The sequence below is a fragment of the Rhodoferax sp. MLSD5-FHT05B10 genome (assembly GCF_058793415.1).
In genome coordinates, this window is record NZ_JBXAFT010000003.1 from 1 (window position 1) to 54,316 (window position 54,316).

The 54,316-nt window shown below is 61.8% G+C and carries 61 protein-coding genes and 1 pseudogene (1 of these 62 cut by a window edge); 17 read left to right on the top strand and 45 right to left on the bottom strand.

Annotation, left to right across the window (positions count from 1 at the left end):
* From AC1Q5W_RS05030 to AC1Q5W_RS05050, 5 genes and pseudogenes are all read left to right on the top strand, one after another.
* Positions 1-350: pseudogene (locus AC1Q5W_RS05030) on the top strand (P-type conjugative transfer protein TrbL); the annotation flags it as partial.
* A 12-nt stretch (positions 351-362) separates the two neighbouring features.
* Positions 363-1,067, top strand: coding sequence for a conjugal transfer protein TrbF (gene trbF / locus AC1Q5W_RS05035; RefSeq protein WP_005304512.1), 705 nt, complete (start codon positions 363-365; stop codon positions 1,065-1,067).
* Positions 1,064-2,056 (top strand): P-type conjugative transfer protein TrbG, encoded by a 993-nt coding sequence (gene trbG, locus AC1Q5W_RS05040; RefSeq protein WP_021250030.1) that lies wholly within the window; start codon positions 1,064-1,066, stop codon positions 2,054-2,056. The genes trbF and trbG overlap by 4 nt, the downstream gene beginning before the upstream one ends.
* A 2-nt stretch (positions 2,057-2,058) precedes the next feature.
* On the top strand, positions 2,059-3,327 hold the full coding sequence (locus tag AC1Q5W_RS05045; protein WP_021250029.1) for a TraB/TrbI/VirB10 family type IV secretion system protein: 1,269 nt from the start codon (positions 2,059-2,061) through the stop codon (positions 3,325-3,327).
* Positions 3,324-3,581, top strand: a complete 258-nt coding sequence (locus AC1Q5W_RS05050; protein WP_021250028.1) for a DUF2274 domain-containing protein — start codon at positions 3,324-3,326, stop codon at positions 3,579-3,581. Before AC1Q5W_RS05045 ends, AC1Q5W_RS05050 begins: the two co-directional genes overlap by 4 nt.
* Here the strand turns inward: AC1Q5W_RS05050 and AC1Q5W_RS05055 are convergent.
* A complete protein-coding gene (locus AC1Q5W_RS05055; protein ID WP_021250027.1) occupies positions 3,570-4,526 on the bottom strand; it encodes a hypothetical protein in 957 nt (318 codons plus the stop codon). The two genes, AC1Q5W_RS05050 and AC1Q5W_RS05055, sit on opposite strands and share 12 nt — an antisense overlap.
* Before the next feature lie 190 nt (positions 4,527-4,716).
* Between AC1Q5W_RS05055 and AC1Q5W_RS05060 the strand changes: the two genes are divergently transcribed.
* Positions 4,717-5,103, top strand: coding sequence for a helix-turn-helix transcriptional regulator (locus AC1Q5W_RS05060; protein ID WP_021250026.1), 387 nt, complete (start codon positions 4,717-4,719; stop codon positions 5,101-5,103).
* An 8-nt stretch (positions 5,104-5,111) separates the two neighbouring features.
* Here AC1Q5W_RS05060 and AC1Q5W_RS05065 read toward each other — a convergent pair whose 3' ends face one another.
* From AC1Q5W_RS05065 to guaB, 5 genes are all read right to left on the bottom strand, one after another.
* Entirely contained in the window at positions 5,112-5,636 is a 525-nt protein-coding gene (locus tag AC1Q5W_RS05065) for a helix-turn-helix transcriptional regulator (protein ID WP_021250025.1), read from the bottom strand.
* Positions 5,637-5,639: 3 nt separating this feature from the next.
* Entirely contained in the window at positions 5,640-5,915 is a 276-nt protein-coding gene (locus tag AC1Q5W_RS05070) for a hypothetical protein (RefSeq protein WP_044422174.1), read from the bottom strand.
* 63 nt (positions 5,916-5,978) lie between these two features.
* A complete protein-coding gene (locus AC1Q5W_RS05075) occupies positions 5,979-7,235 on the bottom strand; it encodes a tyrosine-type recombinase/integrase (RefSeq protein ID WP_021250024.1) in 1,257 nt (418 codons plus the stop codon).
* A 301-nt stretch (positions 7,236-7,536) separates the two neighbouring features.
* On the bottom strand, positions 7,537-9,156 hold the full coding sequence (guaA, locus tag AC1Q5W_RS05080; RefSeq protein WP_492643055.1) for a glutamine-hydrolyzing GMP synthase: 1,620 nt from the start codon (positions 9,154-9,156) through the stop codon (positions 7,537-7,539).
* 11 nt (positions 9,157-9,167) lie between these two features.
* Positions 9,168-10,637: an IMP dehydrogenase gene (gene guaB / locus AC1Q5W_RS05085; RefSeq protein WP_492643056.1), complete on the bottom strand. Its 1,470-nt coding sequence runs from the start codon at positions 10,635-10,637 to the stop codon at positions 9,168-9,170.
* Between the two features lie 136 nt (positions 10,638-10,773).
* Between guaB and AC1Q5W_RS05090 the strand changes: the two genes are divergently transcribed.
* Complete coding sequence (locus tag AC1Q5W_RS05090; protein WP_492643057.1) at positions 10,774-11,292, top strand: DUF4124 domain-containing protein; 519 nt, start codon at positions 10,774-10,776, stop codon at positions 11,290-11,292.
* A 27-nt stretch (positions 11,293-11,319) separates the two neighbouring features.
* On the opposite strand, the gene AC1Q5W_RS05095 is transcribed toward AC1Q5W_RS05090, so the two are convergent.
* Positions 11,320-11,658, bottom strand: coding sequence for an RnfH family protein (locus tag AC1Q5W_RS05095; RefSeq protein WP_492643058.1), 339 nt, complete (start codon positions 11,656-11,658; stop codon positions 11,320-11,322).
* A gap of 1 nt (position 11,659) precedes the next feature.
* Complete coding sequence (locus AC1Q5W_RS05100; protein WP_492643059.1) at positions 11,660-12,103, bottom strand: type II toxin-antitoxin system RatA family toxin; 444 nt, start codon at positions 12,101-12,103, stop codon at positions 11,660-11,662.
* Positions 12,104-12,183: 80 nt separating this feature from the next.
* Here AC1Q5W_RS05100 and smpB point away from each other — a divergent pair, with 80 nt between their 5' ends.
* From smpB to AC1Q5W_RS05120, 4 genes are all read left to right on the top strand, one after another.
* Positions 12,184-12,657: an SsrA-binding protein SmpB gene (smpB, locus tag AC1Q5W_RS05105; protein ID WP_492643060.1), complete on the top strand. Its 474-nt coding sequence runs from the start codon at positions 12,184-12,186 to the stop codon at positions 12,655-12,657.
* Between the two features lie 90 nt (positions 12,658-12,747).
* Entirely contained in the window at positions 12,748-13,122 is a 375-nt protein-coding gene (locus AC1Q5W_RS05110; protein WP_492643061.1) for a COG4315 family predicted lipoprotein, read from the top strand.
* 38 nt (positions 13,123-13,160) lie between these two features.
* Positions 13,161-13,706, top strand: a complete 546-nt coding sequence (locus AC1Q5W_RS05115) for a sigma-70 family RNA polymerase sigma factor (RefSeq protein ID WP_492643062.1) — start codon at positions 13,161-13,163, stop codon at positions 13,704-13,706.
* Positions 13,703-14,521 carry an anti-sigma factor family protein gene (locus AC1Q5W_RS05120; RefSeq protein ID WP_492643063.1) on the top strand — a complete coding sequence of 273 codons (819 nt, stop codon included), beginning with the start codon at positions 13,703-13,705 and terminating at the stop codon, positions 14,519-14,521. Before AC1Q5W_RS05115 ends, AC1Q5W_RS05120 begins: the two co-directional genes overlap by 4 nt.
* Here AC1Q5W_RS05120 and AC1Q5W_RS05125 read toward each other — a convergent pair whose 3' ends face one another.
* The 12 genes from AC1Q5W_RS05125 to AC1Q5W_RS05180 all read right to left on the bottom strand — a co-directional run bounded on the left by AC1Q5W_RS05125 (position 14,522) and on the right by AC1Q5W_RS05180 (position 30,393).
* Positions 14,522-15,634 carry an enoyl-CoA hydratase/isomerase family protein gene (locus AC1Q5W_RS05125; RefSeq protein WP_492643064.1) on the bottom strand — a complete coding sequence of 371 codons (1,113 nt, stop codon included), beginning with the start codon at positions 15,632-15,634 and terminating at the stop codon, positions 14,522-14,524.
* Complete coding sequence (locus tag AC1Q5W_RS05130; protein WP_492646104.1) at positions 15,631-16,473, bottom strand: DMT family transporter; 843 nt, start codon at positions 16,471-16,473, stop codon at positions 15,631-15,633. Before AC1Q5W_RS05130 ends, AC1Q5W_RS05125 begins: the two co-directional genes overlap by 4 nt.
* 55 nt (positions 16,474-16,528) lie before the next feature.
* Positions 16,529-18,352, bottom strand: a complete 1,824-nt coding sequence (gene typA, locus AC1Q5W_RS05135; protein ID WP_492643065.1) for a translational GTPase TypA — start codon at positions 18,350-18,352, stop codon at positions 16,529-16,531.
* Positions 18,349-19,326 (bottom strand): tRNA pseudouridine(55) synthase TruB, encoded by a 978-nt coding sequence (truB, locus tag AC1Q5W_RS05140; protein ID WP_492643066.1) that lies wholly within the window; start codon positions 19,324-19,326, stop codon positions 18,349-18,351. The genes typA and truB overlap by 4 nt, the downstream gene beginning before the upstream one ends.
* 4 nt (positions 19,327-19,330) lie before the next feature.
* Positions 19,331-19,705 carry a 30S ribosome-binding factor RbfA gene (gene rbfA, locus AC1Q5W_RS05145; RefSeq protein WP_492643067.1) on the bottom strand — a complete coding sequence of 125 codons (375 nt, stop codon included), beginning with the start codon at positions 19,703-19,705 and terminating at the stop codon, positions 19,331-19,333.
* A 13-nt stretch (positions 19,706-19,718) separates the two neighbouring features.
* Entirely contained in the window at positions 19,719-22,586 is a 2,868-nt protein-coding gene (gene infB, locus AC1Q5W_RS05150; protein WP_492643068.1) for a translation initiation factor IF-2, read from the bottom strand.
* A 24-nt stretch (positions 22,587-22,610) separates the two neighbouring features.
* Positions 22,611-24,107, bottom strand: coding sequence for a transcription termination factor NusA (gene nusA, locus AC1Q5W_RS05155; protein WP_492643069.1), 1,497 nt, complete (start codon positions 24,105-24,107; stop codon positions 22,611-22,613).
* 91 nt (positions 24,108-24,198) lie between these two features.
* Positions 24,199-24,804: a ribosome maturation factor RimP gene (rimP, locus tag AC1Q5W_RS05160; protein ID WP_492643070.1), complete on the bottom strand. Its 606-nt coding sequence runs from the start codon at positions 24,802-24,804 to the stop codon at positions 24,199-24,201.
* A 120-nt stretch (positions 24,805-24,924) separates the two neighbouring features.
* Positions 24,925-26,517, bottom strand: a complete 1,593-nt coding sequence (locus tag AC1Q5W_RS05165; protein WP_492643071.1) for an ABC transporter ATP-binding protein — start codon at positions 26,515-26,517, stop codon at positions 24,925-24,927.
* A complete protein-coding gene (locus AC1Q5W_RS05170; RefSeq protein WP_492643072.1) occupies positions 26,514-27,572 on the bottom strand; it encodes an ABC transporter permease in 1,059 nt (352 codons plus the stop codon). The genes AC1Q5W_RS05165 and AC1Q5W_RS05170 overlap by 4 nt, the downstream gene beginning before the upstream one ends.
* Positions 27,556-28,581, bottom strand: a complete 1,026-nt coding sequence (locus AC1Q5W_RS05175; RefSeq protein WP_492643073.1) for a microcin C ABC transporter permease YejB — start codon at positions 28,579-28,581, stop codon at positions 27,556-27,558. The genes AC1Q5W_RS05170 and AC1Q5W_RS05175 overlap by 17 nt, the downstream gene beginning before the upstream one ends.
* A gap of 3 nt (positions 28,582-28,584) precedes the next feature.
* Entirely contained in the window at positions 28,585-30,393 is a 1,809-nt protein-coding gene (locus AC1Q5W_RS05180; RefSeq protein ID WP_492643074.1) for an extracellular solute-binding protein, read from the bottom strand.
* A gap of 43 nt (positions 30,394-30,436) precedes the next feature.
* On the opposite strand from AC1Q5W_RS05180, the gene fabI reads away from it, so the two are divergent.
* Positions 30,437-31,240 (top strand): enoyl-ACP reductase FabI, encoded by an 804-nt coding sequence (gene fabI / locus AC1Q5W_RS05185; RefSeq protein WP_492643075.1) that lies wholly within the window; start codon positions 30,437-30,439, stop codon positions 31,238-31,240.
* Positions 31,241-31,339: 99 nt separating this feature from the next.
* Here fabI and AC1Q5W_RS05190 read toward each other — a convergent pair whose 3' ends face one another.
* Positions 31,340-33,607, bottom strand: coding sequence for an Orn/Lys/Arg family decarboxylase (locus AC1Q5W_RS05190; protein ID WP_492643076.1), 2,268 nt, complete (start codon positions 33,605-33,607; stop codon positions 31,340-31,342).
* 129 nt (positions 33,608-33,736) lie between these two features.
* Here AC1Q5W_RS05190 and AC1Q5W_RS05195 point away from each other — a divergent pair, with 129 nt between their 5' ends.
* Positions 33,737-34,162 (top strand): NfeD family protein, encoded by a 426-nt coding sequence (locus AC1Q5W_RS05195; protein ID WP_492643077.1) that lies wholly within the window; start codon positions 33,737-33,739, stop codon positions 34,160-34,162.
* 51 nt (positions 34,163-34,213) lie between these two features.
* A complete protein-coding gene (locus tag AC1Q5W_RS05200) occupies positions 34,214-35,122 on the top strand; it encodes an SPFH domain-containing protein (RefSeq protein WP_492643078.1) in 909 nt (302 codons plus the stop codon).
* Positions 35,123-35,129: 7 nt separating this feature from the next.
* Here the strand turns inward: AC1Q5W_RS05200 and AC1Q5W_RS05205 are convergent, their stop codons facing one another.
* Positions 35,130-35,690 carry a phosphoribosyltransferase family protein gene (locus AC1Q5W_RS05205; protein WP_492643079.1) on the bottom strand — a complete coding sequence of 187 codons (561 nt, stop codon included), beginning with the start codon at positions 35,688-35,690 and terminating at the stop codon, positions 35,130-35,132.
* Between the two features lie 145 nt (positions 35,691-35,835).
* On the opposite strand from AC1Q5W_RS05205, the gene amrB reads away from it, so the two are divergent.
* Genes amrB through amrS form a run of 3 tightly spaced genes read left to right on the top strand, consistent with a single transcriptional unit; the run spans position 35,836 to position 38,310 of the window.
* Positions 35,836-36,651 (top strand): AmmeMemoRadiSam system protein B, encoded by an 816-nt coding sequence (gene amrB / locus AC1Q5W_RS05210; RefSeq protein WP_492643080.1) that lies wholly within the window; start codon positions 35,836-35,838, stop codon positions 36,649-36,651.
* A complete protein-coding gene (gene amrA, locus AC1Q5W_RS05215; protein ID WP_492643081.1) occupies positions 36,638-37,231 on the top strand; it encodes an AmmeMemoRadiSam system protein A in 594 nt (197 codons plus the stop codon). The genes amrB and amrA overlap by 14 nt, the downstream gene beginning before the upstream one ends.
* The gene (amrS, locus tag AC1Q5W_RS05220; RefSeq protein WP_492643082.1) at positions 37,231-38,310 is read left to right on the top strand and encodes an AmmeMemoRadiSam system radical SAM enzyme; all 1,080 of its coding nucleotides are present in this window, start codon (positions 37,231-37,233) and stop codon (positions 38,308-38,310) included. The genes amrA and amrS overlap by 1 nt, the downstream gene beginning before the upstream one ends.
* Positions 38,311-38,511: 201 nt before the next feature.
* Here the strand turns inward: amrS and AC1Q5W_RS05225 are convergent, their stop codons facing one another.
* From AC1Q5W_RS05225 to AC1Q5W_RS05335, 23 genes are all read right to left on the bottom strand, one after another.
* Positions 38,512-38,643, bottom strand: a complete 132-nt coding sequence (locus AC1Q5W_RS05225; protein ID WP_492643083.1) for a hypothetical protein — start codon at positions 38,641-38,643, stop codon at positions 38,512-38,514.
* The gene (locus AC1Q5W_RS05230) at positions 38,640-39,158 is read right to left on the bottom strand and encodes a hypothetical protein (protein WP_492643084.1); all 519 of its coding nucleotides are present in this window, start codon (positions 39,156-39,158) and stop codon (positions 38,640-38,642) included. The genes AC1Q5W_RS05225 and AC1Q5W_RS05230 overlap by 4 nt, the downstream gene beginning before the upstream one ends.
* On the bottom strand, positions 39,155-39,316 hold the full coding sequence (locus tag AC1Q5W_RS05235) for a hypothetical protein (protein WP_492643085.1): 162 nt from the start codon (positions 39,314-39,316) through the stop codon (positions 39,155-39,157). Before AC1Q5W_RS05235 ends, AC1Q5W_RS05230 begins: the two co-directional genes overlap by 4 nt.
* The gene (locus tag AC1Q5W_RS05240) at positions 39,313-39,603 is read right to left on the bottom strand and encodes a hypothetical protein (RefSeq protein WP_492643086.1); all 291 of its coding nucleotides are present in this window, start codon (positions 39,601-39,603) and stop codon (positions 39,313-39,315) included. The genes AC1Q5W_RS05235 and AC1Q5W_RS05240 overlap by 4 nt, the downstream gene beginning before the upstream one ends.
* Positions 39,600-40,211, bottom strand: coding sequence for a glycoside hydrolase family 19 protein (locus tag AC1Q5W_RS05245; protein WP_492643087.1), 612 nt, complete (start codon positions 40,209-40,211; stop codon positions 39,600-39,602). The genes AC1Q5W_RS05240 and AC1Q5W_RS05245 overlap by 4 nt, the downstream gene beginning before the upstream one ends.
* Positions 40,212-40,213: 2 nt before the next feature.
* Positions 40,214-40,534: a hypothetical protein gene (locus AC1Q5W_RS05250; RefSeq protein WP_492643088.1), complete on the bottom strand. Its 321-nt coding sequence runs from the start codon at positions 40,532-40,534 to the stop codon at positions 40,214-40,216.
* Entirely contained in the window at positions 40,531-40,950 is a 420-nt protein-coding gene (locus AC1Q5W_RS05255; protein WP_492643089.1) for a hypothetical protein, read from the bottom strand. Before AC1Q5W_RS05255 ends, AC1Q5W_RS05250 begins: the two co-directional genes overlap by 4 nt.
* Positions 40,951-41,016: 66 nt before the next feature.
* Positions 41,017-41,352 carry a hypothetical protein gene (locus AC1Q5W_RS05260; protein ID WP_492643090.1) on the bottom strand — a complete coding sequence of 112 codons (336 nt, stop codon included), beginning with the start codon at positions 41,350-41,352 and terminating at the stop codon, positions 41,017-41,019.
* Positions 41,349-41,723 (bottom strand): hypothetical protein, encoded by a 375-nt coding sequence (locus AC1Q5W_RS05265; RefSeq protein ID WP_492643091.1) that lies wholly within the window; start codon positions 41,721-41,723, stop codon positions 41,349-41,351. Before AC1Q5W_RS05265 ends, AC1Q5W_RS05260 begins: the two co-directional genes overlap by 4 nt.
* The gene (locus AC1Q5W_RS05270) at positions 41,714-43,075 is read right to left on the bottom strand and encodes a hypothetical protein (protein WP_492643092.1); all 1,362 of its coding nucleotides are present in this window, start codon (positions 43,073-43,075) and stop codon (positions 41,714-41,716) included. The genes AC1Q5W_RS05265 and AC1Q5W_RS05270 overlap by 10 nt, the downstream gene beginning before the upstream one ends.
* Entirely contained in the window at positions 43,072-43,437 is a 366-nt protein-coding gene (locus AC1Q5W_RS05275) for a hypothetical protein (RefSeq protein WP_492643093.1), read from the bottom strand. The genes AC1Q5W_RS05270 and AC1Q5W_RS05275 overlap by 4 nt, the downstream gene beginning before the upstream one ends.
* A 16-nt stretch (positions 43,438-43,453) precedes the next feature.
* Positions 43,454-46,435, bottom strand: a complete 2,982-nt coding sequence (locus tag AC1Q5W_RS05280; protein WP_492643094.1) for a TipJ family phage tail tip protein — start codon at positions 46,433-46,435, stop codon at positions 43,454-43,456.
* Positions 46,436-46,440: 5 nt separating this feature from the next.
* Positions 46,441-47,052, bottom strand: a complete 612-nt coding sequence (locus tag AC1Q5W_RS05285; RefSeq protein WP_492643095.1) for a tail assembly protein — start codon at positions 47,050-47,052, stop codon at positions 46,441-46,443.
* Positions 47,049-47,759: a C40 family peptidase gene (locus tag AC1Q5W_RS05290; protein ID WP_492643096.1), complete on the bottom strand. Its 711-nt coding sequence runs from the start codon at positions 47,757-47,759 to the stop codon at positions 47,049-47,051. The genes AC1Q5W_RS05285 and AC1Q5W_RS05290 overlap by 4 nt, the downstream gene beginning before the upstream one ends.
* Entirely contained in the window at positions 47,756-48,448 is a 693-nt protein-coding gene (locus AC1Q5W_RS05295) for a phage minor tail protein L (protein ID WP_492643097.1), read from the bottom strand. The genes AC1Q5W_RS05290 and AC1Q5W_RS05295 overlap by 4 nt, the downstream gene beginning before the upstream one ends.
* Entirely contained in the window at positions 48,441-49,058 is a 618-nt protein-coding gene (locus tag AC1Q5W_RS05300; protein WP_492643098.1) for an NUMOD3 domain-containing DNA-binding protein, read from the bottom strand. The genes AC1Q5W_RS05295 and AC1Q5W_RS05300 overlap by 8 nt, the downstream gene beginning before the upstream one ends.
* Before the next feature lies 1 nt (position 49,059).
* The gene (locus AC1Q5W_RS05305; RefSeq protein WP_492643099.1) at positions 49,060-49,392 is read right to left on the bottom strand and encodes a phage tail protein; all 333 of its coding nucleotides are present in this window, start codon (positions 49,390-49,392) and stop codon (positions 49,060-49,062) included.
* Entirely contained in the window at positions 49,389-51,998 is a 2,610-nt protein-coding gene (locus AC1Q5W_RS05310; RefSeq protein ID WP_492643100.1) for a phage tail tape measure protein, read from the bottom strand. Before AC1Q5W_RS05310 ends, AC1Q5W_RS05305 begins: the two co-directional genes overlap by 4 nt.
* 2 nt (positions 51,999-52,000) lie before the next feature.
* The gene (locus AC1Q5W_RS05315; RefSeq protein ID WP_492646105.1) at positions 52,001-52,396 is read right to left on the bottom strand and encodes a DUF1799 domain-containing protein; all 396 of its coding nucleotides are present in this window, start codon (positions 52,394-52,396) and stop codon (positions 52,001-52,003) included.
* Positions 52,333-52,644, bottom strand: coding sequence for a phage tail assembly chaperone (locus AC1Q5W_RS05320; RefSeq protein ID WP_492643101.1), 312 nt, complete (start codon positions 52,642-52,644; stop codon positions 52,333-52,335). Before AC1Q5W_RS05320 ends, AC1Q5W_RS05315 begins: the two co-directional genes overlap by 64 nt.
* A gap of 63 nt (positions 52,645-52,707) precedes the next feature.
* On the bottom strand, positions 52,708-53,460 hold the full coding sequence (locus tag AC1Q5W_RS05325) for a phage tail protein (RefSeq protein ID WP_492643102.1): 753 nt from the start codon (positions 53,458-53,460) through the stop codon (positions 52,708-52,710).
* Positions 53,461-53,567: 107 nt separating this feature from the next.
* Positions 53,568-53,984, bottom strand: coding sequence for a M48 family metalloprotease (locus tag AC1Q5W_RS05330; protein ID WP_492643103.1), 417 nt, complete (start codon positions 53,982-53,984; stop codon positions 53,568-53,570).
* On the bottom strand, positions 53,981-54,316 hold the 3' portion of the coding sequence (locus AC1Q5W_RS05335; RefSeq protein ID WP_492643104.1) for a phage tail terminator-like protein. It continues 78 nt past the right edge of the window; 336 of the gene's 414 nt are visible here — the last part of the coding sequence; its start codon lies beyond the right edge, outside the window; the stop codon is at positions 53,981-53,983. Before AC1Q5W_RS05335 ends, AC1Q5W_RS05330 begins: the two co-directional genes overlap by 4 nt.

A 54,316-nucleotide genomic window follows, 5' to 3' on the forward strand; every position in this document is an offset into this window, starting at 1 on the left:
GCGCGATGGCGGGCCTAGGCAACGTCGCCAAGACCGGCGCGCAGTCCACCGGACGCGCGGCTGCATCCCGCGCCTCCGCTGCCGGGCAACGCATGGTCGCTCCCTTCCGCGCTGGCTGGAATGGCGCTGCCGCCGATGGCGGCGCGGGCGCGGCATCCGGTCAGGGCGCCGCAGGCGAGGCCGCATCCGGCGCCGCTACCGCGCAGACGCAGGAACAGCCCGCTTGGGCCAAGCGCCTGCATCGTCGCCAGCAACTCACCCATGCCGCGACCACCACCGCCCACGCGCTGCGCGGTGGCGATGGCGGCGGCTCCGGCCAGGGGCCGAGCCTGCGCGATTCCGATTCATAAGGAGAACCGACCATGCGATTCAAGAAACCGCAGGTGCGCTACGCCGACACGCCGCAGCCTGCCACGCCGTACCAAGCTGCCGGCCAGGTGTGGGACGAGCGCATCGGCTCGCCGCGCGTGCAGGCGAAGAACTGGCGCCTGATGGCCTTCGGCTGCCTGACGCTCGCGCTGCTGATGGCCGGCGGCCTGGTGTGGCGCTCGGCACAGTCCATCGTGACGCCCTACGTCGTAGAGGTGGACAACGCGGGCCAGGTGCGCGCCGTGGGCGAAGCGGCCACGCCATACCGGCCCAACGATGCGCAGACCGCGCACCACATCGCGCGCTTCGTGACGCTGGTGCGCTCGCTGTCCATCGACCCCATCGTGGTGCGGCAGAACTGGCTCGACGCCTACGACTACACGACCGACAAGGGCGCGGCCGTGCTCAACGACTACGCACGGGTCAACGACCCGTTCGCGCGCATCGGCAAGGAGTCGGTGACGGTGCAGATCACCAGCGTCGTGCGCGCCAGCGACACGTCTTTCAACGTGCGCTGGACGGAACGCCGCTACGTCAACGGCGCCGCGGCGGGCTTGGAGCGGTGGACGGCAGTGGTGTCCATCGTGCTTCAGCCGCCGCGCACCGAAGAACGCCTGCGCAAGAACCCCCTGGGCATCTACGTCAACGGCCTGTCGTGGAGCCGCGAACTGGATTCTTCCGAAGGAGCCAAGCCATGAATGATCTTTTCCGTAAAACCGCTTTGCCGGTGATCCTGCTTGCCCTCGCGGGCTGCGCCACGCAGGGCAAACCGCCGCCGACCATCTCGCTCGATGAGCCGGTGCAGGCCCAGCCATTGCCCGAGCCACCTGCGCCGGTGGAGGTGGTGGCCGTGCCCGAGGTGCTGCCGATGCCAGCGCAGTTGAAGCCAGAGCCCGAAGCCGAGGACGCCAAGCCCGTGCCAGAACCAGCCGATGAGAAGGTGCGCGTCTCGCGCGCCAATGCCGAGGCGCGTGTTGCGCCCACGCGAGAGGGCTACGTCAACGCGATTCAGGTATGGCCCTTCACGGATGGCGCGCTCTATCAGGTCTATGCGGCCGTGGGCCGCGTGACCGTGGTTTCTCTCCAGCCGGGCGAGGAGCTGGTGACCGTAGCCGCTGGCGATACCGTGCGCTGGATCGTGGGCGACACGTCCAGCGGCAGCGGTGTCGAGCTGCGCGTGAATGTCTTGGTCAAGCCGATCCGCTCGGGCCTGAAGACCAATCTCGTCATCACCACCAGCCGCAGGACGTACCTGCTGGAGCTGGCTTCGACGGAAAAGACGTGGATGGCGTCGGTGTCCTGGGAGTACCCGCGCGACCGGATGCTGGCTTTGCAGCGCCAGGCGCAGGCGGCCAGCGCTGCCGCGCCGGTCGATACCGGGCTGTCGTTGGAGAACCTGCGCTTCCGCTACGCGATCAGCGGTAGCAACCCGCCGTGGAAGCCGCTGCGCGCGTTCGACGACGGGCAGAAAGTCTATATCCAGTTCCCCGCCGGCATCGCGCAAGGCGAGCTGCCGCCGCTGTTCGTGATCGGGCCGGAAGGCGACGGGCAACTGGTCAACTATCGCTTCCGCTCACCGTACTACATCGTGGATCGGCTGTTTGGCGCCGCCGAACTCCGCCTGGGCGGAGACAAGGGCGACGTGGTGCGAATTGAGCGCACGGACGGCGTTGCGCGGAGGAACTGACCATGAGCCAAGACGACGCTCCCGACCTTGCCACGCCACAGGCGGGCAAGATGGCGCCCGAGGCGGTGGCGCTGCGCGCCCAGCCGCGCCCGGTCACGCGCTTGAACCGGCGCACGCTGGCCATCCTCGTCGGCGGCCTGTCGGTCGCCGTGCTCGGGGCCACGATCTGGTCGCTGCAACCGCAGCGGCGTGGTACCAACGAGCAGACCGAGCTTTACAACGTCGATCGCGTCTCAAAGTCCGAAGGACTGGATGGCCTGCCGGCCGACTACTCGAAGCTGCCGCCGAAAGTGCCCGAGCTGGGGCCGCCGCTGCCGGGTGATCTCGGCCCGGCCATTGTGAACTCGCAGCAGCCGGTGACGCCGGCGTATGCGCCGCCGGGCCACAACCCCGAAGATGCTTTGCGCAAGGAGGCCGATGCGGCGGCGGCTTCGTCGATGTTCTTCCGCTCGGGTGGCCAAGGTGCCGCCACGGTAGCGCAGGCAGCGCCGGGTGCGCTTGGCGCGGCAAACACGCTCGCGGCCTTCGACCCGCTTGCTGCTGGGCCGGCCTCGACGGCGGCCCAGCCTGCCGACCCGACCGCCGCGCAGAACCGGCAAGACCAGAAAGAGGCGTTCCTGAAAGCCGGTTCTACGGAAACCCGCAATTCCGGCAATCTGGCGCTGCCCGCGTCCCCTTATCAAGTGATGGCCGGAACGGTGATCGCCGGCGCGCTGGTGACAGGCATCAAGTCGGACTTGCCGGGCGACGTGATCGGCACCGTGACGGAGCCGGTCTATGACACGGCCACCGGCAAGTTCCTGCTGATCCCACAGGGGTCGCGCATCCTCGGGCGCTACAACAGTCAGGTCAGCTACGGGCAGAGCCGCGTGCAAGTGGTGTGGAACCGGATCATCTTGCCCGACACGTCCTCGCTGACGCTCGACAACCTAGTGGGCACCGACCCGGCCGGCTACGCGGGCTTGGAGGACGACGTGGACTGGCACTGGAACCGCATCTTTGCCGGTGCGGTGCTGACGACGCTGCTGGGCGTCGGCGCAGAACTGGCTGCGCCGGAGAACCGCCAGGACGGCAACCGCATCGTGATCGCCGGGCGTGACAGCGCCCAGGACAGCATCAATCAGGTCGGCCAGGAGATCACCCGACGCAACATGAACATCCAGCCGACGCTGACCGAGCGGCCTGGCCTGCCCGTGCGAATCATCGTCAACCGGGATCTGGTGCTGCGGCCGTACCAGCCGCTGTTCTTCAATCGGGGAGCTTCGCAATGAGCACGACCAAGAAGCTGCGGCTCGGGCCGCTGCCCAAGACCGAAAGCGTCAAACTGACCTTTGCCTGCCCGGCCAGCTTGAAAGCCGACCTTGACCGCTACGCGGCGCTGCATGCGCAGGCGTATGGCGAGGCGGTCGATGCCGTGACACTGATCCCGCACATGCTTGAGGCGTTCATCGCGGGCGATCGGGGATTCAGGAAAGACTCGACCCCTGCTATCCCGAAGCCGCCGCTGCGGAACTCACCCCCTTAGTTCAAGCGCGTGTCGCTGCCGAGTGTCGACGGGCGTCTTCACGTAGCTGATTCCCGGATTTCCAAGAACTGCCACCAGCAACCGGCACACCATCGCCTGCATTTGCAGTGTGGTGTTGCCCGGATCTGCTGCGGGCTGGTTGCCACCGTAGATCGAAAAGCCCAGCGGTCCATCGAAGAACAAGGCTTCATGAACGGTGTCGTTTCGGACGACGGATAGCGACGAGGGAGTCGCCTTGTCGCTCTTGGCCCAATCGGGTACGGGCATATCGAATTTTTCGCACATCCACTGGACGCGCCCCGCATGTGGCACAGAAGGCTTTTGCGCCTCCTTGACTACGACGAGCTTGAAGCAGGCGTCCAGCGCCATGTAAAGGTATTGGAACTGCTCGAAGGGAAGGCTATGCGGATACTGCGCCAAGAACAAGGCATGGATGACAGCCGCAACGCGCTTGGGCGCACGTGGATCGCCGCCTTCCGAGTCCAGGTAGTCCAGCGCTAACTCGATGACGTCAGCCACAGTGCAGCGAACCAGGGCGAAATCAACAAGCACCCCAGATTTAATGGGCGTCGCATCAAGAAAGCCCGCCTCCGTTGTCGTCAGCCGCATACCGAAAAAGAAGGACAAACACCAAACCACGAAATCGAGCTCTTCTCGGCTCCTGCCTTCATGCAGCGTCAGGACATGGGTCTTGGGCAGGCCGAAGACCCGGGCGTTGTACGGCATCGAGCGAACGTTTCCGCTCATGAAGTCCCGCTGCTGCTGAGCACCCGGATAAATCCAGTCCTTGAAGGCATTGGGGTCCCCGACAACGGTGGCCACGCTATTTTCGTGGTCCGGGAGCGTTTGGACGGAGAAACGGCCGGTCGCGATGTCGCAGGGCTTGGGGTAGTAGCCGAACTCGATGGCAATCCCATTGAGCGGCGCGCTGAGTGGTTGCTCCATCACAGTACAGGTGGCCTCATGAACATTGTTTCGTAAATTATCTAATCGACCCTGCTCTGACAGAACAATTCACGGTCAATTTTGTGAGCCAAGTTGGATGGCACCCTCCCCGCTTCGCCCCAGCGAGTTGTTCCGATTGCTGACGATAGTCACCATAGATCCATACGAACACAGCGCCTTAGGAACCCTCATGCTCGCTCACGTTCATTGCACCGATGCTGGCGATACCGCCTTGCCGCCGAAGGCATCCATTCCTCGTCCGGGTACGGATGGGTACGAAGACCTTCCTCAGTTTTCGGCCAAACTTCCCCTCCCGTTCCGCCGCACCATTCGCCGCCAAGATTTGCACCAGATCGTCCCTTTGGCGGACACGACGATCTATGGAATGGAGCAACGTGGCGAGTTTCCACGCCGATTCAATCTGACCTCGCGCTGCGTTGTTTGGGATCTGGAGGAAGTCGAAGCTTGGATTGAAGCTCGCAAGCAGTCCTCTCGGTCCGGTGCTATCACCAAGCCCAACGGACCTGATGTCAGGCTACGCAAGCGCCGACCCGTGCTCGATGTAGCTTCGACGTAGCAATGTGGCTAGGCGATCAGCAGTTTGAGCTCTCGCGCCGCTGCCACGGGCAGTCGATGAACTTCCTTGGTCAAATTAACTTCCAACGCTGCACGCGCGGTCTCCAGCATCTTTCGCTCAAAGGCATAGCCCCCCTTCTCTTCCAGCCAGCCCAGCACTTCGGCCAAGTGCCAGATTGAGGCGCTGCCCTCGTGCACCGGTGCTGGAAAAGTCGCAGCATGAGAAAGCATCACCTTACGCATTGCTTGGCGCGACACGCCCACCAATTCGGCGACATCGGTCAGCCCAACGAAATCCGGTGCCGCCTCCACGAGCTTCGCCAAGGGGACAGCACGCTTCACGTCGGCCAGCGCACTGCGCACCGCGGCCTGCGCGTTTTCAGCTTCGCGGGTGAACTCAAGCGCCAAGCGACCCGGCTGCCCGATACCCACCAAGGCGTCATCACAGCCGGCACTGCCGAGACGCTCGACCAGCACATCCGGATCACTGTCGTGCTCGGCGAGCTGGTACTTCAGGATGAAGGTGTATTCCATGGATCAGTCCTCAGATGACGATTCAGCTTCGTTTCGTTGCTGATGGATCGTGCAGTTATCCACGACCCGCCGCAGTGCTCGGGCATGATTGCCAGGGTTCTTCGGCGTGCTCCACACGCTCGTAATGCAGAACTCGCCGCAGCGGCACTCATCGTCGTTGTAAGGGCAGTAAATCTTGCCCCACGCATGACTGCCCCCGACCGTGACGCGCCAGCCCTGCGTTTCCGCATGCTTGAGCGCATCTTCGACCTCCTTCTTTGGATGAGAGGAACGGGCCATTCAAGGTCTCCAGTATGGGGATGAATCGTCAGGTTGTCAACTGACAACCTGACGTGAAGTGACTCAGACCGATGCGCTCAGCACAGGCACGACCGTATTGCTCGGCAACAGCGTGGGCGCGTATGCGCCACCCTCCACCCAGGCATCGACCATGTTGGCCCACTCCTGCAGCATGTGGCGGCGCGGCTCGGCGTATTCGGCCTTGTTGTAGACCGAGCGCGAGGAACGGCCGTCTTCATGCGCCAGGCACTTCTCGATCCAGTCGCCGTTGAAGCCGACCTCGTTGAGCAGCGTCGAGCCGGTGCGGCGCAGGTCGTGCACCGTGAAAGGTTCTAGCGGCAAACCGGCAGCTCTGGCGCGCTCGGACACGATCTGGGTCACGCGGTTGAGCGTCGCCTTGGACATACAGCGGTCGGCATCGTAGCGCGACGGCAGGACGAACTTCGACCCCGCTGCGCAGGTGTGCAGCGCAACGAAGATGTCCGCAGCCTGGCGGGACAGATAGACGACGTGCGGGTTGCGACCCTTCATTCGTGATTTTGGGATCGTCCAGGTCGCGTTCTCGAAATCAAGCTCGGCCCATGTCGCCTCGATCAATTCGCTCTTGCGTACCAGCGTCAACAGAATCATGCGCAACGCCAGGCGAATGGTCGGATAGGTGGCCACCGATTCCATCTGCCGGTACATCAGACGGATCTCCATCGGTGACAGCGCTCGATCCTTGGGCACGAAGGTCGCGATCGAAGCCGCGCCCACGCCATCGGCCGGGTTGTCGACCTTCTCGCCGTGCAGGATGGCGAAGGCGTAGACCTGCTTCACGATGTCGCGCACGTGGACGGCTGTGGCGGGCGCGCCGCGAGCCTTCACCTTGTTGCACAAAGCGCGCAGGTCGTCGGCGCTGACTTCGTTGAGCAGCCGGTTCTTGAACGCCGGCAGGATGTCCCGATCAACGATGCTCTTGCGCATCGCACGCGTGCTGTCGGCCATCTTGGCGTCGGCAAGCCATCGGGCAGTCATGTCGCCGAAATTCTTGGCAGCGGTCAGCCGGCGCTTCTCGCGCTGCTTCTCGTGCGCCGGGGACCTGCCCTCGGCAACGGCTCTCTTGGCGTCGAGCAGCTTTTCGCGGGCCAAGGCCAGTGAGATGCCGGCCGGCCCATAACGGCCGATGGTCAGCGTTTCACGCCGGCCGTTGAGACGGTAATCGTAGCGGAAGGTGACGGTACCGGTGGGCGATACCGTCACGTACATGCCGTCACGGTCGGAAGCCTTGTAAGTCAGGGACTTAGGCTTGAAGTTACGCAGTGCGGTGTCGGTAAGCATCGAGGTTTTTCCTCCTGTTCTTGACGGCTTTTACCGTCAGGGGTCAGGAGACCTGCTGATGCCTGGAAAGCCGCATGAAACAAGCTTTCCAGAGGAGACATTTACCGTCAAAGACCGGTTTGGTCTCAATAGTAAACGGGAGGGTCTTAATCAGACCTCCAGTTCTTACCGTCAGTTCTACCGCCAACCTGTTTTGCTGGCCGGCGATAGCCACCGATAGCTTCCGCGACGTATTTCTTTCTAGATCAATACGTTACGGCAGTTTTTCGATAGTTGGCGATAGTCCCTGAAGGACCTGATTTCACTCCCACTCAATGGTCGCGGGCGGCTTGCTGGACACGTCGTAAGTCACCCGGTTGATGCCGCGCACCTCGTTGATGATGCGTCCCGACACCTTCTTCAGGAGCGCATAGGGAAGTTCAGCCCAGTCCGCTGTCATGAAGTCGCTGGTTTGCACGGCGCGCAGGGCAACTACGTAATCGTAGGTGCGGCCATCCCCCATCACGCCCACGCTCTTGACCGGCAGGAACACGGTAAAGGCCTGGCTGGTCAGGTCGTACCACGTCTTGCCGGTGGCCTCGTCCTTGAAGTTGCGCAGCTCTTCAATGAAGATGGCATCGGCGCGGCGCAGCAGGTCGGCGTACTCCTTCTTCACCTCGCCCAGGATGCGCACCCCCAGGCCTGGCCCCGGGAACGGATGGCGGTACACCATGTCATGCGGCAGGCCCAGGGCCACACCGAGTTCACGCACCTCGTCCTTGAACAGTTCGCGCAACGGCTCTAGAAGTTTCAGGCCCAGCTGCTCCGGCAAGCCCCCGACATTGTGGTGGCTCTTGATGGTGACCGCTTTCTTGCTCTTGGCTCCACCGGACTCGATCACGTCGGGGTAGATGGTGCCCTGGGCCAAAAAGGATGCGCCCTTGTGTCCGCCGTCGCCCGCCTTGAGTTTGGCCGCTTCCGACTTGAAGACATCAACAAAAAGCCCGCCAATGATCTTGCGCTTGGCTTCCGGCTCGCTCACGCCAGCCAGCTTGCCCAGGAACAGCTCGCTGGCGTCCACGCGAATGACTTTGGCGTGGAGCTTGCCGGCAAACATGTCCATCACCATGTCGCCTTCGTTCAGGCGCAGCAAACCGTGGTCCACAAACACACAGGTGAGTTGATCGCCAATGGCACGGTGAATCAGGGCAGCCGCCACCGACGAATCCACGCCACCGGACAGCCCCAGGATCACTTCCTCGGTCCCGACCTGGGCACGGATCTTCTCCACCGCCTCGGCAATGTAGTCTCCCATGATCCAGTCGGGACGGGTGGCGCAGATATCCAGCACAAAACGGTTCAGGATCGCCTGCCCCTGCCGGGTGTGGGTCACCTCGGGGTGGAACTGCACGGCGTAGAACCGGCGCGTCTCGTCGGCCATGCCGGCAATCGGGCAAGCGTCATTGGAGGCCATGAGCTTGAAGCCCGGTGGCATCTCGGTCACCTTGTCGCCATGGCTCATCCAGACATCGAGCAGGCCATGGCCTTCAGCCGTGGCGCTGTCCTGAATACCGTCAAACAGGCGGGTGTGACCGCGTGCGCGGATTTGCGCCGCGCCAAACTCCCGGGTGTGCCCGGCTTCCACCTTACCGCCCAGCTGCTGCGCCATGGTTTGCATGCCATAGCAAATGCCCAGCACCGGAACCCCCAGCTCAAACACGGCCTGCGGTGCCTTGTCGGTGCTTTCTTCGTACACGCTGGCGTGGCTGCCCGAAAGAATCACCCCCTTGAGCTGACCGTCCTTGGCATAGTCGCGAATCCAGGCATCGGAGACATCGCAGGGATGCACTTCACAGAACACATGGGCTTCGCGCACGCGGCGCGCAATCAGCTGGGTAACCTGGGAACCGAAGTCGAGAATGAGGATTTTCTGGTGCTGCATGTCAAAAACGATCAGTCGGCGCGGTAATTGGGGGCTTCTTTGGTGATCTGCACGTCGTGCACGTGGCTTTCCCGGATGCCAGCCGTCGTGATCTCCACAAACTCGGCCTTGTTCTGCATGTCCGCGATCGTGGCGCAGCCACAGTAGCCCATGCTGGCCCGGATGCCGCCCGACATCTGGAACACGATGGAGACCATCGATCCCTTGTAGGGCACACGGCCTTCAATGCCTTCAGGAACCAGCTTGTCCGCGTTCGGGTTGCCGGTGCTGGACTCCTGGAAGTAACGGTCGGCACTGCCCTGCTGCATGGCACCAATGGAGCCCATGCCGCGGTAGCTCTTGTAGCTGCGGCCCTGGAACAGGATGACTTCGCCCGGCGCTTCCTCGGTGCCGGCAAACATGCCGCCCATCATCACGGTGCTGGCGCCTGCGGCCAAAGCCTTCGCAATGTCCCCGCTGAAACGGATACCGCCGTCAGCGATCAGGGGAATGTCCGTACCCTTGAGCGCGGTAGCCACACTGTCGATGGCCATGATCTGCGGCACCCCCACACCGGCCACGATACGCGTGGTGCAGATGCTGCCTGGACCAATGCCGACCTTGACTGCGTCCGCACCGGCCTCTGCCAGCGCCAGCGCGGCGGCGCCGGTGGCAATATTGCCGCCGACGACGTCCACTTGCGGATAGTTCTTCTTGACCCAGCGCACGCGCTCGATCACGCCGTGGCTATGGCCGTGAGCCGTATCCACCACGATGGCGTCGACGCCGGCGCGCACCAGGGCTTCCACCCGCTCTTCCGTGCCCTCGCCCACACCCACTGCTGCGCCCACGCGCAACTTGCCTTGGGCGTCGCGGGCCGCATTGGGGAAACTGGTTTGCTTGGTAATGTCCTTGACCGTGATCAGGCCCTTGAGTTCGAAGGCGTCGTTGACGACCAGCAGACGCTCGATCTTGTACTGGTTCAGCAGCACCTTGGCCTGGCTGATGGTGGTGCCTTCGGGCACGGTGACCAGTTTCTCGCGCGGCGTCATGATCTTGCTCACCGGCAGATCGTTGCGGGTCTCGAAGCGCAGGTCGCGCCCGGTCACAATGCCAACCACCTTGCCGCCGTCGCACACCGGAAAGCCGGACACGCCCAGCTGCTCGGACAGTTCCTTGACCTGCCACACGGTGTGGTTGGGTGTAATCACCACCGGGTCGCGCAGCACCCCGGACTCGTAGCGCTTGACTTTCGCCACCTGGGCGGCCTGCTCGGCGGCTGTGAGGTTCTTGTGCACGATGCCCATGCCCCCCTCTTGCGCGATGGCGATGGCCAGGCGGGCTTCCGTGACCGTATCCATGGCGGCCGACACCAGGGGCAGGTTCAGGGCAATGTTGCGGGAGAAGCGGGTGGCGAGGGAAGTGTCCTTGGGAAGGACCTGGGAGTACGCGGGCACCAACAAGACGTCGTCGAAGGTGAGTGCTTTGCCGAGGAGGCGCATGTCAAAGCTCCAAATGGCGAATTGTACCTGTGGAGGCCGTGGTCAAAATGCATCGGTTGGGATAAAAGGGCCGAAAAATTGCAACCGAACGCTCCCCAGTCAGGCTACCCCGGTCTTCGAACGCTACACTTCGGCCATGAAAATTCTCCAGAAAATTCTGACTTTCACCCTGGCCAGCGCCTGTGTTGCGGCATCTGCCCAGTGGCAATGGATCGACAAGGACGGTCACAAGGTGTTCAGCGACCGCGCGCCACCGGCCGACATTCTGGACAAAAACATCCTGAAACGCCCTGCCGGCAAGCTGCAGGCCGCAACGCCCGCTCTGGACACCGGGGCCGCTGCCGACGCGGCCAGTCCCGCCGCCGCCCCACTGGCCGGCAATGGCGGCAAGGCAACCGGTGTTGACAAGGACCTGGAAGCCAAGAAGAAACAAACCGCCGACGCCGAGGCCGCCAAGCGCAAAGCCGAGGAAGAGCGCATCACCAAGGCCAAGATTGAAAATTGCGCCCGCGCCAAGCAGGCCAAGACGACTTTTGATTCCGGCATCCGGATCTCGCGCACCAACGCGGCGGGTGAGCGCGAGATCATGGACGACGCTGCGCGGGCAGCCGAAGCCAAGCGCATCCAAAGCGTTATCGACACCGACTGCAAGTAACCCGCTGGCGCCGCCCCGCGGCGGCCCTCAATACCCGGCTTTGGCGCCCGCCCGCCGCTTGGCAAACAGGCCGGCGGCTTTCTTGGCCCCCTGGCGCGCGAAACGCTCGCGGCGCGCCACTTTCGGGTCCACCGTGAGGGGGCGGTACAGCTCGATCCGGTCGTTGGCCTGCACCAGGTGGTCTGGCGGCACCTTGCGCCCCCAGACACCGCACGACAGGTCCAGCAGATCCGACACCGGCAGCTCGGCCAGCACACCGCTGGACTGCAAGACCTGCCCTACGGAGCAGCCATCCTCCACGGTCAGTGCCATCTCCCGAACCTCACGGGCGCGCGGCGAATACACCAGCGTGATGGCGAGCGCCACGTCAGTCTCCGTAAACCTGTTGGGCGCGCTTGACGAAGGCGTCGACCAGGCTCGCCGCGATCCGGTCAAAGACCGGCCCCACCAGTTTGCCCAGGGTGGCATTGTCAAAACCGTAGTTCAACGTCAGCTCCACCTTGCAGGCGCGCTGCGAACCGTCGCCCAGCGGATAGAAGTTCCACTGCCCATCCAGACGCGAAAATGGCCCCTTGACCAAGGCCATGTCCACCCGGCTTTGCGGCGTGTGGGCGTTGCGGGTCGTGAAGGTCTGGCGCACACCGCCAAAAGACAGCCCCACCTCGGCGACCATGCCGGCGGCGTCCTGCTCCACCACTTTGGCGTGGTCGCACCAGGGTAAGAACTGCGGATATTGGTCTACATTGGTCACCAGCACATACATTTCCTGCGGGCTGTACCAGATCAAAACGGACTTGTGAACGGTTTTCATAGAATGGAGGTCTGCGCGGGATTGTAGACAAGCCCAACCGCCCTACTTCTTTTCCCGTCAGTCACCCCCATTTGAGTCCCATGGCCAAAAAACCCGTTACCAATTCCCGCATTGCCGACAACAAGAAGGCCGCCTACAACTACTTCTTTGAAGAGCGTTTTGAGGCCGGGCTGGTTCTGGAGGGATGGGAAGTCAAGTCCCTGCGCGAAGGCAAGGTGCAGCTGACGGACGGGTACGTGGTCATCCGCAATGGGGAATTGTTCATCATCGGTCTGCAGATCAATCCGCTGCACACCGCCTCCAGCCACGTCCATCCGGACAACGTGCGCACCAAGAAACTGCTCATGCACAAGGAGCAGATCCAGCGCCTGATCGGCAAGGTGGAGCAAAAGGGCTACACCCTGGTGCCCATCAACCTGCACTGGAAAGACGGCAAGGTGAAGTGCGAGATTGCCCTGGCCAAAGGCAAGGCCGAACACGACAAGCGTGACACCATCAAAGACCGCGAAGGCAAGCGCGAGGTCGAGCGCGTGATGAAAAGCCGCAGTCGCTGAACATTTTTTGTCCGCCAGGAATAAACTGGCACATGGCAGCGTTTACCCGGTTGCAGAGCCATTTCTGCGCACCTTTTACCGGAGCATCCCATGAAACTGCTTTCCATTGCCACCCTGACCTTCGCCCTGCTGGGCGGCTGCGCCGCCATGGCTGAGATGGCGCCCACCCATACATCGGATGGCGTACTGACCGGCCCCAACGGCATGACGCTGTACACCTTTGACAAAGACACGCAGGGCAGCGGCAAATCGGCCTGCAACGGCGGCTGCGCCACCAACTGGCCGCCGCTGATGGCAGCGGACAGCGACAAGGCCAGCGGCGACTACACCGTCATCACCCGTGACGACGGTAAGAAACAATGGGCCGCCAAGGGCAAGCCCCTGTACTACTGGTCCAAGGACAGCAAGCCCGGCGACAAGACGGGTGACGGATTTCTCGGCGTCTGGCATACCGCCAAGCCCTGAGTCGCCCACCCCCTAGCCACACTGCCAGGCACGCTGCAATGGAACGCCCGGAACTGGTCCAGCAGATTCCGGGGCTGCGCCGCTACGCCCGCGCCCTGACCGGAGACGCCTGGGCCGCTGACGACCTGGTGCAGGACACGCTGGAGCGCGCCTGCTCCCGGTGGCGGCTGTGGCTGGTAGGCAGCGATCTGCGGGCCTGGCTGTTTACGCTGATGCACAACCTCTTTGTCAGCGACCTGCGCCGCCTGACCCGCCAGCGCCGCTCGGGCACCACGCTGGATCTGGACGAGGTAGCCCACGAATTGGCTGCACCCGATACCGCGCAGGACCTGGCGCTGGATCTGCAGCGCTGCCTGCTGCAGTTGCCCGAGGAACAACGCACCGTCCTGCTGCTGGTGACGCTGGAAGACATGGCGTACGCCGACGTAGCCCGCATTACCGGCACGCCTATTGGCACGGTGATGTCCCGCCTCTCGCGGGCGCGGGCACGCCTGCAGGCCTTGCTGGACGCCCCCGCTGAACATACCCACGCGTCCGGAAGCACCGTGACGCCCCTGCACCGCCCTTCTCGACCCACACCATGAACAGGACCCACGCCCTCCCCCTGACCGACGACGAAATCCATGTGCTGGTGGATGGGCGCGTGAACGCCCCGGACCGCACCGCACTGGAAGCCCGCCTGGCGCAGGACCCGGCCGCACAGGCCACGGTGGCCCGCTGGCAGCAGCAGCGCGAGCAGCTGCGCGGCCTGTACCCACGCATGCTGGACGAACCTGTGGCTGCCAGCCTGCTGACGGCCGCCCAGGAGCTGGATGCATCCCGACAAACCGCCCGGCAGTGGACGCGCTGGAGCGGCATGGCAGCCAGCGTGGTGCTGTCCTTCGGCGTGGGCTGGCTATTTCACGGCCAGTGGCAGTTGCACCAGCCCGCCGCCCTTCTGGCGAAGGCGCCGGTGGTGACAGACTTTGTCCGTCAGGCTGGCCTGGCCTACGCGGTGTACACCCCCGAAGTACGGCACCCGGTTGAAGTGACGGCCAACGAACAGGCGCACCTGGTGCAGTGGCTGTCCAAACGGCTGGGCAAACCGCTCAAGGTCCCCGATCTGACCGAGCATGGCTATGACTTGGTTGGTGGGCGGCTGCTGCCCGGTGAATCGGGCGCACGGGCCCAGTTCATGTTCCAGAACGCGGCGGGCAATCGCATCACCCTGTACCTCGGAACGGTCAACGCTGCCCCGGCGGGAAGCGGCGCCCCGCAGGAAACCGCCTTCCGCTTCAGTGCAGATGGTGCGGCCCCCAGCTTCTATTGGGTAGACCAGGGGTTCGGCTATGCCCTCTCGGGCCAGGTGTCCAAGGAGACGCTCCTGCAACTCGCGCAGGCCACTTACCGCCAGCTGTGACTACACCAGGTCCCGCAGCGGATGGGCGTGGGCCGGCCACGGGCTGACAAAGAAGGGCTCCACCATCGCCGGGGTAACGTCCTCGATACGCGCCGGGTTCCACGCCGGGTGGTGGTCCTTGTCCACCGCCAGCGCGCGGATGCCTTCCACGGTTTCGCTGCTGGCGCCCCAGCGATCCAGATGGCGGGTCTGGAAGCAGTGGCGCACCATGGTGCGTTCCATGCGCAAATCGTCTGCCAGCGTCATGCTGCGCGCGCGCCGGACTTGCTCCAGCACCACATGCAGCATCAGCGGCGAGCGCTTGCGCAAAATGGCCGCGGTGTGGCGCGCCCACGCACTGCTGTCGGCTTCCAGTGCCTGCACCATGGCGGGCACCGAGTCCAAGGCAAAAAAATGGTCTATCTGGCCTGCATCGGTCGCAGAACCTGCGTGGGTAGCTATGGAATATGTAGCAAGCCAGGGCGCGATGGCATCTGGCACCCGGAAGTCGATCTGCGCCAACGCATCCCAGGCGGCGTCCAGCCGGGCCACGTCAAGGCAGGCATCGGCCAGACCCAGCGCCAGCGCCGTGGCGCCGTCGATCACCTCGCCGGTGAGCGCCAGCCACTCCCCCGCCCGTCCGGGACAAGCGCTCAGGAAGTGCCCGCCGCCGACATCGGGAAACAGGCCGATATTGGTCTCCGGCATGGCCATCTTGGTGCGTGCCGTCACCAGCCGGTGCGACGCACCCTGGCTGATGCCCATGCCGCCGCCCATGACGATGCCGTCCATGAAGGCAATGTAGGGTTTGGTGTAGTTGTGGATCAGGTGGTTGAGGCTGTACTCCTCGGTGAAGAAGTCTTCCAGCTCCGGGTTGCCTACCAGCGCCGCCTGGTGAAAGAAGCGGATGTCACCGCCGGCGCAGAAACCGCCAAAGGGGACGCACTCACCCGTGGCGTGCGATTTGCTGGTGCCCCGAATTGCCACCGCCTGCACGGCCGGGTCTGCCTGCCACTGCAGCAGCGTAGCCGTCAGGCTGCGCACCATGTCCAGCGACAGGGCATTGAGGGCCCGGAAACGGTTCAGGGTGATGCAGCCCACCTGGCCGCGAACTTCTGTCAAAACGTCTTTCATGCGCGTTGTCTCCATCCAATCACTTCGTTGACCACCAGGGCACCAATGACCAGCGTGCCACCGGCCAGGACCGATGACGAGGGCACCTCATTGGCTCCCAACCATGCCAGCAGAATACCGAACACGACTTCCAGCAACTGCAGCAGCGAAATTTCGGGCGCCTTCAGAACCCTGGCGCACCACACCGAGAGCACGCACGGCAGCGCCAGCTGCACCACGCCCAATACCGCCAGCAGCGACAGGTCGTGGGCATTGGCCTGGAATGGCACCGCCAGGGGAAAGGTCAGCCCGGCGGAAATGACGGCGCCGGCCAGCACCGCCGGCACCAGATCGACGTCATGCCCCTGATCGTGCGCGTGCTGCGTGACGGTCCAGTTGGTGGCCCCGGCAATGGGGACGCACAGGGCCACCAGGGTTCCAGCCCATGTAACGCCGCTGAGCTGCGACGCGTACATGTAGACGATGCCCAGGCCCGCCACCACAATGGCGACCCAGGTGCGCGGTGCCACCCGGTGGCCAATGAAAATGCGTGCAATGACCGCCGTCAGCAACGGCCCGATGGACATGGTCACCAGCACATTGCCCACCGTGGTGAGGGTCAGCGCCACCATGAAGGCCGTGAACATGACACTCCAGCACACGGCCGAAGCCCAGAAGGCGGCGCCGGCGCGGCGGAACTTGCCAAAGAAAGCCCGGCCCTGCATCAGGGGCAGGATCACCAGCAGCGTGACCACCGTGAAAAACGCCCGCCAGAACGTGACTTCGAAACTGCGGGCGAACTCCAGATGGCGCGTGATGACGCCGGCGGTGGACCACATCAGGGTCACCGCCACCATCATCACAATGGCCCGGTTATGGCTGAGCGTCAAGGCCCGACAACCTGCAGGTCTGCGCTTAGCGGCTGGCGCGCTTGCGGTCGCTTTCCTTCAGGTGGCGCTTGCGCAGACGCACCGATTTGGGCGTGATTTCAACCAGTTCGTCGTCTTCGATGAATTCCACGCCGTATTCCAGCGTCAGCTCGATCGGAGGCGTGATCTTGATCGCGTCTTCCTTGCCGGAGACCCGGAAGTTGGTCAGCTGCTTGGTGCGCGTGGCGTTGACCACCAGGTCGTTGTCGCGGCTGTGGATGCCGACGATCATGCCTTCGTACACAGGATCATTGGCCTTCACAAACATGCGGCCGCGGTCATCGAGCTTGCCCAGGGCGTAGGTGAAGATTTCACCGTCGTCCATGGAGATCAGAACGCCGTTCTTGCGGCCACCGATTTCGCCCTTGTGCGGCTCGTAGCAGTCAAAAATATTGGCGATCAGGCCAGAACCACGGGTCAGGTTCAGGAATTCGTTGGAGAAGCCAATCAGGCCACGGGCCGGAATGCGGTATTCCAGACGCACGCGACCACGGCCGTCCGGCTCCATGTTCACCAGTTCGCCCTTGCGCTCGCCCAAGGCCTGCATCACGCCGCCCTGGTGCTGTTCTTCGATGTCCGCGGTGACCAGCTCGATCGGCTCGCATTTCTCGCCATTGATTTCCTTGAACATCACGCGGGGCTTGGACACGGCCATTTCGTACCCTTCACGGCGCATGTTTTCCAGCAGGATGGTCAGGTGCAGTTCACCACGGCCCATGACTTCGAAAACGCCTTCTTCGTCGGTTTCATTGACGCGCAGAGCCACGTTGTGCTGCAGTTCCTTTTGCAGGCGGTCCCAGAGCTGGCGGCTGGTCACAAACTTGCCTTCGCGGCCGGCCAAGGGGCTGGTGTTCACGCAGAAGTTCATGGTCAGCGTGGGCTCGTCGACCTTGAGCATGGGCAAGGGAGCGGGGTTGGTGGGGTCGGTCACCGTAACGCCGATGCCGATGTCGGTGATGCCGTTGATCAGCACGATTTCACCCGGACCGGCTTCGGTGGCCTGCACGCGGTCCAGACCCTGGAACGTCAGAACCTGGTTGATGCGGCCCTTGACGGTCTTGCCGTCCGGACCTTCCATCACCAGCACGTCCATGTTGGGCTTGATGGTGCCCTGGCTGATGCGGCCCACGCCAATGCGGCCCACGAAGGTGGAAAAGTCCAGCGCGGAGATCTGCAGTTGCAGCGGTGCAGCCGGATCGCCCTTTTGCGAAGGCACGTGTTTCAAAATGGTGTTGAACAAGGCCGACATGTCGGGGCCCCACTGCTCACCTGGCGCGCCCTCTTCCATCGACGACCAGCCGTTGATGCCGGAGGCGTAGACCACGGGGAAGTCCAGCTGTTCGTCGGTTGCACCCAGCTTGTCGAACAGATCGAAGGCGGCATTGACCACCTTGTCCGGATTGGCACCAGGCTTGTCCACCTTGTTGACCACCACGATGGGCTTGAGACCCAGCGCCAGGGCCTTCTTGGTGACAAAGCGCGTCTGGGGCATGGGGCCTTCCTGCGCGTCGATCAGCAGCACCACACCGTCCACCATGCTCAGGGCACGCTCCACTTCGCCGCCGAAATCCGCGTGTCCGGGGGTGTCGACGATGTTGATGTGGGTGCCTTCCCAGCTCACGGCGCAGTTCTTGGCCAGAATCGTGATGCCGCGCTCTTTTTCAATGGCGTTGTTGTCCATCACGGTGTCGACCACTTTTTCGTGCTCAGCGAAGGTGCCAGACTGGCGCAGGAGCTGGTCCACCATGGTGGTTTTGCCATGGTCAACGTGGGCGATGATGGCGATGTTACGGATCTGTTTAGTACTCATATTTCACTTTCTGCTAACTTGAATAACTCTTGCTGTGCCTGGATTTCGCCGATTTCCAGCGGACTCAGCAGCCGCCCCGGAATCAACTCACCCGCCTTCACATGAGCGGTTCCCAGCAACGCCCGGGGGCTGCTGGCGTACACCGCCACCCTGTCCGCATCGGGCCAGGGGCCACGTCTGCGCATTCCACTCAAAAACCGTGCCGCATTCTCGCTGTCCAGTGTGACAACCCCATGCCCTGCCAGCAGAATGTCCACCGGCAACAGGCAGGCCAGACGCTGGTCCTCGTCCATGGCTTCCAGGGCCTGCAGCGTGATGCACTGCGACTGCTCGAACGCCCCCGTGCGGATTCGCCGCAAGGCCGTGAGGTGCGCACCGCAACCCAGCGCTGCTCCCATATCTTCACCCAGGGTCCGGATATAGGTCCCCTTGCTGCAGTGCGCTATGAATTCAATAGCTGGCTGCGCAGTATCCACAAGGTCTCGCGTCACTTCCAGTTCATAAATTGTGACATCGCGCGCGGCCCGCTCCACCTCCACACCGGCCCGTGCGTACTCGTACAGGGCCTTTCCATCCTTCTTGAGCGCGCTGTACATGGGGGGGACCTGGCGGATGGGGCCGGTAAACCGTTGCACCACATCCTTCAACTGGTCCGCCGTCACCTGCACGGCACGCTCCTCAATCACCTCGCCTTCGGCATCGCCGGTCGTCGTCCTGATACCCAGCCTGGCCATTGCCTGGTAGGTCTTGTCGGCGTCCAGATGCATCTGGCTGAACTTGGTCGCTGCACCAAAACACAGGGGCAGCACCCCTGTGGCCAGCGGGTCCAGCGTACCGGTATGGCCCGCCTTTTCCGCCCGCAACAGCCACTTGGCCTTCTGCAAAGCCTGGTTGCTTGACAGCCCGATGGGCTTGTCCAGCAACAACACCCCATGCACGGGGCGCCTGGCAACCCGTGCACGCGGCGCATTCATCCCGTCACTCCTCGTTTTTGGAACGCGAAGCAACCGCCTGCGCGATCAGGGCGTTCATGTCGGCCGCTCGTTCGGTAGTCCGGTCAAACAGGAAATGCAGGGTGGGAACGGTATGGATGTGCAGACGCTTGAACAGTCCGGCGCGCAAAAAGCCCGCCGCCTGATTCAGACCTTCCGCCGTTTCCACCGGATCACCCTTGAGCAGGCTGAAGAACACCTTGGCATGCGCGTAATCGGGCGTGACTTCCACGGACTGGATCGTCACCATCCCCACCCGCGGGTCTTTCAACTCGCGGGCGATCAACTCCGTCAGATCCCGCTGGATCTGATCGGCCACGCGGAAACCGCGGTTCGGGGTGGATGACTTCTTGCGCACCATGGTTGGCTACCGATTACAGGGTCCGGGCGATTTCGCGGATTTCGAAGAACTCCAGCGCATCGCCTTCCTGGATGTCGTTGTAGTTCTTGACGGTCAAGCCGCACTCGAAACCTTCCTTGACTTCCTTGGCATCGTCCTTGAAACGCTTGAGCGAATCGAGCTCGCCGGTGTAGATGACCACGTTGCCACGCAGCAGGCGCAGCTTGGCGGTGCGGCGCACCACACCCGAGGTAACCATACAACCCGCGATGGAGCCGATCTTGGACACCTTGAGCACCTGGCGAATCTCGGCCGTACCGATGACTTCTTCCTTCTTGTCCGGCGTCAGCATGCCCGACATGGCCAGCTTGAGGTCGTCGACGGCATCGTAAATGATGTCGTAGTAGCGAATGTCCACACCGTTGCCTTCGGCCAGCTTGCGGGCGCCGGCATCGGCACGGGTGTTGAAACCAATGATGATGGCCTTGGAGGCAATCGCCAGGTTGACATCGGACTCGCTGATGGCGCCCACGGCGGTGTACACCATCTGCACCTTGACCTCGTCCGTGGAGAGCTTGAGCAGCGACTGCGCCAACGCTTCCTGCGAACCCTGCACGTCGGCCTTGACGATGATGGGGACCAGCTTCACTTCGCCAGCGGTCATGTCGGTGAACATGTTCTCCAGCTTGGCGGCCTGCTGCTTGGCCAGCTTGGTGTTGCGGAACTTGCCGGCACGGTAGGTGGCGATCTCACGGGCACGGCGCTCGTCCGCCAGGATCATGAACTCGTCGCCGGCTTGCGGCACTTCGGTCAGGCCCTGGATTTCCACCGGAATGGAGGGGCCAGCCGTCTTGATGGTCTTGCCGTTCTCGTCCAGCATGGCACGCACACGGCCGTAGGTCTGGCCAGCCAGCACCACGTCGCCGGTCTTGAGCGTACCGGACTGCACCAGGATGGTGGCCACGGGACCGCGTCCCTTGTCCAGACGGGCTTCGATCACCAGGCCCTTGGCCATGGCATCGACAGGAGCCTTGAGTTCCAGCACTTCGGCCTGCAGCAGCACCTGCTCCAGCAGCTCGTCGATACCCTGGCCGGTCTTGGCCGACACGGGCACGAAGGGCGACTCGCCGCCGAACTCTTCCGGCACCACCTCTTCCACCACCAGCTCGTTCTTCACGCGCTCGGGGTTGGCATCGGGCTTGTCGATCTTGTTGATCGCCACCACGATGGGAACACCAGCCGCCTTGGCGTGCTTGATCGCTTCCTTGGTCTGGGGCATGACGCCGTCGTCTGCTGCCACCACCAGAATGACGATGTCGGTTGCATTGGCGCCGCGGGCACGCATGGCCGAGAAAGCCTCGTGACCGGGAGTATCCAAGAAGGACACCATGCCGCGGGGGGTTTCCACGTGGTAGGCACCAATGTGCTGGGTAATGCCACCGGCTTCGCCCGAGGCCACCTTGGCGCGACGGATGTAGTCCAGCAAGGAGGTCTTGCCGTGGTCCACGTGGCCCATGACGGTGACCACGGGCGCGCGGGGCAGCAGCTCCGCGTCTTGCTGCGCCACTTCATCAATCGTGAATGCTTCGGGGTCGTCCAGTGAGGCTACAACGGCCTTGTGGCCCATTTCTTCCACCACGATCATGGCGGTGTCCTGGTCCAACGGCTGGTTGATGGTGACCATCTGGCCCAGCTTCATCAGGTGCTTGATGACCTCGGAGGCCTTGACGGACATCTTGTGCGCCAGTTCGGCCACGGTAATGGTTTCAGGCACGTGCACTTCCAGCACGCGCGCCTCCACGGGTGCCATCATCGGCTGGTTTTCACGGTCGCCCCGGTCATTGCCGCCACGGCGGCCGCGGGGACCCGCACGCCAGTTGGTCGAGCGACCCGCACCCGCGCCGGTGTCGCCCCGGGTGGGAATGGCCTTCTTCTTGGCCGGATCACCGGCCCAGCTGCTGGAGAGCTTGGCGGACTTCACTTCCTTGCCGGCACCGGCGGGAGCTGTGCCCGGCGCACCGGCTGCGGCGGGCTTGGCCGGCTTGGCGGCGGTCGTGCCGGCAGCGGGCTTGTGCAACGTGCCCTTCACGCCAGCCGCTGCGGGCTTGGCTTCTTCGGGCTTCTGCGCCACCAGCACGCGCTTGGGCGCCGACATCATGGAGCGAATGGCAGCCGCCTCGGCTTCGGCCTTGCGGCGGCGCTCGTTCAGGTCCACGGCGCGGGCTGCCTCTTCATCGGAGCGGGCCTTGGATTCGGCAGCGGCTTTTTCACGCGTTTCCGCCTGAGCGGCGGCACGCACCGCAGCCGCTTCAGCGGCCTCGGCGCTGGCTTCAGTCTTGCTGACAGACGCCTGGATCTTCTTCTCCTGCTCGGCGGCGGCATAGCTGGCAGCGCGCTCTTCGGCTTCCCGCTCCCGCTTTTCGTCTGCCTCGCGCTGACGCCGTTTTTCCACCAGGTCTTCTTCCTGGCGGCGGATCAGCTCGGCCTGCCGGCGTGCCTCTTCCTCGCGGCGTGCGAGTTCGGCGTGGTCAATCACCGGTGCCGCAGGTTCCTGCACGGCGACTTCCGGTTCCGGCGCGTCGGCGGGTTGCACGACATCGTCATCACGGCGCACGAACGTACGCTTCTTGCGCACTTCGACCTGGATGGTGCGTGCCTTGCCGGTGGCGTCGGCCTGCTTGATTTCTGTGGTCTGCTTCTTAACCAACGTGATCTTCTTGCGCTCAGGGCTGGCCGTACCGTGGCTGCTCTGCAGGTAAGTCAAGAGGCTGTGCTTGTCGGCATCGGTCAGGACATCGGAGGCGGCCTTTTTGGCCACCCCGGCCGACTTCAGTTGCTCAAGCAGCGTATCGGTAGATTTTTTGAGTTCATTTGCAAACTCGGCGACTGTCGTACTGGACATTTGTTATGTAACCTTTCATGACCATTACTCGTGAGAAGCGGCGTCATTGGTGAACCAATGCTCGCGCGCCTTCATGATCAGGGTCTTGGCTTCGTCCGCAGACTGGCCGGTGATTTCTGTGAGTTCGTCAACGGCCAGATCGGCCAGATCGTCGCGGGTGTGCACGCCGCCGTCTGCCAGCTTGCCGATCAGTTCGGGAGTCAGGCCTTCGAGGTCGCGCAGGTTCTGGGAGACTTCATCCACGCTCTCCTCGTGTGCGATTTCCATCGTCAGCAAGGCGTTCTTGGCGCGGGTGCGCAGCTCGTTGACAGTTTCCTCGTCGAAGCTTTCGATTTCCAGCATTTCCTGCAGCGGCACATAGGCCACTTCTTCCAGGCTGGTGAAACCTTCGGCAATCAGGATGTCGGCGATTTCCTCGTCCACATCGAGCTTTTCCATGAACAGCTTGCGGCCGGAATCGGTTTCGTTGGCCAGCTTCTGGGCCGACTCGGCGGCATCCAGAATGTTGATGCGCCAGCCGGTGAGGTCCGAGGCCAAGCGCACGTTCTGGCCGCCACGGCCGATCGCAATGGCCAGGTTCTCTTCGTCCACCACCACGTCCATGGCGTGGCGCTCTTCATCCACCACGATGGAGGACACGTTGGCCGGCGCCAGCGCGCCAATCACGAACTGGGCTGGGTCTTCGCTCCACAGCACGATGTCCACGCGCTCGCCGGCGAGCTCGTTGGTCACGCCGTTGACGCGGGTGCCACGCACACCGACGCAGGTACCGATGGGGTCCACCCGCTTGTCGTGCGACAGCACGGCGATCTTGGCGCGCGAACCGGGGTCACGGGCGCAGGACTTGATCTCCAGCAGGCCTTGCTCGATTTCCGGCACTTCCTGGCGGAACAGTTCCACCATGAATTCCGGTGCGGAGCGCGACAACAGGATGGGAGCGCCGCGCAGGGTCAGGTCCACTTCCATGATCATGGCGCGAACGCGATCGCCGGTGCGCAGGTTTTCCTTGGGGATCATCTCGCTGCGGCGCAGACGGCCTTCGACGCGGCCGCTTTCCACAATGATGTCGCCCTTGTCCATGCGCTTGACCGTGCCGACGAAGATTTTCTCGCCGCGGGACATGAACTCGTTGAGCAGCATCTCGCGCTCGGCGTCGCGGATCTTCTGCAGGATCACCTGCTTGGCCGCCATGGCGCCAATGCGCCCGATGGGCACGGACGGCACGGTTTCCTCGATGTACTCATCCACCTCGATGTCCGGAATCTGCTCCTTGGCTTCGAACAGCAGGATTTCCTGGTCCGGCAGCTGCAGGCCCGCTTCATCGGGGACCACGTGCCAGCGGCGGAAGGTTTCGTAGTTGCCGCTATCGCGGTCCAGTGCGACGCGGATATCCACATCGCCGGGGTACAGCTTTTTGGTCGCCTGGGCCAGGGCCGCCTCGACGGCACCCAACACCACATCACGCTCTACGTTCTTTTCACGTGAGATTGCTTCTACCAGCATCAACAGTTCGCGATTCATGCCATGACTCTCCTGAACACTCGATTTAACCAATACAAAACCCAAAAAATCCAGGGCCCCGGTTCACCAGGAACCCGTTGCCCGCCATTGCCTATCCGGCGTCGCCCTCGCCTGCGCCCGCCGCACCGCGGCCCTTGAAGCTCACAAGAGGGGCCAGTCGCGCATCCCGCAGCTCGTCCAGGGTGAACCCCATGGCCTGCAACGGCGGCGGCACCCGTTTTTTGCTCACCCGCTGGCCGGGCTTGGCCTCCGGCGCATCGCTCCAGACGATTTGCCAGCCCACCGAACCATCCTGCGCCACCACACGCTCCAGCGTGCCGCGAAATTTCTTGCGATTGGCGTTGACGGTGCCACTGGCCGCTGCGCCAATGGGCGCCTTCAACGTCAGGTCGACCACATGGCCGACGAAACGCTCAAAATCCTGCGCATGGCGCAAGGGGCGGTCGATACCGGGCGAGGAAATCTCCAGCCGCTTGTACTCGATGCCATCCACTTCCAGCGCGAACTGCAGCTGGCGGTTGACTTTTTCGCAGTCTTCCACATTGATGAACTGCTCCGGTGTCACCGCGCCTTCGGCGGGCTTCACCCACGGCAAATCGATGGTGACGCGCAGCAGGCCACCGGCGGAGCGTTCAATCTCCACCAGGTCATATCCCAGACCGCGCACGGTTTGTTCAACAATGTCCTGCAATGCCACTTCGATTCAGTCCGTTCAAAAACAATCGGCCAAAAAAAACGGGCGGTAATTACCCGCCCGTTTGGTCGTGAGCTTGGATTGTACTGCAAAAGAGGCCTAAGTGCCTTGATTCGTAAGGAATTATTCGGCGGCTGCCAGCAAAATCCGGGTGTATTCCTGCCGCGGCTGCTCAAACACCTGCTCCACCGGCCCACTTTCAACAATCTGCCCGGCCTGCATCACCACCACCTGGTGGGCCATGGCACGGATCACCGCCACGTCGTGGGTGATCAGCAGATACGCCAATCCGTGCTCGCGTTGCAGCCGCTGCAGCAGTTGCAGGATCTGCTGCCCCATGCTCACGTCCAGCGCGCTGGTGGGCTCATCCAGTACCAGCAGCCGGGGCTGCACGATCAGGGCCCGGGCAATGGCAATGCGCTGGCGCTGCCCCCCCGAAAACTGGTGCGGATAGCGTTGCAGGAGGCCGGGGAACTGGCTCTCATTGAGCCCGACCTCGGCCAGTGCGGCCAGAACACGTGCCCGGCGGGCACCGGCATCCAGCGCCGGCTCGTGCACCAGCAGGCCCTCACCCACCACAGCCTCCACGGTCAGGCGGGGAGACAGCGAGCCAAACGGGTCCTGGAACACCACCTGCACGCGCTGGCGCAAGGCCCGGTCGTCCGCCGTGCCCCAGCGCTGGCCCATGACCTCCAGGGAACCCGTAAACCGCAACAGGCCCAGCACCGCCAGCGCCAGGGTCGACTTGCCGGAACCGGACTCCCCCACCACCCCCAGTGTCTGGCCGCAGGGCAGGTCCAAATCGGCCCCGGCAACCGCCACAAAGGCGCCGCTGTGGAACCAACCGCGCAAGCCCGGTTGAGGCACCGGGTAACTCACCTGCACACCGCGTGCCGTCAGGGCCGCCGGCGCGTTCGCCAGCGGCAGCACCACGTCGCGCACCGGCCGGCTGTCGAGCAGGCGCCGGGTGTAGGGATGCCGGGGCGCGGCAAACACCACCTCCACGGTCCCCTGCTCCACGATATGGCCGTCTTCCATCACGGCCACCCGGTCGGCGAACCGGCGCACCAGGTTCAGGTCGTGGGTGATGAGCAGCACCGCCATGCCGCGGGACTGCTGCAGTTGCGTCAACAGGTCCAGGATCTGCTGACGCACCGTGACGTCCAGCGCCGTGGTGGGCTCATCGGCCAGCAGCAGTTGTGGGTTGCACGCCAGCGCCATGGCAATCATGGCCCGCTGGCGCTGGCCGCCCGACAGTTGGTGCGGGTAGGCCCTGGCGCGCCGCTGCGGCTCCGCGATGCCGGTATCTGCTATCAATTGAATAGCTACTTGCGCAGATTCTGCGGGCCCCAAACCTCTTTTCAACTGTAAAACTTCGGCGATCTGCTCGCCAATGGTGAGAACCGGGTTCAGGGCCGTCATGGGCTCCTGGAAGATCATTGCAACGTCCTGGCCGCGCAGGGCCTGCAGCTGGCGCGGCGGCAACTGCAGCAGGTCCACGCGGCCCTGCGCCTGCGCAAACAGCGCCTGCCCCCAGACGCTGGCGCCCTGGGCCAGGCCCAACAGGCTCAGGGCCGTGACCGTCTTGCCGGAGCCCGACTCCCCCACCAGCGCCAGTTTCTCTCCGGGCTGGATCTGGAACTCAAGCCCGTGCACCACCTCGCGGCCCGCGAACGACACGCTCAAGTCCTGCACCTGCAGCAGGGGCGCGCTCATGTTTCCGCCTTTCGGGGGTCCAACGCGTCCCGCAGGGCATCGCCCATCAGTGTCAGCAGCAGCAGCGTGACGACCAGAACGGCAAAGGTGGAGAGCGAAATCCACCAGGCATCGATGTTGTTCTTGCCCTGCGACAGCAACTCTCCCAGCGACGGGGTTCCGGGCGGCACGCCCAGCCCCAAAAAGTCCAGCGAAGTCAGGGCCAGGATGGCGCCGCTCATGCGAAATGGCAGAAAGGTGACCACCGGCGTCATGCTGTTGGGCAGCACATGGCGCACGATGATGGTCCAGTTGGACACGCCCAGTGCCCGGGCAGCGCGCACGTAGTCCAGCTGGCGGTTGCGCAGGAATTCGGCACGCACATAGTCGGACAGGCCCATCCAGCCAAACAGGCTCAGCAGCACCAGCAACAGGGCAATGCTGGGGGCAAAGACCGCACTGAAAATGATCAGCAGGTACAGCTCCGGCATGGCGCTCCAGATTTCAATGAAGCGCTGGAAGGCCAGATCGGTCTTGCCGCCAAAGAACCCCTGCACCGCCCCCGTGACAACGCCCAGGACCACCCCGGTGATCGTCAGCGCCAGGGCAAACAGCACACTCACCCGGAAACCGTAAATCAGCTGCGCCAGCAGGTCCCGGCCCCGGTCGTCCGTGCCCAGCCAGTTGGCCCGGCTCGGGCCGGAGGGATTGGGCTCGGCGGCAAAGTAATTGAGCGTCTTGGGGCCGTAGGGATTGGGGGCAAACAACGCCCAGTTGCCCGGCTCCCGCAAGCGCTGGCGAATGAACGGGTCCAGGTAGTCGGTGGGGGTGGCGAAATCTCCGCCAAAGGTGGTTTCGGGGTAATCCTTCCACATCGGGAAATAGGTCTGCCCCTGGTACACCACCACCAGCGGCCGGTCGTTGGACACCAGTTCGGCCAGCAGGCTGACCAGCAGCAGGGCACAGAACACCAGCAGGCTCACGTAGCCCAGCCGGTTGCGCTTGAAGCGCAGCCACGCCCGCCGGGACGGGCTGGGGTAGTGCACGGGGGTCGGGGTATCAGTCGAATTTGACACGCGGGTCCGCCCAGACGTAACAAAGGTCGGAAACCAGTTTGGTCACCAACCCGATGAGAGTGAATAGGTACAGGGTTCCCATGACCACCGGGTAGTCCCGGCGAATCACGCTTTCGTAGCTCAGCAAGCCCAGTCCGTCCAGGGAAAACAGGGTCTCGATCAGCAGCGAACCAGTGAAGAACGCCCCCACAAAAGCGGCCGGAAACCCGGTAATGATGGGAATGAGCGCGTTGCGCATCACATGGCGCCACAGCACCTGGCGCTCTGAGAGTCCCTTGGCACGGGCCGTCACCACGTACTGCTTGCGAATCTCCTCCAGAAAGGCATTCTTGGTCAGCATGGCGGTGACGGCAAAGCTGCCCATGACCATGGCCGTGACCGGCAAGGCGATGTGCCATAGATAGTCGACGATGCGTGCGCCCCAGGCCATCTGCTCCCAGTTGCTGGACGTGAGCCCGCGCAGGGGAAACCACTGCAGTTGCCCGCCAAAGATGACCAGCAGCGCCACCCCCAGCACAAAACCCGGAATGGCATAGCCCACCAGGATCAGCAAGGTGCTCACCAGATCAAAGCGGGAGCCGGCCCGCACCGCCTTGGCAACCCCCAGCGGCACGGCAATGAGGTAGCTGATGAAAAAGGTCCACAGCCCCAGACTCATGGACACCGGCAGTTTTTCCCAGATCAGCTCCGAGACCGCACGGTTCTGGAAAAAACTCCTGCCCAGGTCGAAGCGGGCAAACTGCTGCAGCATCTGCCAGAAGCGCTCGGGCGCGGGCTTGTCAAAGCCGTACAGCGCCTTGGCCTGCGCGATGCGTTGGGGGTCCACCCCCTGGGCCCCGCGGTAACTCAGCCCACCCTCGGCGCTGGTTCCTGCTCCGGCCTTGGCCTCGGCCAGGTATTGCTCCACCGGACCGCCGGGCACGAACTGGACCACGGCAAAGGTGACCAGAAGAACGCCCAGCAGCGTGGGCACCATCAGCAGCAGCCGTTTCAAGGTGTAGAGCAACATGGTTTACTTCGTCCACCAGGTGTCAATGGCCCAGGTTTCGCCCTGGGAATACGGCGGCACCTGCGCCGGCAACGCCAGCCGCCAGGCGTTGTAGGCCATGCGGTGCGTAGGTGCCGACCATTGCGGCACCAGCAGGTGGCTGTGGCTGATGACGCGGTCCAGCGCCCGGCAGGCCGGCAGCAGATCGGCCTTGCGCTTGGCGCCCGTCAGGCGCGTGATGAGTGCGTCCACGGCCGGGCTCTTGATGCCGCTGTGGTTGCCCGAATCCTCCTGGTCGGCCGCCTTGCTGCCAAACAGGTCGGCAAACTCCTGACCGGGGTTGTTGGTGCCCTGGTAGGCCAGGGAGGTGATGTCAAAGTCGAATTTCTGCAACCGCTGCTGGTACAGCGCAAAGTCCACCGGGCGGAACACCAGCTTGACACCAATCTTCTCCAGGTTGCGTGCCCAGGGGCTGACGACACGGGCTCCGGCTTCGTTGCTGTCGAGGTATTCCAGCACCAGCTCCTCGTTGTTGGCGTTGCGCAGCGCGCCGTCGCGGTACGTCCAGCCCGCCTGCCGGAGCAAGGCCTGCGCCTGGCGCAGGTTCTCGCGCAGGCTGTGCGACCCATCGGTACGCGGTGCCTGCGCCATGGGACCGAACACGGCGGCGGGAAGCTGCTGGCGCCAGGGCTCCAGCAGCGCCAGCTCCCGCGCATCGGGCAGACCTGTGGCCTGGCACTCGGTATTGCCGAAAATGCCCTGGACCCGCTGGTAGGCGCCGTAGAACATCTGGCGGTTCATCCACTCGAAGTCCAGCGCCAGCCCCAGGGCCTGGCGCACGCGCACGTCCTTGAGCTTGTCACGCCGGGTATTGAGCACATAGCTCTGAAACCCCGTGGGCAGGCGGTGGCGGAACTCGGCCTTGACCAGTTCACCCGAATCAAAACGCTTGCCATTGACGCGACGCGCCCAGTCGCCGGCGGAGAAAAAGCGCATCAGATCGAATTCACCAGCCTTGAGCGCCTCCAGGCGGGCCGTGTTGTCCTTGTAGATCTTGACCGTGATGCGGTCGAAATTGGCGGTGCCGCGACGCACATTGAGGTCTTTGGCCCAGTACTGCGGATCGCGTACGTAGGTGATGTCCTTGCCAAAGTTGACCGGACCGATACGGTAGGGGCCACTGCCGATGGGCATGTCCATGACCACCTGGTCAAAGGGCTTGGCCTTGCCGTCCACCACGCCCCACTGGTGGCTGAAGATGGGCAGGCCACCCACGGTCAGTGGCAACTCGCGGTTGGGGCGTTTAAAGCGAAACCGCACCGTCTGTGCATCCACCACCTCGGCACCCGCCACGTCCTCCAGCACGGTGCGGTAACCCGGCGAGGCATACGGACCGACCAGGGTATCGAAACTGTATTTGACGTCCTGTGCCAGCACCGGATCGCCGTTGTGGAAGCGGGCCTGGGGTCGTAGCCTGAACGTCGCGCTCAGACCGTCGGGAGCCACCGTCACATCCTGCGCCAGCAGGCCGTAGCCGGCAGCCGTTTCGTCCAGCGAGCCCGCGAGCAGGGAGTCGAACATCAGGTTGGTCAGATACGCCGGCGCCGACCCCTTGATGGTGAACGGGTTGTACTTGTCGAACGTGGAAGTCCGCTGGTTGCTGACCAGCCGCAATTCCCCGCCTTTGGGGGCATCGGGATTGACATAGGCAAAATGCGCAAAGTGGGGCGGATATTTCAGTTCCCCCCACAAGGAATAGCCGTGCGCGGCCCAGCTGGTTTGCACCGTCAATGACGCGATCAGTGACAGCACAAAAATCAGGGGGGTTCGCATGCGACAATTCTGCACCAAGACACGCAATTGATAAGAGGACGAAATGGGATTTTTAACAGGCAAGAAATTGTTGATCACGGGTGTATTGTCCAACCGCTCCATCGCGTATGGCATTGCCCAGGCCTGTCATGCTCAGGGCGCGGAGCTGGCGTTCAGCTACGTGGGCGAGCGCTTCAAGGACCGCATTACCGAGTTTGCGGCCGAGTTTGATTCCAAGTTGATTTTCGATTGCGACGTCAGCAGCGACGAGCAGATTGACAAGATGTTCCGGGACCTGGCCAAGACCTGGCCCACCTTCGATGGCTTTGTGCACAGCATTGGTTTTGCCCCACGCGAAGCCATTGCCGGCAATTTCCTGGACGGCCTGAACCGCGAGAGCTACCGCGTCGCGCAGGACATCAGCGCCTACAGTTTCCCGGCCCTGGCCAAGGCCGCACTGCCGTATCTGAACGACAAGTCGGCGCTGCTGACCCTGAGCTACCTCGGCGCGGAACGCATTGTCCCGAACTACAACACCATGGGTCTGGCCAAAGCCGCCCTGGAAGCCTCGGTACGCTACCTGGCCGAAGCGGTGGGCGTCACGAAGGATGGCCGCAACATCCGCGTCAACGGCATCAGCGCCGGCCCCATCAAGACACTGGCGGCCAGCGGCATCAAAGACTTTGGCAAGCTGCTCAGCTACGTGGCGGCAGCTGCACCCTCGCGCCGCAACGTGACGATCGAGGAAGTGGGCAATGTCGCGGCATTCCTGCTCAGCGACCTGGCCAGCGGCATGACGGCCGAAATCACCTACGTGGACGGCGGGCACAGCAAGACCATGGGCGTCGCCGAGAACAACCCCATCTGATTGCATAGAAAAACGGCTGTCAGACCCGCAAACTCTGCGCTGACAGCTATCAAAAAAATAGCGCCTCAAGGGCGCTATTTTTTTTGTCTACCGGTCGGCTTATTTCACGCAGTCGGCGTAGTAGCGCTTGACGCCGTCGGCGTCGCGTTCCTCCACCAGGCCGTGGATGTCGGTTTCAAACCCCGGGCACTTGGCATTGAATTCACGCGAGAACTTGAGGTAGTCGACGATCTTCTTGTTGAACACCTCGCCCGGAATCAACAGCGGAATGCCGGGCGGGTACGGCGTGACCAGACCCACCGTGATGCGGCCTTCCAGGTGATCGATCTCCACCCGCTCGGTCTTGCGTAAGGCGATGTGGGCGTAGGCGTCGCTGGGCTTCATGGCCGGCGTCAGATCGCTGAGGTACATGTCGGTGGTCAGCCGGGCAATGTCGTACTTGGCGTACAGCGCGTGCACGTGCTGGCACAGATCGGCCAGGCCCATCTTCTCGTAGATGGGATGCGCCTTGCAGAACTCCGGCAGGATGCGCCACATGGGCTGGTTCTTGGCGTAGTCGTCCTTGAACTGCTGCAGCGCGGTCAGCATGCTGTTCCAGCGGCCCTTGGTGATGCCGATGGTGAACATGATGAAGAAGCTGTAGAGCCCGGTCTTTTCCACCACCACGCCGTGCTCGGTCAGGAACTTGGTCACGATGCTGGCCGGAATGCCGGTCTTGGCGAACTTGCCGTTCAGGTCCATGCCCGGGGTGACGATGGTGGACTTGATGGGGTCCAGCATGTTGAAGCCGGTGGCCATCTTGCCGAAACCGTGCCAGTTAGCCTTGGCGTTCTTGGATTCGCCCTTGATGATCCAGTCGGTGGCGCGGCCGATGCCCTCCTCCACCAGCTTGTCCGGTCCCCAGACCTTGAACCACCAGTCGTCGCCGTACTCCTCGTCGACCTTGCGCATGGCGCGGCGGAAGTCCAGGGCTTCGGCAATGCTCTCCTCCACCAGGGCCGTGCCGCCGGGGGGCTCCATCATGGCGGCGGCCACGTCGCAGCTGGCAATGATGCTGTACTGCGGTGACGTGGAGGTGTGCATCAGGTACGCCTCGTTGAACAGCGGGCGGTCCAGTTTGGTGGTCTGCGAATCCTGCACCAGCACATGGCTGGCCTGGCTGATACCGGCCAGCAGCTTGTGGATGGACTGGGTGGCGTACACCACGGCTTCCTTGGGCCGAGCGCGGTTCTTGCCCATGGCGTGGTAGGTGCCGTAGAACGGATGAAACGCCGCGTGCGGCAGCCAGGCTTCGTCGAAATGCAGGTTCTCCACGTAGCCATCGAGCATCTTCTTGATGGTTTCGGTGTTGTAGAGCACCCCGTCGTAGGTGGACTGGGTAATGGTCATCACCCGCGGCTTGACGGCCTTGGCATCCACCCCCTTGAGCAGCGGGTTGGCGCTGATCTTGCGCTGGATGGCTGCCGGCTCGAACTCCTCCTTCGGAATCGGGCCAATGATGCCGAAGTGGTTGCGCGTGGGCTTCAGGAACACGGGAATGGCCCCGGTCATGATGATGGCGTGCAGGATGGACTTGTGGCAGTTGCGGTCCACCACCACCACATCGCCCGGTGCCACGGTGTGGTGCCAGACAATCTTGTTGCTGGTGCTGGTGCCGTTGGTCACGAAGAAACAGTGGTCGGCATTGAAGATGCGAGCCGCGTTGCGTTCGCTCTCGCCAATGGCGCCGTTGTGGTCCAGCAACTGGCCCAGCTCCTCCACCGCGTTGCAGACGTCGGCGCGCAGCATGTTCTCGCCATAGAACTGGTGGTACATCTGACCCACCGGGCTCTTGAGAAAGGCCACGCCCCCCGAGTGACCCGGGCAGTGCCAGGAGTAGGAGCCGTTGTCGGCATAGTCCAGCAGGGCCTTGAAAAACGGAGGCTGCACGCCTTCCAGATAGCTCTTGGCCTCACGGATGATGTGGCGCGCCACAAATTCGGGCGTGTCCTCGAACATGTGGATGAAGCCGTGCAACTCGCGCAGGATGTCGTTGGGGATGTGGCGCGAGGTCTTGGTCTCGCCATAGACGTAAATGGGCACATCCAGGTTCTTGCGCCGCACCTCCTCAATGAAGTGGCGCAGGTTGAGCACGGCCGGGTCCAGGTCCGGCCCGGGCGTGAACTCCTCGTCGTCAATCGACAGGATAAACGCGCTGGCGCGGCTCTGCTGCTGGGCAAACTGGCTCAAATCGCCGTAACTGGTCACACCCAGCACTTCAAACCCTTCAGTTTCGATGGCATGCGCCAAGGCACGGATACCCAGCCCCGATGTGTTTTCGGAACGAAAGTCTTCGTCAATGATGACAATGGGAAAGCGAAATTTCATGACAGGCCCCGTCCAACGGCGAAAAATGGAGAAAACAGGCGCGAAGTGTAAGGACTAATTGACTCCTGACGGTTTTAGTACGGTCCTTTTGCTTCAAAATGTCGCGATCACAACACACGCAAGGACCTTATGGCCGAATCCACTCTCTGGTGGCTGCTGACCGGCACTGCCATTGGAATCGAGTTGCTGACCGGCACCTTCTACCTGCTGATGCTGGCCATCGGCTTGGGGGCTGGGGCTCTGGCCGCCCACGGTGGCATGTCCCCCGCGGGGCAGATTGTGGTGGCGGCCGTGGTGGGCGTGGGGGCGGTGCTGGGCTGGCGCCAGTACCGGCAGGCGCAGCCGGCGTCGGCACCTGCCAGTGCCAACCACGACGTGAATCTGGATATCGGCGAAACCGTGCAGGTGGACGCCTGGAACCCGGATGGCACGGCCACGGTGAAGTACCGGGGGGCCAACTGGGCGGTATCCTGCACCGCGGTGGGCCCCCTGCCAGCCGGCAAGTACCGTGTGGCCGAGGTGGTGGGCAGCCGGCTGGTCGTGACCCCTTTGTAAACCCGGGCTGACCCCGGGCCAGGCTTTTTTTGTTTTCAGGAAGGAAACCCCATGCAAATCGGATTGGTATTACTGGTGATTGCCGTGCTTTTCATCGTCAAGTCGGTGAAAGTCGTACCCCAGCAACACGCCTGGGTGGTGGAGCGGCTGGGCAAATACAACGGCACCCTGACACCCGGGCTCAGTTTCTTGATGCCCTTCATTGACCGGGTGGCCTACAAACATGTCCTGAAGGAGATTCCGCTGGACATCCCCAGCCAGGTCTGCATCACCCGTGACAACACACAGTTGCAAGTGGACGGCATCCTGTATTTCCAGGTGACCGACGCCATGCGCGCCAGTTACGGCTCGAGCAACTACATCATGGCTATCTCGCAGCTGGCGCAGACCTCGCTGCGCTCGGTCATCGGCAAGCTGGAGCTGGACAAGACCTTCGAGGAGCGGGACATCATCAACGCCCAGGTGGTGCAGGCCATTGACGAAGCGGCCCTGAACTGGGGGGTGAAGGTACTGCGCTACGAGATCAAGGACCTGACACCGCCCAAGGAAATCCTGCATGCCATGCAGCAGCAAATTACCGCAGAGCGCGAGAAGCGGGCCCTGATTGCCGCGTCCGAAGGCCGCCGCCAGGAGCAGATCAACATTGCGACCGGTGAGCGCGAGGCTTTCATTGCCCGCTCGGAGGGCGAAAAACAGGCAGCCATCAACAAAGCCCAGGGTGAAGCGGCCTCCATTCTGGCCGTGGCCGAGGCCAACGCCCAGGCCATCGAGCGTGTGGCAGCCGCCATTCGCCAGCCCGGCGGCGACCAGGCGGTGCAACTGAAAGTGGCTGAAAAGGCGGTCGACGCCTACTCCAAAGTGGCAGCCGAGGCCACCACCACCCTTATCGTGCCCAGCAACATGACCGAAGTGGCCGCGCTGATCGGTTCTGCCATGAAAATGGCCCAGCTCCCGAAGTAGACGTGGCTCAGTCCGGCGTGGCCGGCTGGACCAGCACGATCTGCCAGGACGGCTCGTACGGGGGAACATGGCATTCGACGATGTGTCCTGGCGCCACCTGGAGAGTCAGACCACAAACATCTGCGCGCACGGGCAAAGTGGCACAGGCGCGATCCACCAGCACCACAGCATGGACGGTCTTGACGCCCTTGGTCAGCAGGTATTGGACTGCCCGAAACATCGAGAACCCGCAGTAAAGGACGTCGTCCACCACGACCACCACCCGGCCTGACAAGTCGATGTGGGCGTGCTCGGGCTGCTCGGTCAGCTGCGTCTGCGGATGCAACAGGGTCAGATCGTCGGCATAGCGCTTGATCGACAGGTCGATGCGCTCCACATCCGTGGCAGGCAAAAGCGGCTTCAGGCGCTCAAACAGCTGGTCCGCCAGCGGCGCACCGCGACGCAGCACCCCGACCAACGACACCCGTTCAATACCCGCCAGTTTCGCCGCAAGCGCCGCGGCCATGGTGTCGAGCACGGCATGAAGCTCCCGGCTGCCGTAAACCGTCGTGCGTTGCTCCACCGTCATCACGACCTCCAAATTGACTTACATCAAATCACACCCAGAACCCATACCACGGAAATCCATTTTCAATCGGCGACCCCGGGCAGACTTGATAAGTCACAAGTCATCCTCACGTCACAGGTCTCCAATCCATTTTCTGGAAGCCGCCATGTCCAACGTCCGCCGTCCCGCAGTTGCCGGTGCCTTTTACCCGGGGCAGGGGCCAGCGTTGGCCAGCACGGTCGACAACCTGCTGCGCGCCGCCCAGGCACAGGTTAATGGCAGCGTGGAGGTGCCCAAGGCGCTGATCGTGCCCCACGCCGGCTACATCTATTCGGGCCCCACCGCCGCCCTCGCCTACGCGCAGCTGGCCGCCGCCCGCGGCACCATCCGCCGGGTGGTGCTGTTGGGCCCGGTGCACCGGGTCGCCGTCCGCGGCCTGGCCCTGCCCGGAGCCACCGCCTTTGCCACTCCGCTGGGAGAGATTCCGATTGACCTGGACGCCGTAGCGACACTGGCGCATCTGCCGCAGGTCGTTACCAGCCCTGCCGCCCACGCGCCCGAACACTCGCTGGAGGTGCAATTGCCCTTTCTGCAGACTGTGCTGCAGGATTTCACGCTCCTTCCCCTGGCCGTAGGGGATGCCACGCCAACCGAAGTGGCACAAGTGCTGGAAGCGCTCTGGGGTGGCCCGGAAACACTGGTTGTGGTCAGTTCCGACCTCTCCCATTTCCTGCCCTACCGCACAGCACAGGGCGTCGACCAAGGCACCGTGCAGCGTATCCTGAACCTGGACGGACCGATCCAGCACGAACAAGCCTGCGGTGGCACCCCAATCAATGGGTTGCTCCTCGCCGCCCGGCACCACCATCTCACCCCCCGCCTGCTGGAGCTGTGCAACTCCGGCGATACCGCTGGCGACAAGCAGCGCGTAGTGGGCTACACCGCCATTGCCTTCACGGAGCCGCCCCATGACCTCCACTAACCCGGGACAAACCCTGCTGCCCATTGCCCGGGCATCGATAGCCGGTGCCCTGGGACAGCAGCTCGACGCCAGTGAAGAGGCTCCCTGGCTGCAGGAACTGGGTGCCTGCTTCGTCACACTGACCCAGCAGGGCGAACTGCGTGGCTGCATCGGCACACTGGAAGCCCGCCGCCCCTTGCTCGCCGACGTCAAGGCCAACGCCCGGGCAGCCGCTTTTCAGGACCCACGCTTTTCACCCCTGGTCGCACGGGAACTGGAGCACACGGAAATCGAGGTGTCCCTGCTGTCGTCGATGCAAGCCATGGCCTTCTCCAGCCAGGCCGACGCATTGGCGCAACTGCGGCCGGGCGTCGACGGTGTGCTGTTCGAATACGGCCACTTTCGCGCCACCTTTCTGCCGCAGGTTTGGGAGCAGCTGCCAGCAGCTTCTGCATTTATGGCCCACTTGAAACGCAAGGCCGGACTGTCACCGGACTTCTGGGCCCCCGATGTGCGGATGCAACGCTACACCGTCAGCAAGTGGAAGGAGGCAGACTTTCCCCTCGCAGCAGAGGCTGCCAACAAAATCCGGAGGACATGATGCAGGAATCCACCTACCCGGGCCGCTACTGGCATCGGATGGATGATGGCCGCATCCAGTGCGACCTATGTCCCCGCGACTGTAGGCTGCGCGAAGGCCAGCGCGGCGCCTGCTTTGTGCGTGCACGCCAGGGGGATCAGATGATCCTCACCACCTATGGGCGCTCGTCGGGCTTTTGCATCGACCCGATCGAGAAAAAACCGCTGAACCACTTCTACCCGGGCAGCAGCGTGCTCTCATTTGGCACAGCCGGCTGCAACCTGGCCTGCAAGTTCTGCCAGAACTGGGACATCAGCAAATCGCGGGACATGGACCGCCTGATGGATCAGGCTTCGCCTGAAGGCATTGCCATGGAAGCCGAGAAATACGGCTGCAAGAGCGTGGCCTTCACCTACAACGACCCGGTCATTTTTGCCGAATACGCCATGGACGTGGCCGATGCCTGCCACGCACGCGGCATCCAGACCGTAGCCGTCACGGCAGGTTACATGCACGATCAGGCACGGCGCGACTTTTACGCCAAGATGGACGCCGCCAATGTGGATCTCAAGGCCTTCACCGACGACTTCTATTTCAAGTTGACCGGTTCACACCTGCAGCCGGTGCTCGACACGCTGGTGTACCTGCGCCATGAAACCAACGTCTGGTTTGAAATCACCACGCTATTGATTCCAGGCCATAACGACTCCGACGCCGAACTCACCGCCCTGAGCCGCTGGGTCATGAAAGAGCTGGGGCCCGATGTGCCCATCCATTTTTCGGCCTTCCATCCGGACCACAAAATGCCCGATGTTCCCGCCACGCCTCCGGCGACTCTCATACGGGCACGCCAGATCGCCTTGCGGGAGGGGCTTCTCCACGTGTACACCGGCAACGTGCACCACCACGAAGGTGACACCACCTTGTGCGCGGGCTGCCACGCCCCGCTGGTCGTGCGCGACTGGTATGAAATCAAGCAGTACCGTCTCACCGGAAGCGGCCATTGCCCGGACTGTGGCATGGCCCTGGCGGGCCGCTTTGATCCGTTGCCAGGAGATTTCGGTCGCAGACGGATTCCGGTTGCGATCACAGCCAGGTAAAAACCGCCCGATCCGGCCGAGCCCGGATGACCTGGCATACAGCCCAGGGAAACAGGCCCTGGAATGGGAAAAGCCCCGTAGCGCAATGCACTACGGGGCTTTTCTTTTTCTGGCGGAGCAGGCGGGATTCTTGAATCACGTATTCATGCGGGCCCCAGAGCCTCGGCGCAAATTTCTACCTACACTTGTACCCACATTCAATCACCCGGCCATCATCCGTCTGACGACGGCAATGCAGTGGGAAACCGTGGCCGCCTTTGCAGTATGCCCCTTGTCGATCAAGGCCTTTCGGTAGGCCTGCAGGGCTTCAATCAGGGCTTTGGCTTCGATCATGGTGTGGGCGGCAGCGGATGCCTGCGGTCTTCGATGTCCAGGATCTTGTTGAGCTGGTCGCTCACCGCGCCGTACTTGGTACGGCAGATGGCGATGAACTCCCCGACGTCTTGATCGGTGGCAACGGCGTCGGCCGCACTCGCAGGCTCGCCGGCAGCGGTTCCGCCTGGCTGATCACCGGGGGGGGCTCCGATCGCGTTGAGCACGCCGACAGTTGGTGCATCAAGGCAAGCACGGCCAGACAGATGAGCGATCTTTTCACGGGCTACTCCTAGTTGGGTGTTGAGCTGGTCGACGGCAGCCAGGTGCTGGCCATCCTTCTTGTCGTTGAACAGGCGCTGCATCCGCTGGTCGCTGGCCAGGGCCTCAGACGCCACCCTCGCCTTCTCTTCCTGGTCGGCCTTGTCCTCGGCCTTGGCGCGGTCGTAGCCGCGCCCCTCGATGTACTGCTCAGCAAAGAACAGCGCAGCCAGGAGGGCCAGAACGGCCGCGATCTTGATGAGGATGCTGGTCATGGTCGGTAAATCCCCTGGTCTTCCGGTTGTGGATAAACGGGCCGGCTCAGATACCGCTCCTGCAGCTCCTGCTGCTGACGGCGCTGGTCCCGCTTGAGGCGTGTGTCGATAGCGCGCTCGGCGCTCCGAACGCGGGGCTTGGTGCGTTTGTGGTTCATGCTTTTACCCACTTCCCATCCCGGATGAATCCGTGGTCTCCGCATGCACGGCAGGCAAGGCTCGGAGAGAGCGTCACCGGGTGGTCTGAAACGAGATCCCAGCTGCTCTCTGGAATGCCACTCGGGAACTCTGCTGACCACGCATGCCCTCGGAACGAGATAAAGCTCTCGCAGAGCTTTCCCTCTGGCGTTTTGTGGGTCACGATGGCGCCCGCGCGACTGTCCTCTTTGTAGCTGGTGAACTCAATCGTGTGGTCATCACCAAGATCGATAACTTCATCGGTCATGCCAGGGCCTCCTGCGCCTCGCCGATCAGGCGCTTGCGTTCGGCCAGGCCGATCAGGCCGCCGTTGATGCGCTCGGTCTCTTTCTCCGGGTCGCCGATCAGGTCGTCGGTGATGGTGTCTTCCCACCACAAGATGCACGCCTCCAGGGCATACCGCGGCTGCTCCAGCAGCTCGGGCTGGTTGACCAGGTCCTGCCCCATGAGCTCGCCCACATGCGCATAGTTCTTCTGGCCGGTGAGGCCGATGGGCGTGCGGGCACGGTACTTCCAGCCGTCACCAGGCGCAGTGTTGCCCATGCGGCCGCCGTACACCTTGTTGGCCAGCGCCTCGGGGTTGTGCGCGTAGGGCCGCGCGTCGTCCAGCGTGGGGAAGCGCTTGGGCCACACTTGGCATAGGCGCTCGGCGCTGTAGTTCATGTTCTCGGTCAGATCCTGCAGGTGGTTGCTTTCATGCAGGATCTGGCCCAGGAAGTCGGGCAGCTCAGCATCGCCCAGGTTGAAGCTCTTATCGGTGACCACATCGGCGAACACCTCGGACCAGATGGCCGCGACGATGGGTTTGACACCGCACTGGATCAGGATGTAGTTCCACTCGGCAGCATTTTTCATGGTCAGCCTTCTTTCACACGGGTTCGGACAATCAGTACGGCAAAACCCAGCAGCGCGGAGGTTTCGGCCAGTGAGGGATGGCGGTGGTTCACGGACTCCCACGGGTTCACATCGATACCCAGCAGCAGCAGCAGCGGTGTGGCCAGCGCACCGCCGGCGCCCAGGGCCAACAGCGCCCAGGCCAGCGCCTTGAGTCCGTCCACCACACGGTCACGGCAGCTCAGTCCAGGCGCAAAGGGCGCAGTGCGCTCCAGCTTGTTGAGTGCCTCGGCCAGGACGATGAACCCGGCCACCCAATGCGCGATCTGCAGCGTGGTGCTCATGGGTTGGCACCTCCGGATGCAGCGGGTGGCGTGGGTGGCGACGCTCCGAACCTGGCAATGACGATGAGCAGCACCCGCTGGGCACCACCACCGACACCAAAGGCACCGCTGAGCAGCAGCGCATCGGGCATGTTGGCCAGCAGCAGGGCCAGCGGCGTGAGGTAGCCGGCGGTCACGCTGCTGGCCACCGCGACGAAGATCCGCTTGAAGGTGGTGCGTACAAGCTGCTGCCAGGTGTCGCCATCGCTGGGAACGCTGTTGAGCAGGATGATGGCCACCAAGCTCCCGAAGAATCCGGCGATCAATACGTCAGCCCGCAGGCCAAGCGGAACGCCAAAGGCGGTCAGCATCGGCACAGACAGGCCTGCCGCGGCGTAGGTGGCTACGGCCACCGTTGTCGAAGTTGGTTCTGGCATGGAATTCCTCGGGTGCAATGGGCGTAAAAAAAGTCGCTATGAGGCGGCTTGTTGGAGTGCAGGCGTCTATACCGCCTTGATGTGTCGCCCGCTCGGGCTCTTGGTGTTGATCCACTTGGCCAATCGGATGAATAACTGCTGCCGCGGACCGAGTGCTATTACCAGATGCTCCAGCATGTCGCTCACCGTTCGCTCACCGGCGCGCGGCCAGCGACCGGCTAGGATGGGGAAGCTGCTGCGGGCCACAACCAGGTCGGCGAAGTAGGCCACGACCAGTGCGGCCTTTTCCCACGCGGATGCGGTTTCCTGGTTCTCGTATGCGCGCAGCGCAGGCTTTAGCAACGCCACCAGGACCAGTGGCGGCAGCATGAAGGCGATGGATATGGCGGTTGCGTAGATCATGCGTCTACCTCTGAAAACGCCTTTTCCATTGTCGTCGGAAGAGTACCCCGGATGACCAAGTATCTGGAAAGTACAACCCCATCAACCAGGTCTGGGTCCGTTGGCAAATTGCTTGTAATGGCAAGCAGATCAACCACGGCAGCATCTGTCAGCGCCCAGATGGTTGTATCTCCGGAACGGGCAAGACGACCAGCAATGTCGTTCAACCGAATGATGATCTTTTCTCGCACGCTGCGAAGCTGACTCAGCTTGACGTCAAGCGTTCGCGCTGCGCGCTCGGCGGTGGAAGTCGATACCTCTTCCGCAGTTGCCTCGCGGTCCCCTGGTGCGCAGTCACCTTCGTAGAGTTGGCCTTGTGAATTTATCCACATTTCCAATTCCTCTCAGTTTCAAATACCAATTTGAAATTGGCGAGCGACGTGATGCCAACGTTACCAGCACCCGTATTCTTGTTGATGAGAGAAATTCCGCCTCCGCCAGTAGTCACGAAGGTTGTCAGGCGAGTGCCACCTGGAACGGCGGCGTAGACCGAAGCGCCACCTTGCGATGGCGTACCGCCAGCAATCGGTAGTCGTTCACCCGCCACATACCCAGATGCAGCATCGTTTGCAACGCACTCGATGAACACCTTGTGGTCGCAGCGGGAAGCACCTACATAGTGATTCTTGGTGTAGAGCGTGGCGACAGCGAGTGAGGTTTGTTCTCCGTAGTAGCTGCCGTTCAGCGCATACGAAATAACGCTTGTTATGGTCGATCCGCCTGCAACACATTCGCCCATGAAGACCCGTTGAACAGCTACCCACGCGGACCCACTCCAGCGTTTCATGGTTTTTGTCGTCAGATCAAACCAGTGCTGGTCAGTTGCCGGAGATCCAGGGGCCGTTGTGCGGTCAAGATAGGGGTACAGGCTGACCCCGTATGTGATCGCACCAGTTGAGACATTGCGGTCAGCATAGAGATAGTTGGTTGTGGATGCCGTAATGCCTGACCATGCACTTGCCACATCGGCCGTAATTCGCCCAACGTAGTCAATCGCACCGTTTACCCCAAAGCCCGCCGCAAAGTTGAGGGAGATGGGGACTGCTGTTGCAGCCAGATTCACTGCGAGTCCAGTACCTGCAGAAATGAAATTGGCCTGCCCGTTGGCATCGACTGATCCGGTGGATACGGTCTGACGGGATTCAACTGACACCGATCCTCCAGCGGCGGAAGGTAACGGGTCACGAACAATCCAGTTCGTTCCATCGGATTCCACATCAGAGAGCATCCCAGACGTGATGACCGGATCGACCAGCGAACCCGTGCTGTCGTACTGCTTAAGTGGAAGAGCAGTTTGCCCACTTGCGGCCAGCGTGCATGCACCACTCGTAGCGAAGTTGAATGCGGCACGTAATCGCGTATTGGCAGCGTTTGTGACAGCAGGACTTGGAGTTATAACGTAGGCTCCAGCTGACCCGGTTGTCGGGAATGCTGTTGCTGCTTGGGTCTGATTCGCAGGCATGGCCGCGTTACTTAGCTTGCCCCAGTTAATCCAGCCAGAATTTGCAGCGTTGCGCTGTTTCAGCATGTCGTTGGCTGAATCTGCCCACCACTGATAGGCGTATGTTGTTGCCGGAGCAGTTGCCCCACCGCTCTGCGACACAAGAGCAGCAGCCAAGCTGTTCAGATCAGACCGAAACGATGCCCCGGGCTGGTTGGAAATAGTCATTGCATGTTGGCTCATTTGGCACCTCCCATGGCGTCAACGCTCTTCTTGAATTCGGCTACGAACTGCACCAGCAGCGGAGACGTTGCGCCCTGCTCCAGCGCCCACTGCGCAAGCGCGTTGACAGCCTGTTCCACGCTTACTTGCCCGGGCTCTGCCAGTGCCCTGTTGTCGGGAAGCGGGTCGAACCGTTGATGTTCGGCATTCCACACGTAGCGGCCTGGCTGCAGGTCGCAGTCGGCAGGTACCGGAACCACCACGGCCGGTGGATTCGATGGGTCCAGTGTTGTGACGCCGAAATAGACGCCGTTGATGTCCAGGTTGGCGATGGTTTGCGGCGGTTGCTTTATGGCTACGGCATCTTTTTTTGCTGTTCGCATAGGTTCCTCTCAAAATTCATGGGCTGCTGCGCGCCGTCACGGTGAGCGTGGAGACGGCAATGTTGTGGGTCGGGCTGGCGCTGGCTAGGTCAAGACGGAACTGCACGGCCCAGCAGGTGACGTCAGCCGTCAGGAATGGGGCCCAGTCGCTCCATACCGGAGAGCCGGTGGGGTCGGTTTGGGTTGTGCGGTAGAACACAGTTGCGTCGGTGTCGTTGATGATCCCGCCGTCCACGCTGTCCCAGTCGTCAATGAAACCGCGGTCATCCAGCAAATCACCGACATCGCTGGACAGCGCCTGAACGATGGCGCTTATGCGGCGCGATAACACTGCGCCGAAGTTCATGACACTGTCGAATGTGTAGCTCCCGGACGGTGCCACGCCGCCGAGGGTGTCGATGTAGCCCCATTCGTCCACCAATCCGGCCATGCTGTCGATCAGCGTAGATCCGTCCAGCGTGAGCGTGCTTCCCGAGACTGCAAGGCCAGTTTTTGCACCCGCAAACCCTGGTGCCTGCACGCTTGTATGGGTGGTAGTGAATCCAGTAACCTGGCTCTCAGTGGCTACGTAATTGACAGATTCAGGGCCGTAGTTTCCGGAGCTGTCCAGCGCCTTTGCCATGTAGGTGCCGGTGAGCAGGGGTAGCGTGGCATTGACGGCATCCCCGTTGAATTCGTCCATCAGGATGCCGTTTTCCCAAATGGCTCCCGTGGTCAGCGGGGTATGGCGGATCATGATGCGGCCACCAACCAGAACGTCCAGATCCGGGGATAGGTTCCAGCCGGCATAGGCCCGGCCTGCGATGGCTATAACGTTCAAGCCTGTCAGGTTTTCGGGTTGCGATGTCTTCCCATAGACCTCTTTGGTGGCTGTAACCGATTGCGATCGCGCGCCAATGGTGTTGAAGGCCGTCAGGATGAACTCGTATGTCCCAGGGTCAACCGGCTGTATGTCCACCGACGCCGTGTCGCTGGAAACCGTTTCCCAGTTCCCGCCCTGGGCCCGGTACTGCAGCTCGTACCGTGCGGCATTTCCTGACCAGGAAGCGGTTAGACGGGTTCCAACCACCACGGGTGTCGCCAGGTAAAGGCTCTCGGAGATTTCCAGATCAGTTGGTGCAGCCTGCCTGCTAGAAAGTGTGCTGGTTGGAAGAGCCTCAAGAACGATGTCCTGCTCAATTTCCAGGTACTTGCTGGGAGAATATTTCAGCGCAGTGATTTCTGCATTTGTTCCGTCTGCCTCTGCAATGCTGATTGCGCGCCATGTCTCTGGGACCAGATTGCTAGCGGCCAAGACCCACATGGCCATGGCCTGCGGGGCTGTTGTAAAGGCAGGAGACACTGCCAACGCGGACGTTGTACCCGACGCAGTGACAACCGCCCTGCTCTCAACAGACCCGTCTGGAAGCACGGCCCACAGCGTGTAGGTGGCTGCGCCGTCCAGCGTTACAGGTGCATCCAGCGTCAGGATGGTATCGGTAGCGGACAGCAGGCGTCCGCCCATGCGCACACCGGCGCGCACGGGATCCGATGTCTGGAAAATTTCACCGGGCGCTACCGAAAGTCCGTCCATCCCGGTCTTGAAGCTAATCGTCTCGGTTTCCTTGCGCTCGGTGTACAGGATGCGCCGGCCATATCGGTGGGCCTGTCCGCGCGATGTGCAACCCAGTGCTACCACCTCGGTTTGCACGACACCGTAGAGGGCAATGCCTTCCGGATCCTCTACGTACTCGATTTTTTGCTTGTATCGGTCATCCGGATCATTCCAGCTCACCAGGGCCACGGTGTGGCGAGTTTTCACGCTGCTTCCGCTGTAGTTGAATACCCCATCTATGACGTTTGCAGGCGTGAACAACGCAACCGGGTCAGACGGAGAATCCTGCACGGGAACGATGGAACCACCACCCCAGAAATTCATGCCGCAGAAAATTGCGGCCATGTCGTTGATGACCTTGAATGCCTCTTCCCGGGTCTGCAGGTACAGGCTGCAGGTAAAGCGTGGCTCTGTCCCACCGAAACCGTCTGGAACCAGTTCGTCGCAATACTGACCAATCTCGTACAGCGACCACTTGTCCACCTGGTCGGGAGCAATGAAGTCTCCAAGGCCATAGCGTTCGCTGGTCACCATGTCGTAGAAGCACCAGGCTGGGTTGTCGGTCCATTCGGTGGTGAAAGTTCCGTCCCATACGCCGGTGTAAGCGCGGGTTTCCGGGTTGTAGTTGCTGGGCACGCGCACCTTCAAACCCATCAGCTCATATCCGCGGCTCGGGATGGCATTGAACCGCTGGGCATCGATGGACAGGGCAACCAGCGCGGAGTTCGGATAGCGCAGTTTGGCGTCAACGATCTCGGTGTAGCTGTCCCAGTACGTGGCGTTATTCAGTGCGCTGGAAGTCGAGTCTGCAGTCAACCGGCGAACGCGCACATCCCATGGTCCGGCTCCTGTAAGTTCAATGCGGTAGGCGCGCTGGTATCGGCTGGTGGTCTTTCCGCTGATGGTGTCGGCTACCTTCTCTACATAGCCCCCACCAGCCGTCTGCACGTCGATGGCGATGGATACCGATGTACCACTCAGGTCACCGTTTGATGTGTTTTGCGAGCTGAGCGACGGAACCGATATGGTCACGCGCACGGCATTGGTATTGGGGTTGCTGATGGACCGGACAACGGGAACCGCGGCCTTGATGTCAACTGACACCGCTGACTCAGCTTCTACGGCGCCAAAGCCCGGGATGTAGCTTTGCGACTGGGTCCCAACAACCGACGCCACCGTGGCGCCTGAGAAGTTGTAGGTGCCGTCATCATTTTGCAGCGGCGTGTTGTCCAGGTAGATGGATTTCAGGCCGCCTACCAGACCTACGATTTCACCCTCAGAAACCAGATCCAGAACACGTGCGTACTGGATGGAGCGCAGGCTGTCCGGAGACTCAACGGGCGTGCGTCCGCCTCCACCACCGTCTTTCCCACCACCGCCACCAGATCCACGGATTTGTCGCATGGCGGTCATCCTCCGATGATCAATCCGCCGCCGGACCAAGAGGCTGCGCTATCCATGGATTCCACCGACAGGCCTGCCGATATGACCTGCGAACCGACGATCAGCGGGCCACCGTACAGCACCGGAACAGGGTTTCCCTGGGCGGCGGTGTTGACGGCACCATCGAATGCATAGGAAGCCTGGTTGTCTGGACGATCAACATTTCCTGGTGTCTTGGGGGCAAAAAGCATCTGAGCAACGCCGCCAATAACCAACGCAAGCCCCATGGAATACAAAGGCTCTGCGAGCATGCTGTATGGAGTGAATAGAGTCATGGCTGCTGCGAACATGAGAACCACCCCAACAATGGTCTGACCAACACCACGCCCTGCCCCGGCGATCACCGGAACAATACGGATGCTCTCGCGGTCAGACAATGGGTTTGGCAGGTCATCCGCAGACAAAGCCTGCTTCCCACCAACCAGAACGCGATAGGAACCGCCGTCAACCACTGCTTTTCGGAACCCCTGCAGCGTGGCGCACATAGCGCGGACGGCTTCCGCAGGGCTTGCAACGTCGTAGTGGTGCACGCGGCCGAACTGGCGGCCCAGGAAGCCATAGAGAAGAATTGTTTTCAAAGCAGGCTCCTGTGGCGCAGCACGTGCGTCGTCACTTTTTCGTACCAGCCGCCATGAATGTCCTTGCTGGACAGGCGTCCCATCTGGTGGTGGCCGATCCGTCCATCCCCGAGGTACACAGCACCATGGTTTGGCACCGGCGCAGCGACACGCATCAGCAGAACGTCATGCATCCTGGGAGGCTCTCCGACCTGTTCAAAACCTGCAGACTGGAAACCATCCAGGTACAGGTTCTGGCCCTTGATCCACCATTCATCCGGGCGGTCAAACTCTGGCAGAACGACACCAAGCGTCTGGGCGTAGTAGTCACGAATGAAGGCATAGCAGTCCAGCACTCCATGCGAGAAAACGCGGCCGTACAGCGGAGCCACGTATCCGCTGGGAGCGAACTGGTGCACGGAACCGGTGGGCCAGTTGACAATCAGCCAGGGCAATCCAGATGCCTCGCAGCCAACCAGATCGGCCTGGGATGGAATCGGAGGAAGGTTAGGATGCGAATGGACCACCATCAGCACCTCTCCGGCGTCTTCGGCATCCGCCTGATCCTGCGGATGCATGACGAAATGCTCGTTTTTCTCGGCCACGTTGCGCACCGGCAGGTAACGCATACGGCCCTTGACAACCACAACCAAGCCGCAGCTCTCGCGCGGGTAGTCGCGCTCGGAATGGGCGCGTATGGCTGCCATGATGTCGTCCGGCAGGTTCATCGCACCAACCCCACGCCAGGGAATCCGCCAAATGCCAGCGGCTCGGTCTGCCCAAAACGCAATTTGCAACTGGCCAGGCGCTTGCCGCATTGGTCTTGCGCCAGCACGGTGGTCGGAACATCATTCTTGTCCGCCACCGCGCCGCCGGCGTATCCACACTCAGCACTCCTGTAGGCCCAGGTACAGACGTTCTGGATGCATTGGCGCCGCGGCAACTTGACGCCCACCACGTCAAACGCAGCGGCCAGCTCAAATTCGATAAATACCCCGTTTTCTGACGCCTTGCGGTCTACAAACCAGATTTCATCCGGGAATCCGCACAGTTGGTCTGCCTGCGGGTTTACGCCACCGGCGAAGTTGACGGCATCCAGGTACTTGACGAAGGTACGCCGGCGAGTGAGTTTGGCCCCGGCGAGGTCGTTCAACTCCCGCACCAGAGCCCCAATCAGACCGGAAACGTTGGCCAGCTTGACCGTAGGCCGTGGCATGGTTCCCTGACCTGTGCGGATGAATCCTGTAGCCTCCATCGGGAAACGGGTGTAGCTGTTACCCTGCCACACCACATCGTTGCCAAGTTCGTTGACGCCGTTATGCCAGCGCAGGATGCTCCCACCCAGTGCCGTTGCATCAAGTTCGAACAGGTCAACGATGGAGCCCGGGTTGAGCTTTTGAACGTCGGACTCAATCACCGCCGAGCTCCTGAATCATGAGCTTTCTTTTCTTGCCCAGCTTAGCCGCTGCCATTTTTGCTCGTGTCTCTTCAGAATGAGTTCGTCCAAGCCACTTTTTGTTTCCAATTTGTGCCAGAGACATCTTCAACCGCGTTTCTTCCGAAACTACTCGTCCCTTTCCACTTGCAGACATGAGAGCTTTTGAATCTTCAGAATGACGGTGCCCAAGAAGGTATTTATTTCCCTTGTGCGCTGCTGAAATCTTTGCTCTCGCTTCTGAAGAGATTGTTTTGCCCTTTGCAGACTCCGACATCCGTAGTCTGGTTTCGTGTGAAAACTCGGTATGCATGTCTCCGCCAGTGGTCAGGTTGTAGCCGTCTGGGGATAGCGTTTTGTAGGCACGAATGGCTCGGACTTCAGCTGTATTAAGTTCTTGGTTTTCCAATACCGCTAAAACTGTCATAGTCGGTTGACCATGCACACGCCAAGCCGCATACAGAGCGGTGCATCGCGATTTGGCAGAGTTAAAAGATGATCTATGTCCTTTAAATCGCTGTTCTGCGGTGCGCGTAGTTATTCCGATATACGACTTTCCGTTTGGAAAATCGAGTTTGTATAACTCGCCCATATCAGTCTCCAAAAACTTCTTCAAAACGGCAACTCAGCTCATGCAACTGCAGCGCCGGAACGCTCTTGGACCAGTTCTTGCAGACCCACTTGCCGGCCGCTCCGCTGGGTGGTGTCCAGTCGAAGGACTCCACGCCAGCTCGTGCAGTCAGGAAGTTGTCAATGGCCTCCACTTCTGTGGTAAGCCTGCGGAATGTCAGATTCCAAACGCGGGAGATTGTGTTGATGCCGTCTCCGACACGCTGCTGGTAGCCATCACCGAACTGGGCCGTTCGGACGCGCGCCGTCTTTTCCTGCGCTGCACCGGGCGCAGGGGACCATGTGAACGTGCTCATGCGAGCATCCCTCCGGGTCGTTTCTCTTGAAGGATGACGCCGCGCACAGCGTTTCCAATCATGGAACCGATCTGCTGTGCGTTCTGGCCATCCCCCTGGGAGTTCGTACCGCTTGCGTCTACGTTGACGCTGACATTTACGTCTCCACCGCCTCCAATGACTTGACCCTTTGTATGGTCGATTACCGTTTCTTGCGGGTGCATGACGCTCAGGAATCCGCCCTTGCCATCGACACCGCCAGACCTGGAACCGCTACCGGTGTATCCGCCGCCGTCGAAGCTGCTGAACATGGAGCTCCAATCGAACCCACTTGCAGAGCTCGCTGCGCCTGCAATGGCCTTGCGGATCTGGATGCGCGCCAGGTCGGCCAGAATGGACTGGGCCAGACTGGAAAAATCAGCCTTCCCGGTCATCACGAAGCTGGTCAGGGAGTCTTCTGCTCCCTTGAAGGCGTTGGTAAACAGGCTGTCGATCTGTTTTGCGGTGTCGGCAGCATAGTCTGCATAGTTCGCCATGGCCCTGGTTGCGCCGTTGAATCCATTGGCATTGGCCTCGTCAATCTTGGCGTTCTTTTCCTTGGTAGCCTCGATTTCCTTGGCATTGAACTCATCAATGATGGCCAGACGGTTTCTGTACTGCTCGTCAGTCAGCTTGCCCGTGCGGTTCTCTTTTTCCAGTTCGCGCCGCTGCTGGTCAAACTTCTGGTCAATCTGTGAAATTTCGTCTCCGCGCGCACGGTCCTTGTCACCTTTCCCGATGCCGGAAATGGTTCTGGCTGCAGCGCGGTTGATGGTGTCCAGGTATCCCTGGGCGGCAATGCGTGCCTCCTCATACCCGCGGGTAATGCTGTCGGCAGCTGCCCTCTGTTGGATTCCCAACACTGTCACGCTGGTGGCGGCTCCCTGGCGCAACTTCTCCAGTTTGGATTCGACGTCCAGAATCTTGCGGTCGTTCTCCAGCTTGGCTTTCCCGCTCAGGTTCTCTGCGTTGAGCCGTGCCAGTTCAGACTTGAGCGCGTTTTCCTGTCCCTGCGTGTTGAGGTTCAGCAGGCCCAGCTTTGCGGAGTAGTATTCCTTTTCACTCAACAGATTGGCAGAGCGTTCTGCATCGACCAGGCGCTCAGCATTGCTGTAGATGCTGATCAGCTCGTCGTTGGCCTTCCTAATTTCCTCGATGTCAAAAGCCAGCTGGGCCTTGGCGATCTGGCCGGCGGTGGAATCCTTCTTGGGCGGCTTGACGCGGCCATCAAACTGCAGCGTCTTGCCACCGCTGGACCGTCCTTCGTTGGAATAGTCGGCAGGGTTTGCGCTGGCGGCAGCCGCAGCGCGCCCAGTTGCTGCAAACTTGGCTTCCAGCTTGTCAGCCAGACCCAGGTTGAGGCGCATTGCATTGCCCTGTTCTCGGGCATCACGAAGTACCGCGGAACCTGCTGCGAAATTGAGGTGTGCGAATTGGTTTGCAGCCGCTGCAGCTGCACCGTAGGACTCACCGATAGCCACGATGGACTGCGATACAAAGTACCCGGCATCTGCGAGACGCGCCATGCTGAGGGCTGCACGCTCTGCAAATTCCCTGATTTCACCGCCCTGGCCCAGCTTCTTGCTGGCCCCATCGACGTTCAATATTTCCTTGGCAACGTCTACCAGGACTTCGCTGAATGCGTTGTAGGCCGGCAGCATCTGGGAAGCGATAGCCTCGGCATGCAGCGTCAGTTGGGTACGCAGTTTTGCCTGTTTGTCCGAGTAGTCATCGGCAAGTCGGATCTGCTCTTCGGTCAGGATTACCTGACGGCTACCTTCTTGCCCGAGCTCCTTCAGGAACGGCAACAGGTCTGCGGTGTCCTTTGCCAATGCACCCATAACCGCAGCCTTGGCGCCGCTGTCATTGAACGAATTCAGCGCCTTGCTGAGCTGTTCGATTTGGTCAGCAGGCTTGAGGTTCTTGAATGTCTCCAGGTCTAGTCCAAGCGCGGTAATGGCAGCCCCCGCAGCTTTCGATTCGTCGTCCACACCTGTCAGGTTCTTTGACAGCTTCACGGAGAAATCAGCAATCCGGCTCATGCTCACACCGGCAACGCCAGCAGAGACTGCCAGAGATGCAATGTTCTGGGCGCTGTCTCCCGTCTTTTCCGCCAGGTCCTGGAACTCTCCGGCCTTGTGCACGAATGACTCGAAGGCAACCGCAGCAGCAATCAGACCGGTTGTTGCCGCAACGCCAATGGCCAACAGACCCTTTTTCAGGTTGTCGCCAATTTCAACGCCCTTCTCATACGCCTCATTCATGCGCAGCGCGCTATCCGCCGCCTGCAGCTGTGCCGAGTTCGCACCTTTGAGCGCAAGAGAGTACAGAGCTGTTTCACGGCTGTTCATGCCTGTCGTAGCAGCAACCGTCTGCAGCGACTTGATGTACTGGTCAATGCTGCGGCTGTTGTCGGCAACGGCCTTGGCACCCGTTTTCATCGACTTGCCGAGCTTTTCGCTTTCCTCGGCCGTGGCAGCGATTGACGCCTGGACCTTGCTTCCAACGGCCGCCAGCTTGTCCATGGAGGAAACGGCTTCCTTGGCTTGGGAGCTATCGATGCGAATTCCAAGCGAAGCGATGTCCATGGTCATTTCCTTGTTTTCTTGGCTGCGTTCACGCGCATCTGCTCGAGCGCTGCGTGTTCCATGACGCGCAAGTCGTCAAACACCGCGTCACGGTTCGCTGGTGGAACCTTGGTGCGTCGCCAAATCTCGGGAAGAACTGCGTAGTTCAGTCCAGTAGCAACACCGTTCATTCCTGCACGTATCCACTGGGTTGACATTGCAATGAAGACGTTTGCTGACTGCATGTTGTCGGGCCAGACTTCTACCTCTGCGCTGGCTTCATCTACGGTGAGCCCGAATGCGGCCGCCTCTTCTGCGGTCGGATTGGGTGTGTAGAGCGCCCTGGCCAGCGCTTTCAGTTTCCCGTTTTGTGCTTGTAGAGCTCTTCCAGGTACTTCTTGTAGGTCACCAATCCGGATCCGATGTAGTTCTGCGTCAGCTTCTTGGCTGAATCAGCGTTCAACGGATCGTCCAGTTCCCAGCCAACGACCATTTCCAGGAAGGTTTCGTGATCCGGTTTGTCTTCCCGAGAGCTGGTGAATGCTTCCAGCTCGTCCTTGGTGCGATGCTTGAACGTCATCAAGACTTGAACAGGATCGCCGCCGGCAATGGGGATGGCTACCGATGCCTTGAACGTCGGGGCTGCATTGAGCGAGAGTTTTGCCATGTCACATCCAATGAAAAAGGCCCGCAACGCGCGGGCCTTTGGTTTTCAAATCAACGGCCGGCATCAATACCGCATCGGCTCGTTCAACATCGAGGCCGTGACCTCGCATGCCATCAGCTCGTTCACCGTGAGGCTGGGGGTCTTGTTCAAGCTGATGTAGCAGTTGTACAAAATGACCCCGCCACTGGGGAGTGTCACCTTCACGGCGCGCGGCAGGCGGTCGTCGTTGGCAGTGCTGGCCAGGATGTAGCCTGGCAGAGAACTGTCATCGGCCACGCTGAAAGTCAGGCCGGCAGCATTCTTGAAGGTGGGGATGCGTTTCTGTTGGTCAGCTTCCAGGAACTGGTATTCCAGGAACTGTTGCTCACCACCGTTGGATGCCGAGCTCAGGATCTGGGACAGTTGCGTCCAGCCGGTGATCTTGGCAGACGTTCCGGTGCCGCCGCCGGCCGGGTAGACCGTTGTGCTGGTGGTGTCATAGCCGTCGATGGTGAAGTGGGTGGTGTCGGTTACCGTGACCCGCACGATCTTGTTGGTCAACCGGGACCATCCGGAAACGATTTCGATGAAGTCACCGGAGGTGAGGCCGTGCGCGGCACCCGTTGTGACGGCGGCCGGGCTGGCGTTGGTGATTGCAGAAATTTCAACCGCTGCAGAGCTTCCGCTTTCAATGGCGACAGTGGCGCCGTTGGGCACTTGAACGGTAGCGGAAACCAGACCGGTTGCCATGGCAGCAGCCAGTGCGACAGCCGACAGTTTGGATTTGCAGATCATGCCCAGCCGGTAGGCCGAGCGCTTGGAGAGCGTGGATTTCATTGGGTTGCCTTTCGGACATGGGAAAAGGAAGCCGCGGTAACGGCATGAAAAAAGCCGCTGCAGTTGCCGGCAGCGGCTCGTTCGGTGGGGCCCATACTGGGCGGTGTCTATGCGGCCTGTTCGGCGGAGAACTTGGAAAGCCTGGCCGCGCGGTGCCAGTCGAAGTCATTGAAGCTCAGCGCCATCAGAGCAGATGCCAGCGCGCCGGCGTGGCCCCGGGCTGCTGCGTAGTCGTCGGCTTCCAGTTCCTGGCGCTGGTACAGCGCGGCGCTGCGCGGGATCAGAAAGCAGGCCAGCACAAGGTTCTTCAAGTTGTGGCGGTGTGCGATGTGGCCGCGCTCATGGGCCAGCATGGCTTCCATCTGTTCCGGAGTGACCTTCTCAGCCACCCCGGGCGGAACTACGATCTTGAAGCCGTTGGTGAATGGACCGGTTGCCGTGGTTATCAGGTACGGAGTTGCGATAAGCAGGGCCACGTTGAACGCTACCCAGAGCGCCCACAGAATCAGGAAGACGGTTATCACGTCGAATCACTGCGGTATTTCAGGTCAACCGGCACGGTGAAGCGGTCAATGGTCAGAATCGGCTGGCGCTCGCGCGTTGGCGTCACCGACTGGACGATGAATGCACCGCTTGTCAGGCGCAGATTGTTTGGGAACAGCGCGTCCAGTTCAGCAGCGATTCCCTGCCCAACCCCGGGACCGTTTCCTACCGGACAGACGATGTTGACCTGAAAAACTCCGGCTCTATCCCGCAAGGTACCCTCCAGGTCTTTGCTGGTGGTATCGGCCGGTAGCAGGAAGACTGCCAGATACACGCCTGCTGGAGGTGTAAACGGGACGTTCTCATAGGCAAT

Coding starts and splice junctions, on each gene's coding strand:
- trbF (WP_005304512.1), top strand. CDS start 363: ATGCGATTCAAGAAACCGCAGGTGCGCTACGCCGACACGCCGCAGCCT.
- trbG (WP_021250030.1), top strand. CDS start 1,064: ATGAATGATCTTTTCCGTAAAACCGCTTTGCCGGTGATCCTGCTTGCC.
- AC1Q5W_RS05045 (WP_021250029.1), top strand. CDS start 2,059: ATGAGCCAAGACGACGCTCCCGACCTTGCCACGCCACAGGCGGGCAAG.
- AC1Q5W_RS05050 (WP_021250028.1), top strand. CDS start 3,324: ATGAGCACGACCAAGAAGCTGCGGCTCGGGCCGCTGCCCAAGACCGAA.
- AC1Q5W_RS05055 (WP_021250027.1), bottom strand. CDS start 4,526: ATGGAGCAACCACTCAGCGCGCCGCTCAATGGGATTGCCATCGAGTTC.
- AC1Q5W_RS05060 (WP_021250026.1), top strand. CDS start 4,717: ATGCTCGCTCACGTTCATTGCACCGATGCTGGCGATACCGCCTTGCCG.
- AC1Q5W_RS05065 (WP_021250025.1), bottom strand. CDS start 5,636: ATGGAATACACCTTCATCCTGAAGTACCAGCTCGCCGAGCACGACAGT.
- AC1Q5W_RS05070 (WP_044422174.1), bottom strand. CDS start 5,915: ATGGCCCGTTCCTCTCATCCAAAGAAGGAGGTCGAAGATGCGCTCAAG.
- AC1Q5W_RS05075 (WP_021250024.1), bottom strand. CDS start 7,235: ATGCTTACCGACACCGCACTGCGTAACTTCAAGCCTAAGTCCCTGACT.
- guaA (WP_492643055.1), bottom strand. CDS start 9,156: ATGCAGCACCAGAAAATCCTCATTCTCGACTTCGGTTCCCAGGTTACC.
- guaB (WP_492643056.1), bottom strand. CDS start 10,637: ATGCGCCTCCTCGGCAAAGCACTCACCTTCGACGACGTCTTGTTGGTG.
- AC1Q5W_RS05090 (WP_492643057.1), top strand. CDS start 10,774: ATGAAAATTCTCCAGAAAATTCTGACTTTCACCCTGGCCAGCGCCTGT.
- AC1Q5W_RS05100 (WP_492643059.1), bottom strand. CDS start 12,103: ATGAAAACCGTTCACAAGTCCGTTTTGATCTGGTACAGCCCGCAGGAA.
- smpB (WP_492643060.1), top strand. CDS start 12,184: ATGGCCAAAAAACCCGTTACCAATTCCCGCATTGCCGACAACAAGAAG.
- AC1Q5W_RS05110 (WP_492643061.1), top strand. CDS start 12,748: ATGAAACTGCTTTCCATTGCCACCCTGACCTTCGCCCTGCTGGGCGGC.
- AC1Q5W_RS05115 (WP_492643062.1), top strand. CDS start 13,161: ATGGAACGCCCGGAACTGGTCCAGCAGATTCCGGGGCTGCGCCGCTAC.
- AC1Q5W_RS05120 (WP_492643063.1), top strand. CDS start 13,703: ATGAACAGGACCCACGCCCTCCCCCTGACCGACGACGAAATCCATGTG.
- AC1Q5W_RS05125 (WP_492643064.1), bottom strand. CDS start 15,634: ATGAAAGACGTTTTGACAGAAGTTCGCGGCCAGGTGGGCTGCATCACC.
- AC1Q5W_RS05130 (WP_492646104.1), bottom strand. CDS start 16,473: ATGATGGTGGCGGTGACCCTGATGTGGTCCACCGCCGGCGTCATCACG.
- typA (WP_492643065.1), bottom strand. CDS start 18,352: ATGAGTACTAAACAGATCCGTAACATCGCCATCATCGCCCACGTTGAC.
- truB (WP_492643066.1), bottom strand. CDS start 19,326: ATGAATGCGCCGCGTGCACGGGTTGCCAGGCGCCCCGTGCATGGGGTG.
- rbfA (WP_492643067.1), bottom strand. CDS start 19,705: ATGGTGCGCAAGAAGTCATCCACCCCGAACCGCGGTTTCCGCGTGGCC.
- infB (WP_492643068.1), bottom strand. CDS start 22,586: ATGTCCAGTACGACAGTCGCCGAGTTTGCAAATGAACTCAAAAAATCT.
- nusA (WP_492643069.1), bottom strand. CDS start 24,107: ATGAATCGCGAACTGTTGATGCTGGTAGAAGCAATCTCACGTGAAAAG.
- AC1Q5W_RS05165 (WP_492643071.1), bottom strand. CDS start 26,517: ATGAGCGCGCCCCTGCTGCAGGTGCAGGACTTGAGCGTGTCGTTCGCG.
- AC1Q5W_RS05175 (WP_492643073.1), bottom strand. CDS start 28,581: ATGTTGCTCTACACCTTGAAACGGCTGCTGCTGATGGTGCCCACGCTG.
- AC1Q5W_RS05180 (WP_492643074.1), bottom strand. CDS start 30,393: ATGCGAACCCCCCTGATTTTTGTGCTGTCACTGATCGCGTCATTGACG.
- fabI (WP_492643075.1), top strand. CDS start 30,437: ATGGGATTTTTAACAGGCAAGAAATTGTTGATCACGGGTGTATTGTCC.
- AC1Q5W_RS05190 (WP_492643076.1), bottom strand. CDS start 33,607: ATGAAATTTCGCTTTCCCATTGTCATCATTGACGAAGACTTTCGTTCC.
- AC1Q5W_RS05195 (WP_492643077.1), top strand. CDS start 33,737: ATGGCCGAATCCACTCTCTGGTGGCTGCTGACCGGCACTGCCATTGGA.
- AC1Q5W_RS05200 (WP_492643078.1), top strand. CDS start 34,214: ATGCAAATCGGATTGGTATTACTGGTGATTGCCGTGCTTTTCATCGTC.
- AC1Q5W_RS05205 (WP_492643079.1), bottom strand. CDS start 35,690: ATGACGGTGGAGCAACGCACGACGGTTTACGGCAGCCGGGAGCTTCAT.
- amrB (WP_492643080.1), top strand. CDS start 35,836: ATGTCCAACGTCCGCCGTCCCGCAGTTGCCGGTGCCTTTTACCCGGGG.
- amrA (WP_492643081.1), top strand. CDS start 36,638: ATGACCTCCACTAACCCGGGACAAACCCTGCTGCCCATTGCCCGGGCA.
- amrS (WP_492643082.1), top strand. CDS start 37,231: ATGCAGGAATCCACCTACCCGGGCCGCTACTGGCATCGGATGGATGAT.
- AC1Q5W_RS05225 (WP_492643083.1), bottom strand. CDS start 38,643: ATGATCGAAGCCAAAGCCCTGATTGAAGCCCTGCAGGCCTACCGAAAG.
- AC1Q5W_RS05230 (WP_492643084.1), bottom strand. CDS start 39,158: ATGACCAGCATCCTCATCAAGATCGCGGCCGTTCTGGCCCTCCTGGCT.
- AC1Q5W_RS05235 (WP_492643085.1), bottom strand. CDS start 39,316: ATGAACCACAAACGCACCAAGCCCCGCGTTCGGAGCGCCGAGCGCGCT.
- AC1Q5W_RS05240 (WP_492643086.1), bottom strand. CDS start 39,603: ATGACCGATGAAGTTATCGATCTTGGTGATGACCACACGATTGAGTTC.
- AC1Q5W_RS05245 (WP_492643087.1), bottom strand. CDS start 40,211: ATGAAAAATGCTGCCGAGTGGAACTACATCCTGATCCAGTGCGGTGTC.
- AC1Q5W_RS05250 (WP_492643088.1), bottom strand. CDS start 40,534: ATGAGCACCACGCTGCAGATCGCGCATTGGGTGGCCGGGTTCATCGTC.
- AC1Q5W_RS05255 (WP_492643089.1), bottom strand. CDS start 40,950: ATGCCAGAACCAACTTCGACAACGGTGGCCGTAGCCACCTACGCCGCG.
- AC1Q5W_RS05260 (WP_492643090.1), bottom strand. CDS start 41,352: ATGATCTACGCAACCGCCATATCCATCGCCTTCATGCTGCCGCCACTG.
- AC1Q5W_RS05265 (WP_492643091.1), bottom strand. CDS start 41,723: ATGTGGATAAATTCACAAGGCCAACTCTACGAAGGTGACTGCGCACCA.
- AC1Q5W_RS05270 (WP_492643092.1), bottom strand. CDS start 43,075: ATGAGCCAACATGCAATGACTATTTCCAACCAGCCCGGGGCATCGTTT.
- AC1Q5W_RS05275 (WP_492643093.1), bottom strand. CDS start 43,437: ATGCGAACAGCAAAAAAAGATGCCGTAGCCATAAAGCAACCGCCGCAA.
- AC1Q5W_RS05280 (WP_492643094.1), bottom strand. CDS start 46,435: ATGCGACAAATCCGTGGATCTGGTGGCGGTGGTGGGAAAGACGGTGGT.
- AC1Q5W_RS05290 (WP_492643096.1), bottom strand. CDS start 47,759: ATGAACCTGCCGGACGACATCATGGCAGCCATACGCGCCCATTCCGAG.
- AC1Q5W_RS05300 (WP_492643098.1), bottom strand. CDS start 49,058: ATGGGCGAGTTATACAAACTCGATTTTCCAAACGGAAAGTCGTATATC.
- AC1Q5W_RS05305 (WP_492643099.1), bottom strand. CDS start 49,392: ATGAGCACGTTCACATGGTCCCCTGCGCCCGGTGCAGCGCAGGAAAAG.
- AC1Q5W_RS05310 (WP_492643100.1), bottom strand. CDS start 51,998: ATGGACATCGCTTCGCTTGGAATTCGCATCGATAGCTCCCAAGCCAAG.
- AC1Q5W_RS05320 (WP_492643101.1), bottom strand. CDS start 52,644: ATGGCAAAACTCTCGCTCAATGCAGCCCCGACGTTCAAGGCATCGGTA.
- AC1Q5W_RS05325 (WP_492643102.1), bottom strand. CDS start 53,460: ATGAAATCCACGCTCTCCAAGCGCTCGGCCTACCGGCTGGGCATGATC.